Below are 55,207 nucleotides of genomic sequence, written 5' to 3' on the forward strand. Positions count from 1 at the left end.
GGGCGGGGCGGGGCGGGGCGCGGTGCGCGGCGCGACGCGGCGCACGGCCCGACGCGGCGCGACGTGCTCGCGCACAAGCAGAAGCACGTCGCGCCACGTGATCACGTGGCGCGACGTGCTTCCGGTTGTGCGGACGCGTGCAGGGCGCGCCGGCGACGAACCATTGAAACGACATCGAACCAGGCGGATCGCCTGGTTCGATGTCGAGAACGTGGTTCGACGCGACGCGACGCCGCGCGCCGCGCTACATGCGCTCGGGCGCACTCACCCCGAGCAGACCGAGACCGTTGCGGACGACCTGCCCGGTCGCGTCGTTCAGCCACAGGCGCGTGCGGTGCAGGTCCGTCACGGCCTCGTCGCCGAGCGGCGTCACCCGGCAGGAGTCGTACCAGCGGTGGTACAGCCCGGCGAGCTGCTCGATGTACCGCGCGATGCGGTGCGGCTCGCGGAGCTCCGCGGCCTGGCGCACCACGCGCGGGTACTCGGCGAGGGCTCCGAGGAGGGCGCTCTCCGTCTCGTGCGTGAGCAGGGACGCGTCGAACGCGGAGCGGTCCACGCCCGAGGCCGCAGCGTTGCGGGCGACCGACTGCGTGCGGGCGTGGGCGTACTGCACGTAGAACACCGGGTTGTCGTTGGTGCGCTTGGTGAGCAGGTCGAGGTCGATGTCGATCGAGGTGTCGCTCGCGAACCGCACGAGGGCGTAGCGACCGGCGTCGACACCCACGGCGTCGACGAGGTCCTCCATCGACACGATCGTGCCGTTGCGCTTCGACATGCGGAAGGGCTGGCCGTCCTTGAGCAGGTTCACCATCTGGCCGATGAGGATCTCGAGGTTCTTGCCGGGCTCGTCACCGAACGCCGCGCACATCGCCATCATGCGACCGACGTAGCCGTGGTGGTCCGCGCCGAGCATGATGAGGTTGCGCTCGAAGCCGCGCTCGCGCTTGTCGAGGTAGTACGCCAGGTCGCCCGCGATGTACGCCGGCTGCCCGTCGGACTTGATCACGACGCGGTCGCGGTCGTCGCCGAAGTCGGTCGTGCGGAGCCAGAGCGCACCCTCGGCCTCGTACATCTTGCCGAGGGACTGCAGCCGCTCGATGGCCCGCTCGACGGCCTTCGACTCGTGCAGCGAGTTCTCGTGGAAGTAGACGTCGAAGTCCACGCCGAAGTCGTGCAGCGAGGACTTGATGTCGGTGAACATGAACTCGACGCCCTCGCGGCGGAACAGCTCCTGCGCCTCGTCGCGCGGCAGGTCGCGCACGTCGGTGCCGGCGGGCAGCGTCGCGATGACCCGCGCGGCGATCTCGCCGATGTAGGCACCGCCGTAGCCGTCCTCCGGCGTGGGCTCCCCCAGCGCCGAGGCGACGAGCGACCGGGCGAAGCGGTCGATCTGTGCGCCGTGGTCGTTGAAGTAGTACTCACGGGTGACGAGGCCGCCCTGCGCCTCGAACACGCGGGCGAGCGAGTCACCGACGGCGGCCCAGCGCACACCGCCCATGTGGATCGGACCGGTCGGGTTCGCGGACACGAACTCGAGGTCGATGGACACGCCCTCGTACAGGTCGCCGTGTCCGAACGCGTCGGCCTGGTCGACGATCGTGCGGGCGATCTCACCGGCGGCGGCGGCCTCGAGCGTGATGTTGATGAAGCCGGGGCCGGCGACGTCGACGGACGCGACACCGTCGAGCTCGGTCAGCTCGCCGGCGATCTCGGTCGCGAGCTCGCGCGGGTTCGTACCGAGGCGCTTCGCGAGCTGCATCGCCGCGTTCGAGGCCCAGTCGCCGTGCGCACGGTTCTTCGGCCGCTCGAGGGCCACGTGGGACTCCCCGATCGTCACGGTGTCGGACGCGCCTCGTCGCTCGACGATCCCGGTCAGGATCGACAGGTACGCGGCGGAGAGTTCGGCAGGAGTCACGAGGGTCGAGTCTACCGGGACGCCCAGGTGCCTCGCGGGCCGGTGCCGGACGGTGTGCAGCATCATGGCTGGATGACCTCCCGCAGCCGTGTCCGGGCGATCACCGTCGCCCTGCTCTCCGTGTCCGCCGCCGTCGCCCTGTCCGGCTGCACGGGCGGGTCCGACGACGCGGCCCCGAGCGCGAGCGCCACCCCGATCGGCACCGCCGTGCGGCAGACGTGCGCCGAGCTGCTGCCCACGCGCGTCCTCGCCGTCTACGGCAAGACCTTCGAGCAGGACACGACCTGGACGCCCGCGAAGGGCACGCCGGCCGCGACGATCGCCCGCCAGCGCGGCCGGGTCTGCCACCTCGTCGCCACCGACGACCCGTCGACGACGATCACGCTCGCCGTGGCGCACCTGCCTGAGAAGTCGCTCACGACGCTCAAGGACGCCCTCTACGAGCGCGGTGGGTCCGTCCCGACCTACCGCGTCGAGGGCTACTACGCGCTGGACGACGGCGTCGGCCGCGCGGACGCCTTCCCGGATCCGTACTGGGTCACCACCGAGTCGACGCTGTACACCGAGCCCGGCGGGGCGCAGCCCGTCGTGGACGCGGTGCGCTCCGTGCTGCTGCCGTCCGCGTCTGCCAGCCCGGCGAGCTGACGGCACCGCAGCCGGACGGGAGGCACGGTGCGGGTCCGTGCCGCGCCTCCCGTCCGACGGCGGTCGCGACACGGACGCGACACGCGCTGTCGGGACCGGCTCGCGTTACCTGCTACGGTTGATCTCACCCACGAGCCCCCATAGCTCAGGGGATAGAGCACTGCCCTCCGGAGGCAGGGGCGGAGGTTCGAATCCTCCTGGGGGCACATCGAGCCCCCGGCGTCATCGCCGGGGGCTCTCCTCGTGCACAGGGTGCGTCGCCCGGCCCGGGGCCACCCGATCCGCCTCGGGGTGCACCTCGTCCCAGAGCGCGTCGAGCGACAGTCGAACGACGCTCGCGACCGCCGCGATCGTGGCGAAGGACGGCGTCGCGATGCGACCGGTCTCGATCTTCCGCAGGGTCTCGGGCGACACGCCCGCATCGAGGGCGACGTCGAGGATCGAGCGCTCGCCCCGAGCACGACGGAGCAGTGCGCCGAGCCGGCGACCGCGTTCCAGCTCGGCGGGGCTCAGCGGGAGTCGGACCATGGCGCCGATACTAGTACCGGCCAGACAATACCGGTACGATCATCGGCATGATCGAGATCCTCCCTCCAGCCGAGGTCGACCGGGCCCGCCGCACCGGCGCCCTCGTCGGCACGATCCTGCAGACCCTCCGGGAGCGGACGACGGTCGGCACGAACCTGCTCGAGGTGGACGGGTGGACCCGGACGATGATCGAGGACGCCGGCGCGGTCTCCTGCTACGTCGACTACGCCCCTTCGTTCGGTCGTGGCCCCTTCGGTCACCACGTCTGCACCGCGGTGAACGACGCGGTGCTGCACGGCCTGCCGCACGACCGCGAGCTCGCCGACGGCGACCTGCTCACCCTGGACCTCGCGGTGACCCTGGACGGGATCGCCGCCGACGCGGCGATCAGCTTCGTCGTCGGGCGCGCCGACCCGGCGGACACCGCCCTGATCGACGCCACCGAACGGGCGCTGGCCGCCGGCATCGCCGCCGCGGGCCCCGGCGTCCGGACCGGGGACGTGTCGCACGCCATCGGCGAGGTCCTCACCGCCGCGGGCTACCCCGTGAACACCGAGTTCGGCGGGCACGGCATCGGCTCGACGATGCACCAGGACCCGCACGTGGCGAACACGGGTCGGCCGGGGCGCGGCTACACCCTGCGACCGGGGCTGCTCCTCGCGCTCGAGCCCTGGGTGATGGCGGACACGGACGAGCTCGTCACCGATCCCGACGGGTGGACGCTGCGGAGCGCGACGGGGGCGAGGACCGCGCACACCGAGCACACCGTCGCGATCACCGAGGACGGCGTCGAGGTGCTCACCCGTCCCGGAAGCTGACGCGGTCGAGGCCGGCCACTACGCCTCCGCGTCAGCGTCTCGGCGCCTTCACGTCAGCGCGAGGCTGGAGCGGTCGCCGCGGACCCGGCGCGGGCTCAGGCGTGCGTGAGCGCGATGAGCGCGACGTTCATGGTGCTGTAGGCGCCCTCGGAGCGCGTGGCCTGTCGGACCCGGCCCCGGAGGACCTCGTAGCGGCCGTCCTGCTCACGGACGAAGCCGATGACACCGCTCGCCGGTGTCGAGACGCGGTGGTAGCCGTCCTCCAGTGGGACGACCTCGGTGCTCGTCGTACGCTCCATCGCTTTCCCCTTCCGCTCGTCGTCGAACGATGGCCTCCACCATACCCCGGTCCGGGGTACAAGTCCTCCAGATGACGGACGTCGCCGGGGGTCGTCAGAGGATCCACCCGCTGTGTGCGTGCCCTGGATAGCATCGGGGCGACGGCGCCCGTGCGGGGGCCGTCGGGGGCGCAACGTGGGCTCCCGGACGACGGATGGAGGACGGATGCGAGCGGCTCACCACGGATCGCGCACCGACGATGGATCGGCCCCTCGGGCGCTCGGTCGGCATCGCGAAGGCCCCCACGCGGCCGTCCGCGGCGCCCGCTCGGCGATCACACGCGCCGTGGGTCGGATCGGCGCCGTGCTCCTCGCCGCCGGACTCGTGATCACGCCCGCCGCAGCAGCCCACGCGACGGACCCGGTCGACCTCGGCGGTGCCTACGTGGTCGACGAGGCCGGTGCCCTCAGCAGCGGTCAGCGGACCCAGGTCGAACGGGCGGTCCAGGACCTCTACGACCGGACGCAGACGCAGCTCTACGTGGTCTACGTGCCGACCTTCACGAACCCGACCGACCACGCCGCCTGGGGTGACGCCCTGATGGAGCGCAACCAGATCGACTCCGACGCGATCGTGCTCTCCGTGGCGGTCAACGACCGGATCGCCGACATCCAGCAGACGAACGCGACCGCACTGTCGAGCAGCGACGTCGAGTCCGCCTACCAGCAGGACGCCGTCCCGCAGCTGCGGGACGGCGACTGGGCGGGCGCCGCCGTCGCCCTCGCGGACGGACTCGTCTCCTCGCAGGCCCCGCCGGACCTCACCTGGCTGTGGGTCCTGCTGCTCGTGGTCGTCGTCGGTGCGGTCGTCGCCGTCCTGGTGATCCGCACCCGCAACAAGCGACGCACCGCCGAGGCCGCACGAGCGCAGGAGGCGTCCCTCGCCGGGCTCGAGCGCAAGGCGGGCGCGGCGCTGGTCACCATCGACGACGAGCTCCGGACGGCCGAGCAGGAGGTCGGCTTCGCCACGGCACAGTTCGGCGAGGACGCGGCGAAGCCCTTCGCCGAGGCCGTCGCGACCGCGAAGCGGAACGTGCGGCAGGCGTTCTCCTACCAGCAGCAGCTCGACGACGAGGTACCGGACTCCCCGCAGCAGCGCGCGCAGTGGGCGAACCAGATCGTCGCCATCTGCGAGCAGGCCCACGCGTCCATCGACGAGCAGACCGAGGCCTTCGACCACCTGCGGTCCCTCGAGGACGGGGTCGAGGACGCCGCGACCGCCCTCGCCTCCGCGGTCGCGGCAGCCCCGGTCGAGCTCGACGCCGCCCGCCGCGCGCTCGACCGGGTGCGCGGGTCGTACGGCGGCCGGACCCTGGCGACGGTCTCCGACAACGTCGACCAGGCCGAGCAGGTCCTCGGCTACGCGACGGAGCGGTCGCAGGCGGCGACCGCGGCCATCGCGTCCGGGGACAAGGGCGAGGCGGTCATCGCCGTGCGCGACGCCCAGCACGCGCTCGCACAGGTGCAGCAGCTGACCGCGAGTGCGACCGGCGCCGAGCGCACCTTCGCCGAGGCGACCGCCCGGGTCCAGGCGATGCGCGCGGACATCGAGGGAGACGTCGCCGCAGCCCGTTCGATGCGGTCCGGCGACCCGGCCCTCGCGGCCGCGGTGACCCGTGCCGACACCGTCCTCCGCCAGGGCTCCGACCCGCGCGACCCGATCGCCGCCGTCGACGCGCTGACGAAGGCGAACACCGAGATCGACGCCGCACTGGCCGCCGCGCGCGGTGCACAGGAACAGCAGCAGCGCGCACGCCGCGCCCTCGACGACGCCCTGCGCGACGCCCGGGCCCGGATCAGCCAGGCGCGCGACTTCATCTCGCTCCGCCGGGGAGCCGTCGGCACGACGGCCCGGACGCGCCTGTCCGAGGCCGAGCGCGCGCTCGACGACGCGGTCGACCTCGCCACGAGCGACCCCGCCCGTGCCCTTGGGGCTGCACGCGCCGCCGAGCAGTACGCCGCCGCGGCGATGGACGCGGCGAACGACGACATGGGCGGATGGCCCGGGCAGGGCGGCGGCGGCAACGGCGCACAGCTCGGGGGCCTCGTGACCGGGATCGTGCTCGGCGGCCTCCTCGGCGGACGCGGCGGCAGCTACGGGGGCGGCTCCTTCGGCGGCGGGGGCTTCGGCGGCGGCGGGGGCTTCAGCGGCGGCGGGGGCTTCGGCGGAGGCGGCGGCGGGGGCGGCGGGGGCTTCTCCGGCGGCGGCCGCTTCTGACAGCCGACACCACCCCCTCGGGACACACGACCACCAGGACCAGCAGCACCACGAGAGACCTTCCACGAAAGGGAACACAATGGCAAAGCAGACGATTCTCGGCCGGATCTCCTCGCTCATCCGGGCGAACGTGAACCAGCTCATCGACGACGCCGAGGACCCGCAGAAGATGCTGGACCAGCTCGTCCGCGACTACACGAACAACATCGCCGACGCGAAGACGGCGATCGCGCAGACGATCGGCAACCTCCGCCTGCTCGAGCAGGACCACGAGGAGGACAGGCGCGCGGCGACCGAGTGGGGTCAGAAGGCCGCCAACGCCTCGGCCGCCGCCGACAAGTACCGCGCCGAGGGCAAGACCGCGGACGCCGACAAGTTCGACAACCTCGCGAAGATCGCGATCGGCAAGCAGATCGCGGCCGAGCAGGAGGTCAAGGACAACGAGGGCCCGCTCGCCACGCAGAACGAGCAGGTCGAGAAGCTCAAGTCCGGGCTGGCCGGCATGGAGCAGAAGCTCGAACAGCTCAAGGCCAAGCGCGACTCGCTCGTCGCCCGGCAGAAGACCGCCGAGGCGCAGTCCAAGGTCAACGACGCCATCGGCAACATCGACATCACCGATCCGACGAGCGACCTCAACCGCTTCGAGGAGAAGGTCCGCCGCGAGGAGGCGAAGGTCCTCGGGCAGCAGGAACTGCAGTCGTCGAGCCTGGACGCGCAGTTCGAGAGCCTGGAGGACGTGGGTCGCGACGCCGAGGTCGAGGCACGTCTCGCCGCGCTGAAGAACGGCGGGTCCGCGGGTATCTGACGCGGAACTGCGGACGGCGCCGGACCCTGCTGCCAGACTGAGACGATGCAGTTCCTCGTCGTCGGTCAGTGGCAGGGTTCGGCGTCGTCGCGCGCGATGCGCCTCGGCGACGGAGCACAGGCCATCGCAGCCGATCTCCCCCGCGCCGCCACGACCGTCGTCGACGTGCCGGCCGGCGCGGGCGACCGGCTCGAGACCGCCGTCGCCCGCTACACGTCGGTCCGTGCCGTGGCCGACCGCGTCGCCGAGGAGACCGGCGTCGCGAGCGAACCCGTCCTGGTGGTCGGTGGTGACGGGTCGAGCGTGCTCGGCGCCTCCGTGCTCGTGCGTCCGGACACCGCGTTCGTGCGCATCGCCGGATCGAGCGGCTACCGGTCGCTGAACCGCGCACAACCCGTCGCAGCCGAGACCGCCGTCCTGCGCCTGCTCGTCGACCGCCCGGAGGACCTCTTCCCCGACCTGCCGGTCCTGGACCCGGCCAGGGTCGTGCTCGCCGGGGTCCGCGGAGTCGAGGACGCCGAGATCGCCGCCCTCGACCGGGTCGGGATCACCCACCTCGACGTGGACGCGGCGACGCCGGACGCGATCGCGGTCGCGGTCGGGTCCACCGGCGCCGAGCGCGTCTTCGTCCACGTCGACCTCGACGTGCTCGACCCGGCCGAGGTGGACGGGCTGCTCGAGCCGGTGCCCTTCGGGATCGACGCCTCCGGTCTGGTCGAGCGCATCCAGGCCGCGACGCGGGGACGGCGACTCGTCGGGGCCGCGCTGACCGGCTTCGCACCGGTGGACCCCGACCGAGCGGTCGACGACCTGGGCGTGATCCTGCGTGCGGTCGGTGCCCTGACGACCGCGTCCCGCACCACCGACCGCGGCTGACCGGTCCTCCGGATCCGCGCCGCGCCGTGCACGGCCGACGCCCCGCCGCTCCGCGTAGGTTCGGGAGCATGACGGACTACGACCTCATCGTGATCGGCGCCGGCGCTGTCGGCGAGAACGTGGCGGACTACGCCCACAAGCGCGGCCTGTCGGTCGCCGTGGTCGAGGCTGAACTGGTCGGCGGTGAGTGCTCCTACTGGGCGTGCATGCCGTCGAAGGCGCTCCTCCGCAGCGGCCACGCGGTCGCGGCTGCGAAGCGCGTCGACGGTGCCGCGCAGGCGGTCACCGGGCACGTGGACGCCGCGAAGGTGCTCGCGCGCCGCAACTCCTTCACCTCCGACTACCAGGACGACAGCCAGGTGGCCTGGCTCGAGTCCGCCGACATCGCCCTGATCCGCGGCCACGCCCGCATCACCGGCGAGAAGACCATCGAGGTCGGCGGCGAGACGCACACCGCACGCGCGGCCGTCGCCGTCGTGACCGGTTCGCTGCACCAGCTGCCGGACGTCCCCGGTATCGCGGATGCGCAGCCGTGGGGCACCCGCGAGGGCACCAGCGCCCAGCAGGTCCCGGAGAGCCTGCTCGTCATCGGCGGCGGCGTCGCCGGCTCCGAGCTCGCGACCGCGTGGGCCTCCCTCGGGTCGAAGGTCACCCTGGTCGCCCGGCACGGGCTGCTCGGCGGCATGGAGCCGTTCGCCGGTGAGCTCGTCGCCGACGCGATGCGGGAACTCGGCATCGACGTCCGCACCGGTGTCAGCCCGACGCGGGTCGACCGCGACGAGCACGGCCTGGTCACCACGACGCTCGACGACGGCACCACGGTCGTGACGAGCGAGGTCCTCGCGGCGACGGGTCGGAAGGCGCACACCGCCGACCTCGGCCTCGACTCCGTGGGGCTCACCCCGGGCGACTGGCTGCAGGTCGACGACACGATGCTCGTGCAGGGCACCGACTGGCTCTACGCCGTCGGCGACGTCAACCACCGCGCACTCCTCACCCACCAGGGCAAGTACCAGGCACGCGCCGCCGGCGAGGCCATCGCCGCACGAGCGCAGGGCCGCCCGGTGCACGCCGAGCCCTGGGGCGCCCACGTCGCGACCGCCGACCACGCAGCCGTCCCGCAGGTCACCTTCACCGACCCCGAGGTGGCGAGCATCGGCCTGACCGAGGCCGCGGCACGCGAGCAGGGCATCGACGTCCGCGCGGTCGAGTACGACCTCGGTGCGATCGCCGGCTCGGCGCTGCAGGCCGACGGCTACACCGGCCGGGCGAAGATGGTCGTCGACGAGTCCCGCGGCGTCGTCGTCGGCGTGACCTTCGTCGGACAGGACGTCGCCGAGATGCTCCACGCGGCGACGGTCGCGGTCGTCGGCGAGGTCCCCGTCGACCGGCTCTGGCACGCGGTCCCGGCGTACCCGACGATGAACGAGGTCTGGCTCCGCTTGCTCGAGACCTACGGCCGACCGGAGTAGGGGTGCGCAACCCGCTCCTCGACTCCCCCGTCTCGCGCGCCGGTTGGGTGTTCGCGACCGCGGTCGGACTGGCCGTCGGGGTGCCCTTCTCGACCGGGCGGATACGGGTCGAGGACGGGTTGATCGTGTGCACGGGGCTGCCGCGCTGGGCGTTCCGGCGCGGCGGCACGTGCGTCGGGTCGGTGTACCTGACGCGGGACAACGACGGCCCGCGCGTGCTGCGGCACGAACGGGTGCACGTGACGCAGTGGCGTCGCTACGGCATGCTCATGCCGCTGCTCTACGCCCTCGCGGGGCGCGACGCCGCCCGCAACCGCTTCGAGGTGGAGGCCGGTCTCGAGGACGGCGGCTACCGCTGACCGGGTGACCCACCACCGGACGGGAGGCGCACGGCGGGTCCGCCCCGTGCCTCCCGTCCGTCAGGCGGTCCGCTCCGAGCCACCGAGCGGGCCGGATCCGTCACCCTCGTCACCCCGGACCGACGGATCGCACCCGCTCGACGAACGCGAGCGGCATGTCCTGCCCGCTCGGGGCAGGCAGCACCCGCGCCGAGCCGTCGGCGGTCAGGCGACACGCCGGCGTGGCACCACCAGGGGTGTCCCGGTCTCCGGGTCGGGCACGACCACGCAGGGCAGTCCGAAGACGTCCTCCACCAGCTCCGAGGTCAGCACCGCGGCCGGCGTGCCCTGTGCCACGATCGCCCCGTCGCGCATCGCCACGAGGTGCGTCGCGTACCGGGCGGCCTGGTTCAGGTCGTGGAGCACCGCCACGAGGGTGCGGCCCGCAGCGTGCAGTGCCGAGGCGAGCTCGAGCACGTCGTACTGGTGCGCGATGTCGAGGAACGTCGTCGGCTCGTCGAGCAGGACGATGTCGGTCTCCTGCGCCAGCACCATCGCGATCCACACGCGCTGCCGCTGCCCACCCGAGAGCTCACCGACGCTCCGGTCGGCGAGCGACACGGTGTCGGTCTGCTCCAGCGCGGCCTGCACGGCGGTGCGGTCGGAGCCGGACGACGGGTGCAGCAGGTCCTGGTGCGGGAAGCGGCCGCGGGACACGAGGTCCCGGACGGTGATGCCCTCGGGTGCGACGGGCGTCTGGGGCAGCATGCCGACCCGACGGGCGACGGCCTTCGGGCGGAGCGAGTCGATCGGGGTGCCGTCGAGGAACACCGTGCCGGCGCTCGGCCGGAGGGTGCGGGCGAACGCCTTCAACAGGGTGGACTTGCCGCAGGCGTTCGGACCGACGATCACGGTGAGCTCCCCGTCGGGCACGTCGACGTCGAGCGACGACACCACGGTCCGGTCGTCGTACGCCAGGGTCAGCCCGCGCGCCCCCAGGGCCGTCGTCGGGACGGGACCACCGGCTCGCCCGGACGGCGCCGGGGCGGACGCTGCCGTGTTCAGTGCTCGGCCTTGCCGTGCCGCCAGTACCCCATGAACGCGACCTGCCGACGGTCGAGTCCGACGCCGCGCACGAGGTGTCGGCGGAGCTCCTTCACGCAACCGGCCTCGCCCGCGATCCAGGCGTACACCGGTCGCTCGTCGAGCGCGGCCGGCACGTCCCAGAGCACCTGCTCGTCGACGTCCACGTCGGCCAGGTCCACGGCGCCGCGCACCGGCTCCGCCACCGAGGCGGCCCCGGTCGTGACCTCGGCGGCCCAGGCGTGCACCTGGTCCGTCATCCGGACCCCGTGCGAGGCACCGTTGCGGGCGATCCACCGCACCTCGACACCGGCGGGTGCGGTGACCGGCAGCCGGTCGGCGTCGGTCGGGACCTCGATGAAGACGTGTCCGACGGTCGCCACGTCGAGTGCCTCGAGGATGGCGCAGATCGCGGGAGCGGCGGTCTCGTCCCCGGCGAGCAGGATCCGGGTCGCGCTTCCCGGCGCGAACTCGGCGGCGCCGCTCGGCAGCTCGGCGGGCGAGGACGGCACGGCCGGACCGACGATGCGGAGCTCGTCCCCGACACGGCACGCCGACACCCACCGCGAGGCCGGTCCGGTGTCCCCGTGCGCCACGAAGTCGATGTCGAGCTCGCGGGCGTCCGGACGGAAGGACCGAACGGTGTAGGTGCGCAGCGGGTTCCGCTCGGCGTCGGGCAGTGCGCGCCACGCGCCGTACCAGTCGTCACCGTCGGGCAGGTCGGTGAACCCGTGTCCGGGGATCGGCAGGACGACCTTGATCCGCTGGTCGAGCCCGACCGCGGAGAAGTCCGCGAGCGCGTCACCGGTGAGCGTCACCCGGACGAACGACGGGGTGAGCGCCGACACGGCCGCGACGCGGACGGAGAAGACTCGGTACCGGGCTGCCACGAGGTACGAGTATGGCATGCCTTACCTAAGGCTTCCAGGGTGCAACGGGGTACCCGACGGGGTGCGAGGATCGGACCCGTGCACGAACCCGACGACGAATTCTCGGACCTGGCCGCGCTGGCGGCTGCGAGCGGCGTGACGGAGCCGCTCCGCGCCTCCCGGCAGGTGGTCCGGACCGACGACGGACGCGAGACCGCGGCGATCCGCTGGGACACGGCGGACGGCCGGGAGGCACGGATCACCTACCTGCACGGGCTCGGCATCGACGCGCACAGCTTCGACCAGACCGCGATCGCGGTCGGGCAACCGGCGGTCGCCCTCGACCTGCCCGGGCACGGCCGGTCGTCCTGGCGGGACGACGCCGACTACGGCGCGAGCGCGACGGCTCCGCAGGTGCTGGCCGCGCTCGACGCCCTCGGGGTCCCGCCGGGCGTGGTCGTCGGCCACTCGCTCGGTGCCATCCTCGCCGCCCGCCTGGCCGCGACCTCACCCGAGCGTGTCACCGGCCTGGTGCTCGTGGACATGTCCCCGGACTTCGCGCAGCGCGCCGTCGACCGCATCGCCCGGGCGCTGGAGGACGAGACGCCGTTCGCATCGCTCGACGAGGTCGTCGACCGCGCCGTCGAGGCCCGCGTCGGGGACGACCGCGCGGTGCTCCTCCGCGAGGCCCGGCACACCACCCGGCTCGGCGAGGACGGCCGGCTCGTCCGCCGGCACCACTTCCCCCACCTGCCCTCGGGCCGGACGGCGTCGGTGGGGCGGTTCGCCGACGCGTGGCCCGACCTCGAGGCCCTCGCCGTGCCGGTGCTGCTCGTCCGGGGTGACCGCGGGTACGTCTCGCCGAAGCTGCACGCCGGCTTCACCGAGCGGCTCCCGGACGCCGAGGTCGTGACGGTGACGGCACGGCACGCGGTGCAGAACCAGGCCCCCCTCGAACTGGCGTCGGCGATCCGGGCATGGGGAGCACGGCACCGGTTGTTGCACGAGGTCCAACAACCGTCATCCGGCCCCGAACGCCGGTAACCTCGTGCGAGCGCGCCGCGACGACCGTCGCCCCACGCGCCCGGAAGGAACCCACAACCCATGAGTCCGCTCCTCCCCCGCCGCGGTGGCCGTGCAGCACGCGTCGCCCTGGCCGCCACCGCGGTCGCCGTCGCCTCGGCCCTGACGCTCACCGCCTGCTCGGGCTCCGACAGCAGCAGCGGTGGCGACGACGCCACCGTGCGCGTCGGCCTCGTGCTCGAGCCCACGAGCCTCGACATCCGCACGCAGTCCGGTGCCGCGCTCGACCAGGTGCTCATCGACAACGTGTACCAGGGCCTGGTGGGCCGGACGGCGGACGGGGAGATCCGCGACGTGCTGGCGTCGAAGCACGAGGTCTCGTCGGACGGGAAGACGTACACGTTCACCCTCCGCGACGGCACGACCTTCCAGGACGGCAAGCCCGTCACGGCCGCCGACGTCGTCTGGTCGCTGCAGCAGGCGAAGGACAACGCGTCCTACGTGGACTCCGCCAAGCTGGCGGGCGTCTCGTCGATCAGCTCCCCGTCGGACGGGGTCGTCGAGCTGCAGCTCGAGGCGCCGGACTCCGATCTGCTCTTCAACCTGACCGGCCGCGCCGGACTCGTGCTCGAGCAGGCCGCGACGAACGACCTCTCCGACAGCGCCAACGGCACCGGACCGTACGAGGTGTCGGCGTGGAAGCAGGGCGACTCGCTCACCTTCAGCCGGAACGACGACTACTGGGGCACCGAGCCGAAGGTCGCGAAGATCGTGTTCCGGTACATCACCGACCCGTCGACCGCCGTCAACGCGATGGCCAACGGCGACCTCGACGTGCTGAACCCCGTCGACGGCACCCTGCAGGGCCAGCTGCAGGGCAACCCGGACATCGAGCTGCACCGCGGGAAGACGACCGACAAGTACACGCTCGCCTTCAACGACGCCCAGGCGCCCTTCACCGACGAGCGGGTGCGCCGGGCGATCCGGCAGGCGATCGACCCGAAGGCGCTCATCAAGGCCATCGGCGGCACGGGCGTCGAGCAGGGCGGACCGATCCCCGAGCTCGACCCCGGGTACGAGGACCTGACCGACATCGACGCGTACGACCCCGACAACGCGAAGAAGCTGCTGGCCGAGGCGGGGAAGACCGACCTGGACCTGACCCTCACCTACGCCAACGTCTACCCGGCGACGATCGGTGACGTGCTGAAGTCGCAGCTCGCCGACGTGGGCATCACCCTGAAGGTGGAGCGGGTCGACTTCGCGACGTGGCTCGACCAGGTCTTCACGAAGAAGGACTTCCAGCTCTCGGTGGTCGACCACGTCGAGGCCCGCGACTTCGGCAACTGGGCGAACCCGGACTACTACTTCGGGTACGACAACCGCGAGGTGCAGCGGCTCTACGCGGAGTCGATCGCCGCGACCTCGCAGACCGAGAAGGAACAGGCGCTCCGCAAGGCTGCGCGCATCGTCAGCGAGGACGCCGCCGGCGAGTGGCTGTACACCGCGACGGAGATCACGGCCGTGCGCAAGGGTGTGACCGGGTTCCCGGTCGACGGCGGCAACTCGCGACTCGACCTGGCCGGACTGGCCGTCCGGTGACCACTGCCCTGCCGGTCGCCGGGCGCAGGTCCGGCGACACGGTCCGGCCGGTCGCCGGGCGCCCGTCCGGCGCTGCGCTCCGGGCTCGCGCCGCCGCCCCCGTAGCATCGGACGCGTGACCCGGTTCCTCGTCGGGCGACTGCTGCTGCTCGTCGTCGGCCTGCTCGTGGCGAGCATCATCGTGTTCGCCACGCTGCGCGTGCTGCCCGGCGACGTCGCGCAGATCGTCGCCGGCACCCAGTCGACGCCGGCCCAGGTCGAGCAGCTCCGGCAGCAGCTCGGCCTCGACCGGCCGGTCGTCGTGCAGTACCTCGACTGGATCGGCGGTGTGCTCCGCGGTGACCTCGGCCGGTCGCTCGTGACGAACGGCGCCGTCGGTCCGGAGATCGCGCAGAAGCTCGCCGTCACGCTGCCGCTCGCGGGGATGTCGCTCGTGGCCGCCCTCGTGCTCGGCGTCCCGCTCGGGGTGCTCGCCGCGGTGCTGCGCCGTCGGGCCGGCGGTGCGGTGATCGGCTTCGTCGCACAGGCGGTCGCGGCGGTCCCCGTGGTCTGGGCCGGCATGCTCCTCATCGCGCTGTTCGCCGTCACGCTGCACTGGCTGCCGACGCAGGGCTTCCCGCTCGACGGGTGGGACGAACCCGGTCGCGCGTTCTCGTCGCTCGTGCTCCCCGCGCTCACCATCGGCGCCGTCGAGGGTGCCGTGATCCTGCGGTTCACCCGCTCCGCCACGCTCACGGTCCTGGACGCCGACCACGTCCGGACCGCGGCGGCGATCGGCCTGACCCGGACGCGGGCGCTCCTGCGGCACGGCCTGCCGTCGGTGGCGCTCACCGTGCTGGCCGTCCTCGGCGTGCAGATCGCCGGCCTGCTGGTGGGGGCCGTCGTCGTCGAGCAGCTCTTCTCGCTCCCGGGGGTCGGACGGATGCTCGTGACCGACGTCGGACGACGCGACGTCACGAAGGTGCAGTCGGAACTCCTCGTGCTCACGAGCCTGGTGCTGGTCGTCGGCTTCGCCGTCGACGTCGTGCACCGTGCGCTCGACCCCCGGCAGCGGGAGGTGGGCGAGTGATCCGCCGTCTGCTCGCCCGACCCACGGGGTGCTTCGCCGTCGTCGTGCTGACGCTCCTCGTCGTGCTCGCCGCGGTGTCCCTCGTGTGGACGCCCCAGGACCCGTTCCGCGCCGACCCCTTCCGGCAGTGGGCGGCACCGAGCCCCGCGCACTGGTTCGGCACCGACGCCGCAGGGCGGGACATCGCGAGCTACCTGCTCGCCGGTACCCGGACGACCGTGCTCGTCGCGGTCGGCTCCGGCGTCGTCGCGAGCCTGGTCGGCATCGTCCTGACGGCGATCGGCTCGCTGACCACGAGGTGGGTCCGCGAGGGCACCGCCGTCCTCCTCGACATCCTCGTCGCGTTCCCCACGCTGCTGACCGCCATGCTCCTGACGGCGGTGTTCGGGGGGTCGCTCGGCGTCGTGGTGGTGAGCGTCGGGCTGTCGTTCGGCGTGACGATCGCCCGCGTCGCGCGTGGTGAGATCCGCCGCATCGCCCGGAGCGACTACGTCGTCGCCGCACGGGCCTCCGGCGTCGGGCCCCTCGGCGTGCTCACCCGCCACCTGGTGCCGAACGCGGCGCCGCTGTTCACCGTGCAGCTCTCGCTCGCGATGGCGACGGCGGTCCTCGCCGAGGCCGGCCTCTCCTACCTCGGCTACGGCGCGGGGTCGGACACCGCGTCGTGGGGCAACCTGCTCGCCGACCTGCAGACGTACATCGGCGTGCACCCGTGGAGCGCGACCTGGCCGGGCGCCGCGATCGCCCTCGTCGTCGCCGCACTCTCGCTGCTCGGCGACGCGGTGCGCGACGCGACCGACCCGCGCCTGACCACCGGCGACCGAGCGGCCACCGGCACGCCGGCTGCAACGGGCACCCCGACCGACGACGACCCGGCCCCCGGCGAGCCGACCGACGACGACCCGGCCACCGACGCCCCGGGCGCAGACCGACGCGCACCGGACGCCACCACGACGACCCCGGGGGTGACGGCGTGAGCGACCACCGGACCGGACGCGACGGTCTCGAGGTGACCGGACTGACGGTCCGCATCGCGGGGCGGACGGTGCTCGACGACGTGACGTTCACCGTGCCTCCCGGCCGACGCGTCGGCGTGATCGGCGCGTCCGGATCCGGCAAGTCGATGACCTCGCTCGCCCTGATGGGCCTCGAACCGACGGGGGCCGAGGTGACCGGGAGCATCCGCCTCGACGGCACCGAGCTCGTGGGGATGCGCGATCGGGACCGGGCGCGCCACCGCGGATCCGGCATCGGCATGGTGTTCCAGGAGCCCGCGACCGCCCTGGACCCGCTCCGCCGGGTCGGTGCGCAGGTGGCGGAACCGCTGCGACTGCACCGTGGGCTGGACCGCCGTGCGGCCGCCACCGCCGCGGTCGCACTCGCCGACGCCGTCGGACTGCCCGACCCCGCCGCGCTGCTCCGCCAGTACCCGCACCAGCTGTCCGGTGGGCAGCGGCAGCGCATCTGCATCGCGATGGCGATGGCCGGCTCCCCCGCCTACCTCGTCGCCGACGAGCCGACGACCGCGCTCGACGTCACCACCGAGGCCCGGATCCTCGAGCTCTTCGAACGGCTCTCGACCGAGCGCGGGACCGGCATGCTCTTCGTGACGCACGACCTCGCGGTGCTCGCCCGTATCGCCGACACCGCCGTCGTCCTCGATCACGGCCGCGTGGTCGAGCAGGCATCGGTGCGGTCGCTGCTCGACGCCCCGCAGCACCCGGCGACGGCGGCCCTCGTCGACGCCGCCCGCGCCACCGCCCGCCGCACCGGAGGCCCCGCATGACCGACGCGCTGCACGCCAGCGGCCTCCACCGCACGTACCGCCTGCCACGCCGTGGCCCCTTCGAACCCGGGCCGGTGCGGACCGCCGTCGACGGGGTCGACCTGACGGTCGCCTCCGGGGCGCGGCTCGGCATCGTCGGTGAGTCCGGTTCCGGCAAGTCGACGCTGGTGCGGCTGCTCGCCGGCCTGGAGGCACCCACCGCGGGCTCCGTGACGGCCGGCGGTCGTCCCGTGGTCGCGTCGGCCTCCGCGGCCGCGATGCGCTGGTTCCGTCGCGAGACCGGGGTGGTGTTCCAGGACCCGTACGCGTCCCTCGACCCGCGGATGCGCGTCGGCGCGATCGTCGCCGAGCCGCTCCGTGCGCTGCAGCTACCGGGTGACCACCGCGCGCTCGTGGCCTCGGTCCTGGAGCGCGTCGACCTGCCCGCCGACGCCGCCGACCGGTACCCGCACGAGTTCTCCGGCGGGCAGCGGCAGCGCATCGCGATCGCCCGTGCGGTGGTGCACTCCCCGCGGATCCTGTTCGGGGACGAGCCGATGAGCGCCCTCGACGTGGTCGTCCGCGCCCGGGTGATCGACCTGTTCCGCTCGCTCGCCGACGACCTCGGGCTGACGCTCGTGCTCGTGTCGCACGACATCGGCGTGGTGCAGCGGCTGTGCGACACCGTGGCGGTGCTCTCCGAGGGGCGGATCGTGGAGCAGGGGCCGGTGTCGCTGCTCGACGACCCGCGCCACCCGGTGACGCGGGCACTGGTGGCCGCGGCGCCGACGCTGCCGTAGGGGCGCGGCGGTCGGCGTCGGCGGTCGGCGTCGTCGGCGGTCATCGTCGGCGGTCGGCGTCGGTGGGGGTCGGTCGGCGGGCGTCGCGCGGGCGGAGTGGGCGATGCGACACTTCCGCTGTCGTACGACGACCACGGTGTCGCTCGGCCCGACAGCCGCGACCGGGCTCCGGTCAGGACGACAGATGCGCTGTCGTACGACGACCACGATGTCGCGCCATCCTCCCGAGCCGCGACATCGCACGCGTCGATCGACGTGCGCATCGTCGCAGTCGCGACGCGCCGACGCCGGTGACCAGTCCGCGTCAGCCCGGCGTCACCACGTCGCCGGGTGCCGCCGCTGCCACCGCAGCCGCCGCTCGAGCTGCGCCCCGATGGCGAGCAGCACGCGCTCCCCGCCCGGCCGTCCGATGAGTTGCACACCCATCGGTAGGCCCGCCCCGTCCGGGTGGTCGTCGTCCGTCACCCCGACCGGCAGCGTGATCGCGGGCAGCCCCGACACGTTCGCCATCGAGGTCCAGGGCGAGTAGGCGCACTGCCGCCGGAAGTCCTCCTCGGGGTCGTCCCCGTACCAGCCGATCGGCCGCGGGGTCAGCGCCAGCGTCGGGGTGAGCACGGCGTCGTACGGCGCGAACGTCCGGATCAGCCCGGCCGAGAACGCGTCGAGCGTCGTCATCGCGTCGAGCACCTGCGTCGCGGTCAGCGCACGTCCGCGCTCCACCAGCCACGACACCAGCGGGGTGAGCGCGGACAGATCGATGCCGGGCACGCGGGGCAGCCCCGCAGCGCCGGATTCCCACGCCACCCGGAACGCGTCGGCGTACGGCAGCCGGGGCATGGCGACGTCCTCGACCCCGTGCCCGACCTCGCCGAGCACCCGCACGGCGGTGTCGACCGCTGCCCGGGCGGCAGGGTCGACCACGACGTCGACGGTGTCGTCCCACGGCGAACCGTCGAGCACGCCGACCATGAACCGCCCCTCGCCGCGCACCGCAGCGGCGGTGAAGGGCCCGTCCCCGACGTCGGGCGTGACCAGCGCGTACGGCGAGGGCTCGGGCAGCCCGGTCGGTGCGACCAGGGCGTCGAGGAGCATCCCGGCGTCGGCGACGTTCCGCGTGATCGGCCCGGCGACGCTCAGCCCGCCGAGGCCGGACCGACCGGGCATCGACGGGACCCGGCCGCGGCTCGGCTTCAGTCCGACGAGACCGGTCGCGGCGGCGGGGATGCGCACCGATCCCCCGCCGTCCGTCCCCACGGCCGCGGGCACGAGTCCGGCGGCGACGGCCACGGCGGTGCCGCTCGACGATCCTCCGGGCGCCCGCGTGGTGTCGTACGGGTTCCGGGTGGTACCGATGCGGGTCTCCGACGACGACGACATGCCGAACTCCGGTGAGGTCGTCTTGCCGAGGCTCACCGTCCCCGCTGCGGCGAGCGCCGCCACCAGGGGGTGGTCGGCGGTCGCGGGTGTCACCGGCAGCGCGGCGGAGCCGTGCCGGGTGGGCACACCGGCGCGGTCGTACAGGTCCTTGTCGGCGGTGGGCAGGCCCCAGAGCGGCCGGGAGGTCGGGAGGAGCGTCCCCAGTCGCGCCGCGTGCTCGCGTGCGGTGTCGGCGGTGACGGCCACGAACGCCCCGAGGGACGGGTCGAGCCGCTCGATGCGGGCGAGGTAGTGCTCGGTCACCTCGAGCGCGGTCGCGTCCCCCCGGCGGATCCAGTCCCAGAGTTCCTGCGCCGAGAGGTGGTGGAGTTCGAACACGGTCCCCGAGCCTAGGCCTGCAGGTGCACGGCGAGCACGTCCCGCACCGTCGTCCAGTCGTGCGGCCCGTAGCGGTCGTTCGCGACGTGGTGGAGCTCGGCCTCGCCGCTGAACATGCTGACGAAGTACTGCATCCCCTGCCAGGCGGGGAACGGCTCCGCGTCGTCGGCCCGCGAGAGCCGTCGTCCGACGCGTGCCATCGCGGAGAGCGTCCCGGAGGTCCCGGCCCACTGCGTGCGGAACCGGGTGCCGGTGAGCCGCGAGAGGGTGTCGGCGACGCGCCGGGCGGTGACCCGGTCGCCGGCGACCTCGACGACCCGCGGTGCGTCGGGGTCGAGGGCGACGCGCGCGGTGACCCAGGCGGTGTCGTCCTTCGTGGTGAAGTCGAGCACCTGGTCCGGGGACGACCAGTACAGGACGGTGTGACGGTCGAACAGGATCATCGGGGCCTGTCCGGTGAGCATGTCGGTGAACGCGCCGTTCAGCACGGAGGTCGCCCGGATCGGTGCGGCGTCCAGTGTCGCGGCGAACTCGCGACGCAGCTCGAAGTTCCGGTTCGTCCCGGGGGTGATCGCGCGGTAGTCGGCCGAGTAGTCCGACGGGACGAACCGCGGGACGTCGGCGTCGACCGCCGCGGCGAGCAGCGCGGTCTGTGCGTCGACGACCACGGAGCGGGTGCCGCTCACCGCCGAGACGACGACGTCGACCCCGGCGAGCGCCGTCACGAGTCCGTCGTGGTCGTCGTAGGCGGCGCTGACGACGGAGACACGGTCGGACCGTGCGGTGAGCCGGTCGGCCGCGGGCCCGGTGGCCGAGCGGCTCAGTGCTCGGATCCGGACGTCGGGGTCGGCCGCGAGGAGCGCGTCGACGATGCGGGAGCCGAGGTCCCCGGTGGCGCCGGCGACGAGGACGGTGGTGCTGGTCATGCACCCGACGCTACGCACGGGCGTCCGGCCCCGTCCGTCACCTGCATCCTTCGGTGGAACTCCCGGTGGTGCATCCCTCCGCCGGTCGTCCCGACGAACGGTCCTCCCTAGCGTCGGTGTCATGACGAACACGACCGAAGTCCGGCCCGGAGCCGGCACCGCTGCACCCCGTGCGACGGGGGTCCGGGGTGTGGTGTCCCGGCACCCGCTCGCCTCCTTCGCCACCCTGGCGCTCGGCCTCAGCTGGCTCGCGTGGGTGCCCTACATCCTGAGCCCGCACGGCCTGGGCGTGTGGGACCTGCACTTCCCGGAGTTCCTCGGCACGGCCCAGTTCACCGGGATCCTGCCCGGCGCGCTCCTCGGCCCGCTCGGCGGTGCGTTCGTGGTGACCGCCCTCGCCGACGGCCGTCCGGGCCTGCGGCGCTGGGTCGGTCGGCTCTGGCGGTGGCGGGTCTCCTGGTACTGGTACGCACTGGCACTGGTCGGCGTCCCGGCGCTCATCGTCCTGACGGGTCTGCCGTTCTCCGGCGGGAACGTCCAGGCGCCGACCGCCCTCGCCCTGCTCGCCCTCGTGCCGGGTCTCGTGGTGCAGCTGTTCACCACCGGCCTGTCGGAGGAGCCCGGCTGGCGCGACTTCGCCCTCCCCCGACTGCAGGACCGCTTCGGACCGCTCGGCGCCGCCGCGGTGCTCGGTCCGCTGTGGGCGCTGTGGCACATGCCGCTGTACCTGTCGGACTGGGGCGGGTGGCCGGACGCGCACTGGTCGGAGCCGGTGGTCTTCGCGCTCTTCACGATCACGTTCAACGTCGTGATGACGTGGGTGTTCAACCGCACCGGCGAGAGCCTGCCGATCGCACTGCTGCTGCACGTCGGCGTGAACAACACGATCTCCACCCTGTGGGCGGACATGTACCCGGGGATGACCGCGGGCACGATGATGCACGGGCTCACGATCGTCTCGACGGTGGCCGCCGCCGTCCTGCTGGTCGCCACCCGGGGCCGGCTCGGGTACGACCGCCGGCCGGGAGGCACGGACCACCTCCCCGCGTCGGCCTCCGCCCGCCTCGTAGGATCGAACGATGGCACCCGCTGAAGCGAGTGCGGCTCGCGTCGCCGCCGACCCCCGCACCGCGCGGGAGGTCGACGGCGGCCGCCGCCTGCGCCGCGCCGACGTCCTGGTCGCGGTCGCCACCGCGGTCGTCTCGCTCGCGCTGCTGCTCGGGCTGCCGCCGCTGGATGCAGCCGATCCGGACACGCTGGGTCGACCGCTCACGTCCCCGGCTGTCGGGAGCCTGCCGTGGATCGTCCTGCTGCTGGGACTCCTCGGGCAGTCCGCGGCGCTGCTGGCCGCACGCCGGGTGCCGCGCGCGGTGCTCGTCGCCGGCGCCGCGGTCCCGGTGGTGGTGGCCGGTCTCATTCCCGGCGGCAGTGACCTGTTCGGCCTGACGGCGCTTCCCGTCGTCGTCGCCGTCGTCCTCGCCGCCGTGCGGGCGCCGCTCGTCCGGCTGTGGCCGGCGCTCGTCGCCGCCGCGGTCCTCGTGACGCTCGGCACCGCCTGGCACTGGGTCGTCCTGAGCGGACTCGACCGGAGTCGACCGTTCCTCCTCGCGCTCGGAGAAGCATTGCCCCAGGGTGTCACGCAGGCCATCGGGGCCGTCGGGCTCCCGCTCGTCGTGGCGCTCGTGGTGCGGTCCCGGCGCGAGGTCCGGGCCGCGAGGGACGCCGAGGTCGCCGCCCGGACCGCGGAGGCCTCCGCCGCGGTCCGCGAGCAGGACGCCCGGGTCGACGCAGCCGTGTCCCGCGAACGCGCGGCCATGGCGCGGGAGCTGCACGACATCGCGGCCCACCACCTGTCCGGGATCGCCCTCATGTCGGCCGTCATCGACCGGCAGATCGACACCGACCCGACCGCGGCGCACGAGGGCGTCCGTCAGGTGCGGGAGCAGAGCACCGCGGTGCTCGAGGACCTCCGTCGCCTGGTCGGCCTGCTGCGGGACGACGCCCCCGCGGAACGTGCCGTCGAGACCGTCGCGGGCATCGTGGACCTGGTCGAGCGTGCCCGGTACCGGTCGGACGTGCGGCTCGAGGTCCTCCGCGGTGCGCACGAGGTCGCCGAGGGCGTCGGGCCCCTGGCGCAGCTCGCGGCCTACCGCACCGCGCAGGAGGCACTGGCGAACGCCGCCCTGCACGCACCCGGCGCCGTCGTCACGGTCACGCTCGACGACCGTGCAGTCGACCACCTGGAGCTGACCGTCGAGAACGCCGCACCCGCGGTGTCCGCGCCGAGCGCGGACGCTCCCGCTGGACCGGGCGAGCCGACCCCGGAGGGTCCGGGAGCAGGCGGCAACGGACTGCGCGGGATGCGTGAGCGGGCGGACCTGGTGGGGGCGCGCCTCCAGACCGGGACCACACCGGACGGCGGCTGGGTCGTGACGCTGCGACTCGGACGCGAGACGCCCGAGGTGACCCGGTGATCCGGGTCCTGGTGGCGGACGACCAGCCGCTCGTCCGGGCGGGGGTGTCGGCGCTCCTGGCGGCCGAACCGGACGTCGAGGTGGTCGGCGTGGCGGCGGACGGCGGCGAGGCCCTCACGCTCGCACGGAGCACGCGGCCGGACGTGGCGGTGCTCGACATCCGGATGCCGGTCCGGAACGGCATCGAGGTGGCGCGGGAGCTCTGCGCTCCTGACGCGGACCCGGCGGTGCCGGTGCTGATGCTGACGACCTTCGACCTCGACGACCTGGTGTTCGGTGCGCTCGAGGCGGGGGCGTCCGGGTTCCTGCTCAAGGACGCGGAGCCGGACGTCATCGTCGGTGCGGTGCGGCAGGTCGCCGCCGGGAACGGCACGATCGACCAGAGCCTGACGCGGCGGGTGCTGCGGGAGTTCGTGTCGCGGCGGAGCCTGCAGCCGGTGACGGGCGACCGGGCCTCGGAGCTGCTGACCGCGCGGGAGCGGGACGTGCTGCTGCTCCTCGCACAGGGGATGTCGAACGAGGAGATCGCCGAGGCACTCGTCGTCGAGGTCTCCACGGTGAAGTCGCACCTGGCGCGGATGCTGCCGAAGCTCGGGGTGCGCTCGCGCCTGCAGGCGGTGGTCTGGGCGTACCAGAACCACGTCGTGGCCGTCCCCGAGGGCTAGGCGCCCGCGAGGCAGTGCGCCAGGACCGCCTGCTGCACCGGCAGGAGCGCACGCTTCGCCCCGTGCCCCACGAAGGCCGGGCTCGCGATCGCGTCCGCACTGACCTCGCGCCCACGGACGAACGGCGGGCACGGGGCGAAGCGCACCCCGTCGGGCGCGAGCGCCAGGACGTCCGCGGTGACCCGGTAGGGCTCGAGTGCGGCGGCGTGGCGACCGGGTCCGTCCGTCACGACGACGTCCGCGTCGGCCATCGCCCCGGCGAGGTCCTCCGTCCACACCACGTCGGGCGCTCCCAGTCCTTCGGGGCAGCACTGGAGCAGGTCGAAGCCGAACAGTCGCGACGCCTCGGCCCAGGCGCGCGCGATGTTGCCGTCGGCGCCGACGAACCGCACCCGGAGCGACCCGACGGCGCGCCCGCGGGTGAGTGCCCACAGGTCGGCGAGCACCTCGCACGGGTGGTTGACGCTCGTCATGGCGTTCACGACGGGCACCGCGTCGGCAGCAGCGAGCGCCTCGAGGACGGACAGGTCCCGGTGCCGGACGACGAGCACGTCGACGAAGTCCGCGAGGTACCGGGCGACGTCCTCGTGTGCCTCGTCCTTGTCGAGCGACTCCGGCGGGAACACGATCGGCTGGAGTCCGGCGAGCGCCGCACCCCGCTCGAAGGACGCCCTCGTGCGCAGGCTCGTCGGCGGGAAGAACACCGCCGCAGCCCCGTCCAGCACGGGTCCGGTGCCCTGCTCGTACGCGCGGGCGAGGGCGAACACCGCGTCGGTGTCGTCGGTGGTCCAGTCGTCGAGTCGCAGGAGGTGGCGCACCTCGCCACGCTAGGGGGCGGTCACCGCCGTCCGGTGCCCGACGCCCCGCGCAGGGCCGACAGCACGGAGGACCGGACCGCGGCGTCGCCGTCGCGGGCCGGGTCGACCAGGACCGCGCGCATCCCCGCGGCACGTGCCCCGGCGACGTCACGCTGCGGGTCGTCGCCGACGAACAGGCACGCGGCGGCCGGCACGCCGAGCTCGTCGGCGACCTGCTCGAACGCGCGTCGGTCCGGCTTGGCCACCCCGATCCGCTCCGACGTGCACACGACGTCGACGAGGTCCGACAGCCCCGTGGCGGCGAGCTTGTCGCGCTGCTGCTCCTCGATCCCGTTCGTCAGGACACCCACGGCCCGGTCGGCGTCGCGGACCGCGCGCAGGAGCGGAGCACTCCCGGGGAACGGACGCCAGGCGGCCCGGTACGCGGCGAGGTAGCGGCCGAACAGGAGGTCGAGCTCGTGCGGGTCGTGCGGTGGCCGGAGCCCGGCGAGGGGCAGGACCTCGACGAGCCGGGCTCGACGCTGCTCGGCGAAGTCGAGCTCCCCGCGTCGCCACCGCTCGAAGTGCCGTTCCTCCGCCTCGGCCCACGCGGCCCGCAGGCGGTCGGTCGCGGCGACACCGAGCGCGCCGAGGAGGTCGTCGACGGCTCGCGCCGCTGCTCCCGCGTGGTCGAACAGGGTGCCGTCGAGGTCGAACACCACGGCACGGACGTCGAGGGGCATCCCCGCACCGCGTCGACGACCCGTCCGACCGCGGCCGCGACGGCCCGCTCGCGCACGGTGGGGTCCTCGTGCTCGGACTCGTGGACGAACGCCGTCGCCCCGCGGGCCGCGCCGCAGAAGTCCACGACGCCGTGCTCGAGCTGCGTCCGCAGTGCCTGCTCGTACCCGTGCCGCTCGTACACCCCGGCGTCGTCCCCGGCGATCGGCAGCAGGTGCACCGTCAGCCGGCCGAGCCGACGGTCGATGCGCCCGTCCTCGCCGACGCCGAAGGCCCACCCGTTCACGAACACCCGGTCGAGCCAGCCCTTGAGCAGCGCGGGCACCGACCACCACCACACCGGGAACACGAGCACGAGGTGGTCGATCCCGTCGAGGCGCGCCTGTTCGGCCGCGACGTCGGGCGCCGGGTCGGTCCCCGTCCGGTAGGTGTGCCGGTCGGCGGCGGTGAACCGGGGGTCGAAGCCCTCGGCGGCGAGGTCGGCGACCGTGACGGGGCCCGCGCCGGCGGCGTCGAGCGCCGCCTCGAGGCGGTGGGCGACGGCGAGCGTCAGCGAGTCGGGGTCCGGGTGGGCGGTCACGATGAGCGTCGACACGGCTCGATCCTGCCAGCAGCGGGTGCACGGACGCCCCACCGGACGGGAGGCGCGGTGCGGGCCGGCACCGCGCCTCCCGTCCGGCGGGTGGGGACGACGTCAGTCGTCGTAGCGGTAGAAGCCCTGTCCGGTCTTCACGCCGAGACGGCCGGCGTCGACGTGCTCGCGCAGCAGGCGACGCGGACCCTCCGGCAGGTGCGGGTCCTCGGCCGCGTAGTGCTCCTCGATGTCGAGGACCACGTCGAGGCCGACCTGGTCCATCATCCGGAAGGGCCCGGCCGGTGCGCCGCTGTTCACCTGCCACATGGCGTCGACGTCCTCGGGCGTGGAGACGCCGTCGGCGACGACCGCGAGCGCCTCGCGCTTGATGGCCGCCCAGATGCGGTTGAAGATGAAGCCGGTCGACTCGCGGCGGGCCAGGAACGGGTGGACGCCGTAGCGGGGCAGCGCCTCGAGCAGCAGGTCGATCACGGCGGGGTCGGTCTGGCCGTCGCTCATCAGGTCGACGGCGTTCTGCTGCGGCGGCATGTAGAAGTGCACGTTGAGGACGCGCTCGGGGTGCGCGACCTCGTCGATCACCAGGCGGCTGGCGTACGAGGACGAGTTCGTCGCGAGGATCGTGTCCGCGGCGACCAGTGCGTCGAGCCGTCCGAACAGCGGGGTCTTCAGGTCCAGGCGCTCGGGCACGGCCTCGACGACGAGCCAGGCGTCGACCACCGCGGCCTCGAGGTCCGCCTCGCCACGGACCGTCCCCGCGGTCGCGCCGTCGCGCGCGGCCACGATCCCGGGCAGGGTCTCCTCGACGTACGCGACGGCGGCGGCACGGACCTCCTCGGACAGGTCGTGGATCCGGACCTCGGCACCGCCGCTGGCGAACATCAGGGCGATCCGGCGTCCGAGGGTGCCACCGCCGATCACGGTCACGGGGCGGTCGGCGGTGTCGCGGGGCGGCTGGTAGGGCACGGGTTCCTGCTCTCGGTCGAGTTCGGTACAGTTCGTATTCGATACAGATCGTATCCAAGTTCCGAAGGAGATGCGCATGCGCGCCGACGACGTCCTCCAGCACCTGACCACCCCGCTCGCCGCGCCGGTCTACCCACTCCGGCCGACCCGGTTCACCGGCCGCGAGTACTTCAACGTCGTCTACCGCACCGACCCCGACGCGCTGCGCGCCGTGGTCCCGGAGCCGCTCGAGGTCACCGAACCGCTCGTCCGGTTCGAGGTCATGAAGATGGGCGAGGTCGACGGGTACGGCCCGTACGTCGAGTCCGGGCAGGCGATCCAGGTCGAGCACGAGGGCGAACGCGGCGAGTACCTGCACGCGATGTACCTCGACAATGCGGCCGCGACCCTCGCCGGCCGTGAGCTGAGCGCCTACCCGAAGGTCCTCGGCACGCCGGCGCTCCGCGTCGACCAGGGCGCGCTCGTCGGCACCCTCGACCGCGGGACCGAGCGCGTGGCCACCGCGACCATGGCGTACGAGTGGGAGCCGCTCGCCCACGACGCCGCCCTGGCGGAGATCACCGTGCCGACCTTCATGGTGAAGCTGGTCCCGGACCTTCGGACCCAGCGCCACCTGGTGGCCGACCTCGTCCGCACCGAGATCACCGACGTGACCGTCGAGCAGGCCTGGACCGGACCCGCCCGACTCCAGCTGTTCGCACACGCCCTCGCACCGATGGCGGACCTGCCGGTGCTCGAGGTCGTCCGCGCCTCGCACATCCTGACGGACCTGACCCTCGCCCCGGTGCGCACCGTGCACGACTACCTGGCCGACCGGCACTCGGCCTAGCCTGGAGCCGTGACCGAACCAGCCGCGCCGCGCGCCGTCCGCCGGCGGAGCAGCACCCGGGCGACGCTCATCGCGGCCGCGGAGGCGATCTTCCAGGAGACCGGGTCGACCTCGGTCAGCGTCGAGGCGGTCGTCGCCCGCGCCGGGTTCACGCGCGGGGCGTTCTACTCGAACTTCCGGACGGTCGACGAGCTGTTCTTCGCGGTCTACGAGCAGCAGGCCGAAGCCGTCTTCGCCGTGCTCGAACACGAGCTCGGCGCCGCACTCGACGGGCACCCGACGGTCGACGGGGTCGTGCAGGGTGTCGTGCACGGCCTGCCGCCCGAGGACCGCTGGTACGCAATTCGCTCGGTGCTCACCACGCGCGCCCGGCACGACCCCGAGGTGAACGCCCTGCTCCGCGCGCACACCGACCGGTTCCACGCGACGCTCCAGCCACTCCTCGTCGCAGCGCTGGAGCGGGCCGGCCGGATCCCCACCGTCGACCCGGCGCTCTACACGCGCGCGGTGGTCGCGGCCCACGTCGGGGCGGTCAGCCAGAGCGTGCTGTTCGACGGGACGGACGCGGTGCGGGTCGCGGCGGTCGAGGGGTGCATCCTCGGGCTCACGCGCCCGGCCTGAGCGCCGTCCCGGCCGTGGGACGATTGCCGGATGACCGCCACGCTCGTCGCCAAGGACCTCGCCGGCGGGTACGCCGCCCGCACGCTCTTCGAGGGCCTCGACCTCACCGTCGCCCCGGGTGACGTGATCGGCCTGGTCGGTGTGAACGGGGCGGGCAAGTCCACGCTCCTCCGCCTCCTCGCCGGCGTCGACGAGCCCCTCGCCGGGACGGTGTCGACGAACCCGCCGGACGCCTTCATCGGCTGGCTCCCCCAGGAGCACGAGCGCATCACCGGAGAGTCGGTCGCGGCGTACGTCGCCCGGCGCACGGGCTGCGCCGACGCCACGACGGACATGGACCGTGCTGCCGAGGCCCTGGGCGACCTGGACGGCGGCGACGCAGCGGCCGACCGGTACTCCACCGCGCTGGAACGCTGGCTGGCGTCCGGTGCCGCCGACCTCGAGGAGCGGCTGCCCGTCGTGCTCGCCGAGCTCGGGCTGGAGGCGACCCCGGACGGCTCCGGCGTCGGCCCGGACTCGCTGATGACCGCGCTGTCCGGCGGACAGGCCGCCCGGGTCGGCCTGGCCGCCCTGCTGCTCTCCCGCTTCGACGTCGTGCTGCTCGACGAGCCGACGAACGACCTCGACCTGGACGGGCTCGACCGACTCGAGCAGTTCGTCCGGGGGCTGCGCGGCGGTGCCGTCATGGTCAGCCACGACCGCGAGTTCCTCGCCCGATCGGTGACCGCCGTGCTCGAGCTCGACCTGGCGCAGTCGTCGCACCGGCTGTTCGGCGGCGGCTACGAGGCGTACCTCGAGGAACGCGAGATCGCCCGGCAGCACAAGCGCGACGCGTACGACGAGTACGCCGCGACGAAGGCCGACCTGGTCTCACGCGCACGGACGCAGCGCGAGTGGTCGAGCCAGGGCGTGCGGAACGCGATGAAGAAGAACCCCGACAACGACAAGATCCGCCGCCGGGCGGCGAGCGAGTCGAGCGAGAAGCAGGCGCAGAAGGTCCGGCAGATGGAGTCGCGCATCGCCCGGCTCGACGAGGTCGAGGAGCCCCGCAAGGAGTGGCAGCTCGCCTTCACCATCGGCAGTGCCCCGCGGTCCTCGGCCGTCGTCGCCACGCTGTCCGACGCCGTCTACGAGCAGGGCGACTTCACCCTCGGGCCCGTGTCGCTGCAGGTCGCCGGTGGCGACCGGATCGGCATCACCGGCCCGAACGGCGCCGGCAAGTCGACCCTGCTCCGCGCCCTGCTCGGCAGGACGGCGCCGACGAGCGGTTCGGCGTCGCTGGGCTCCAGCGTCGCGATCGGCGAGGTCGACCAGGCCCGCGCGGCGTTCGCGGGCGAGCAGCCCCTCGCCGCGGCGTTCGAGGAGCTCGTCCCCGAGATGACCACCGCCGACGTCCGGACCCTGCTCGCCAAGTTCGGGCTGAAGGCGGAGCACGTCGGTCGCCCGTCCGCTGCGCTCTCACCCGGTGAGCGGACTCGTGCCGGCCTCGCGCTGCTGCAGGCCCGCGGTGTGAACGTGCTCGTGCTCGACGAGCCGACGAACCACCTCGACCTGGCTGCGATCGAACAGCTCGAGCAGGCCCTGGAGTCCTACGACGGCACCCTGCTGCTCGTCACGCACGACCGGCGGATGCTCGACACCGTCCGACTGGACCGGCGCTGGCGGGTCGAGGCGGGTCGCGTCACCGAGGTGTGACGGGACGGCGGGGAGGCCCGTGGTGGACCCGTCGAGCGTCTCCTGAGACACGCTCACGGCCGCGATCTGGTGAACTGGGTGCGGGAGGGGACACATGCGACGCAGGACCTGGGGCATCACGATCGCCGCGGTGGCGGCAGCGACGCTGGCCGCGGTGGGGATCGGCGCGGCCGTGCAGCAGCCGGGACCGGCGGCCACGACCGCCGCACGGGCGACGTCGGTGCCGACCCGGACGGCCACCCCGACGCCGACACCGAGGCCGACGCTGCCCGCGATCCCGGCTGCCGCGTCCGACGCCGAGCTCGCGGCACTCCCCCTGGCGTTCCACGACGCGGTCGTCCCGGAACTCCTCGACGGCAGCACCGTCCGACCGGACAACCAGTGGCAGATCGCCACCCCGAAGCAGCGCCTCGTCGCGCTCTACGCCGCCCCCTCGGCGGATGCGCGCCCGGTCGCCACACTCGCCTCGACGGTCTCCACGATCGAGACGCCCGCAGCGACCGCCGTCTGGGGCCGGTCGGACGGGGAGGACGGCGGCATGGTCCTCGTGTCGACCCCCGCCCGGAACCGCACGCCCGGCGACGGCGGCGACCCGACCGCGCCGAGCGCCACCTTCGCGTGGGCGCGTGCGTCGGACTTCTCGATCGCGTCGGTCGACCGGATGGTCCGCGTGGACGTCGCCGCGTCGACGGTGTCCGTCGTGCACCAGGACGAATCGGTGTCGGCGTCGGAGCCCGCCCGCCTGGGGACCCCGGACGACCCCACACCCACCGCGACCGCGACGTACGTCGAAGCCGCCTACGTCGATGCGCGCGTGACGTACACGCAGGGCAACCCGATCATCCTGACCGGGGCGCACTCGTCACGCATCCCGCAGTACGGCGGCAACGCGGCCCTCACCGCCCTGCACTACTACCCGGACCCGAACGGCAGCTCGCACGGGTGCGTCCGGATCTCCGCGACGATGACGAAGACGCTGGCCGAGCTGCCCGTCGGGACCGCGATCTGGTTCACCTGACGTCGGTCACCGGCCGGTGGCGAGCCCCAGGCGCTCCACGACGTCGGCGCTCTCCTCGTCGGGCGAGCGCTCGGCCGACACCGTCAGGTGCGCCTCGTCCGGCTGCGGCGGCTCGAGCGTCGCGAGCTGCGAGGCGAGCAACGACGTCGGCATGAAGTGCCCGGCCCGTGCGGACATCCGCTGCTCGACGAGGGCGGGGTCGCCGGCGACGTGCACGAACACCACGCCGGGCGCCCGGAGCACGTCGCGGTAGGAGCGCTTCAGCGCCGAGCAGGTGACGACCCCGGGGGCGTCGTCGGCCAGGTGCGACCGGATCCACTCCGCGATCGTCCCGAGCCACGGCCAGCGGTCCTCGTCCGTGAGCGGGGTGCCCTCCTCCATCTTCGCGACGTTGGCGGGCGGGTGCATGTCGTCGCCCTCCGCGAACTCCCACCCGAGCCGCGCTGCGACCGTCGCGGCGAGCGTCGACTTGCCGGAGCCGGAGACCCCCATCACCACGAGGACGAGCGGCTCGGTGCCGTCGGTGCCGACCGGAGCGTCGACGGTCGCGGCCATCAGAAGAACACCCCCGCGATGAGCACGCCGACCAGACCGATGACGGAGATGAGGCACTCGAGCACCGTCCACGTCTTGAACGTCTGTCCGACCGTGGTGCCGAGGTAGCCCTTGACGAGCCAGAAGCCCGCGTCGTTGACGTGCGACAGGAACACCGACCCGGCACCGATCGCCAGCACGAGCAACGAGGTCTCCGGCGTGGACAGGTCGGCTGCGATCGGCGCCATGATGCCGGCGGCGGTGACGGTCGCGACGGTGGCGGAACCGGTGGCGACGCGGACGAGGGCGGACACCACCCAGGCGACGAGCAGGACCGAGATGCCGGACTCCTGCACCGCGTCGGCGATCACCCCGCCGATGCCGGTGTCGATGAGCACCTGCTTGAAGCCACCGCCCGCGCCGACGATGAGCAGCACGCCGGCGACCGGGGGCAGCGCGTCCTCGAGGGACTTCGCCACGGCGCTCCGGTCCATGCCGCCGCCGATCGCGAAGAAGACCATGGCGAAGACGGTGGCGATCCCGATGGCGATCATCGGGGTACCGAGGAAGTCGAGCAGCGACACCCAGCCACCCGCGGCGTCGGGGGCGACCGCCTCGCGGACCGCCTGGGCGAGCATGAGCACGACCGGCAGCAGGATGCCGACGAGCGCGACGGCGAACGACGGGCTGCGCGGTTCGCTGATGACGCGGGTGAAGTCGCTCTTGCCGTTCGGCAGGGACGCGGTGTCCTGCGTGGCGGGGCCGCGACGCGCCTCCCGGCCGGCGTGCGCGGGGTCCGACGGCCCCGAGCCACCGCTGCCGGACGTGCCGGAACCGCGCGAGCCGAACATGTCCGGTGCGGGGATGTCGACCCAGCGGGCCGCGAAGCGCGCGAAGACGGGCCCGGCCAGCACGATCACCGGGATCGCCAGGACGATGCCGAACGCGAGCGTCGTGCCGAGGTTCGCGCCGACCGTCGAGACCGCGACGAGCGGGCCGGGGTGCGGCGGCACGAAGGCGTGCATGGTGGAGAGGCCGACCAGGGCGGGCACCGCGATCTTCATGATCGGGACACCGCTGCGCTTCGCGACCAGCACGATGATCGGGATGAGGAGCACCAGGCCGACCTCGAAGAACATCGGCAGACCGATCAGCGCGCCGATGAGCGCCATCGTCCACGGCAGCGCGGCCTTCGACGAGCGACGGACGAGGGTGTCGACCACGCGGTCGGCGGCCCCGGAGTCGACGAGCATCCGACCGAACATCGACCCGAGACCGACCAGGATGCCGACGCTCGTCATCGTCGAGCCGAAGCCGGTGCCGAAGCTCGTGACCGTCTTGTCGGGCGCCAGACCCGCACCGATCCCGACCCCGAGCGCGCCGATCGTCAGCGCGACGAACGGGTGCACCTTGAGCCAGGTGATCAGCACGATGATGACGACGATGCCGAGCAGCGCCGCGACGATGAGCTGACCGATCGGGCCGGACGGGTCGACGGTCTGCGAGCCGCCGCCCTCCGCGGCCAGGACCGTGAGGCCGTGCACCGCGTCGGCCGCCGCGGTTCCTCCGGTGGGTGCGTGAGGCATCTGTGCCCCTTCCTGGAGCCGCTGCCTCGCGGCTCCGTCGCCTTCGTGTGCGTGTCGTACGCTCCGGACGGCCGCTCGGCGCGGCCGCCTCCGGGTGTCCGATCGGGCACCCCAATAATCTGATAAATCAGACTGTACAACGATCTGCCGCGCGGCACCCGCCGTCCGGCGCAGTCTGCCGCTTCGATGGAGTCCGCGTCACAGGGACGGGACCGTCACGCGCCGTCCGTCCCGCAGAGCACGACCGGAGGAACGATGACCACCGCCCGCGGCCTCCATGCCCACGTGCTCGAGACCCTCGGCCAGCGCATCGTCGACGGGGTGCTGCCCGCCGGCACCGTCGTCCGGCCGGAGCTCGTCGCATCCGAGTCCGGCGTCTCCCGCTCCGTCGTGCGCGAGGCCCTGCGCGTCCTGCAGTCCCTCGGCCTGGTCGAGCCCCGGCAGCGGGTCGGCACGCAGGTGCTCCCCGTGTCGTCGTGGGAGCTCCTGGCGCCGACCGTCATCCGGTGGCGCGGCGCCTCGCCCGCGTACTTCGTGCAGCAGCGGGAGCTGCTCGAGCTCCGTCTCGGGGTCGAACCCGTCGCAGCGGCCCTCGTCGCGGGGAACGCCGGAGCGTCCGACGACTCCGGCTCGCCCGGTCAGGCGCTCCTGCTCGCCGCGCGGGACATGCTCGACGCCTGGGGCCGGGAGGACAGTCGCGCCTACCTCGAGGCCGACGTCCGCTTCCACCGCGCACTCCTGACCGGGTCGGGCAACGCCGTGTTCACGCACTTCGCCGGCACCGTCAAGGCACTCCTGCGGACGCGGACGTCGGAGTCGCGGGACACCATCTCCCGCTGGACCCGCGACGCCGCGGTCCGTCACGAGGCGGTGGCGCTCGCCGTGGTCGCCGGGGACGCCGCCGCTGCCGGCGAGGCGGCCACGGCGCTGCTGCGCGTGACCCGTGACGAGTTCATCGCCGAGGCGCCGAGCGCCTGACGCCCGGCGTACCTGACGGAACCGGGCGTACCGGGCGTACCTGACGGAACCGGGCGTACCTGGCAGAACCGGGCGTACCTGGCAGAACCGGGCGTACCTGGCAGAACCGGGCGTACCTGACGTTCCCAGAGCACCAGGGACGCCCGGAACGACCAGCCATCGCACACGTCACGGGAAGGATCGGGCAGCCGGGAGGCTCGCGGCGACCCCGCCACGCGCCTCCCGCCCGGCGCCGCCCGACGCCGAAGGGCCCGCACCCGTGCAGGACGCCGCAGGATGCTCGAGACGCCGCCCGGGTGGCGAGACGCCGCGCTCCGGGCGGCGTCTCGCGCACGTCGAGGGCGCTCCGTGCCGACGCCGGCGTCTCGCGCACGTCGGACACCGCCACGAGGGCGCAGCCTCGGAGCGCTCGCGTCAGCGCCCGGCGCGCGCGAACAACCGTGGGCCGCGCAGGCGCAGCCGCATCGTGACGGTGCCGAGCCAGCGGTCGTACTTGTAGCCGACCTTGCCCATGCGGCCGACCTCCTCGAAGCCGAGTCGCTCGTGCAGCCGGATCGAGGCCTCGGCCTGCCGGTCGGCGATCACGGCGATGACCTCGCGGACGCCGGCGGCACGGCACTCCGCGAGCAGCGCCTCCATGAGGGCCCGTCCGAGACCCTTCCCGCCCGACGCGGCACCGAGGTAGATCGAGTCCTCGACCACGTGGTTCGACCGGTCGCGGGGGTTCCAGGGGTCGACCAGGGCGTAGCCGAGGATCTGCCCCGAGGGGTTCTCGGCGACGAGGAACGGCAGCCCGCGCCGGCGCACCTCGTCGTAGCGCTGCTTCCAGCGGGCGAAGGTGAACGCCGACGGGTCGAAGGTCACCGACGAGTTCCGGACGTAGTGCGTGTGGATCTCGCGCACGTCCGGCAGGTCCCGCGGGTCGGCGGCCCGGATCGTGTACGAGAACGTCGCCTCGGCGGGCACGGGCGCACGCAGGTGTCGCGGCAGGACACGACGGCGCTGGTATTCCTCCTCGAGCACGGTCCGAGCCTACGGGCTGCGATGCGCCCGGGGCCATCGCACCACGAGGGGTGTCAGGCGGGGAGCGTCCAGTCGACCGGGTCGGCACCCTGCTCGCGGAGGAGCGCGTCGACCTGCGAGAACGGCCGGCTGCCGAAGAACCCCCGGGAGGCGCTGAGCGGGGACGGGTGCGCCGACGCCACGACCGGGGTGTCGCCGAGCAACGGGCGGACCGACGCGGCCTGGGCGCCCCACAGGACGGCGACGAGGGGCTTCCCCCGCGCGACGAGCGCACGGACGGCCTGGTCGGTGACGGCCTCCCAGCCCTTGCCGCGGTGGCTGCCGGCGGCACCGGCCTCGACGGTCAGCACCCGGTTGAGCAGGAGCACGCCCTGCTCCGACCACGCCCGCAGGTCGCCGTGCGGCGGGGGCGTCACCCCGAGGTCGTCGTGCAGCTCGCGGTAGATGTTCGCCAGGCTGCGCGGGACCGGTCGCACGTGCGGGTCGACGGCGAAGGACAGTCCGATCGGGTGACCGGGTGTCGGGTACGGGTCCTGGCCGACGACGAGCACCTTCACGTCGTCGAACGGCTGCGTGAAGGCACGCAGCACGACGTCACCGGCCGGCAGGTAGTGCCGACCCGCGGCGACCTCGTCGCGGAGCCAGTCGCCCATCCGGTGCACGTCGGCCTCGACCGACGCGAGGGCCTCGGCCCACCCGGGGTCGACGAGGTCGCGCAGCGGGTGCGGGCGCACGGGGGTCAGGCGCCCATGGTCGCGACGGAGACGGACTCGTCGCCGGCGACCACACGCCAGACGCTGCCCGTCCCGCGGACCTCGAGCGCACCCTCGCCGACGACCAGCGCGGTGTCCTCGTCGATCGCGAGCCCGGCCGTGACGAACTCCGCCTCGGCCGCCGCGACGAGCCGGGCCAGCGTGCCGGCCTGCACGGCGTGCACGTCGATCGTCAGGTCGACCAGCCCGAGCCCCTCGCGGAGCTCGACCTCGTCGAGGCCCTCGGACGACCCCTGCGGGCAGACCTCGACGCCGCCGATGCGCCACCCGCCCACGAGCGCCCGGTCTGCGGCGACCATCGCGCCGGCGGAGTAGCCGAGGTACGGCAGCCCGTCGGAGACGAGGAGCCGGATCTGGTCGACGAGGGGCTGGATCGCGTCGAGGTACGCCGGGGTGACCCCGCCGCCGATCACGAGCGCGTCCACGTCGCTCAGGACCGTCGTGGCGAAGACCTCGCCCGCGCCGACCTCGGTCACCAGGACCTCGGCCTGTCGGGCGCCACCGAGGACCTCGGCGATGTCGGCGGTCGACGACGGGGCGGCACCGGACGGGCCGGCCACGGAGAGCAGGGCGATCCGGGGCACGCTCCGGCCGACCGCGGCGGAACGCGCGGCGGCCTCGGCCAGGAACGGGGCGGCGACGTCGGCCGCGACGAGGGGACCCCCGCCGACGAGGTGGATGCTCACGACTCGGCCGTCACCGGGGCGAGGGCGCTCCACGGGAAGGTGATCCACCCGTCGACACGACGCCACACGTGGTCGGGCTCGAGCACGGTGCCGGGCTTCGAGTACAGGCAGGCGCTCCGCACGTCGGCGCCGGCGTTCCGGATGATGTCGACCACCAGGCGCAGGGTGCGGCCGGAGTCGGAGACGTCGTCGACCACCAGGACGCGCTTGCCCGCCAGGCTCGGCGCGTCGAGGGCGGGCGAGAGGATGACCGGCTCGTCGAGACGCTGCTCGACGTCCGTGTAGAACTCGACGTTGATCGAGCCGCACTCCTTGGTGCCGAGCGCGTACGCCACAGCGCCCGCGATGATGAGCCCGCCGCGCGCGACCGCCACGACGACCTCGGGCTCGAAGCCGGACGACAGGACGTCCTTGGCGAGCAGCCGCGCCGCGTCACCGAACTCCAGCCAACCGAGCACCTCGGGCCCGCTCGTCACGGTCACGGTCGAGGGAGCCTGCGCGGCTTGCCCGGGTTCGCTGCTGATCGGCATCCGCCCACGGTACCGGCAGGGAGCCACCCGCCGCGACCCGCGCCCGGACACCGCGCGCGCCGGGACCGGCACACGGCCCGCCAGCGCGCGTGATCGAACCGGCCCGCGCGCCCGGTGTCAGCTCCGGGGCGTCAGCGGCCCGCGGGCGAGCTTGTGCTGTGCCGACTGCGCGACCGGTCGCACCGTCACCAGGTCGAGGTTGACGTGCGCCGGCAGCTCGACCGCGTGCACGACGGCCTCGGCGACGTCCTCGGCGACGAGCGGCCCCGGCACATCGGTGTACACCGCCTCGGCCTTCTCGCGGTCGCCCCGGAAGCGCGTCAGGGCGAACTCGTCGGTCTTGACGAGCCCGGGCGCGATCTCGACCACGCGCAGCGGCTCGCCGTTCAGCTCGAGCCGCAGGGCGCCGACCAGGGCGTGCTCGGCGAACTTGGCGGCGTTGTACCCGCCGCCGTTCTCGTAGGCCACGTGTCCCGCGGTGCTCGTCACGGTCACGATGTCCGCGACCCCGGCCGTGGCCGCACGGCGCCGGAGCTGCGGCAGCAGGGCGGCGGTGACCCGCTTCGTGCCGATGACGTTCACCTCGAACATGGCGCGCCAGTCCTCCACGTCGGACTCCTCGACGCTCGCCGACCCGAGTGCTCCGCCGGCGTTGTTCACGAGCACGTCCGCGCCGCCGGCCTCGTCCACCCGGGCGGCGAGCGCCGCGACGGCGTCGGCGTCGGTGACGTCCGCGACCAGGAACGATGCCCCGGTCTCCGCGGCGAGCGCCTCGAGCCGGTCCTGACGACGGGCGACGGCGAGCACCTGCCAGCCGCGCTCGCGGAACAGCCGGACGGTGGCGGCACCGATGCCGGAGCTCGCCCCCGTGACGACGGCGAGCCGCTCGGTGGTGTCGGGTCGACCGGTGTCGGGACGTGCTGCCATGGCTTCCTCCAGTGGGTGTCGGCACCACCGTACCGACCCGTCGAGGTCACGATCCGGTAACGTGACCGGCCATGACGACGGACGCCGCTCCCCCCGCGCCCTCGGCTCCGGCGACGCCGCTCGAGCCGGGCCGGTCGCCGCGACGCATCCCGATGTGGGACACGGCTCGGTTCGTCGCCGTCACGCTCGTCGTGATCGGTCACGCGATCCAGCGGCAGACGGCCGGCAGCGAGCACGCCCTCGCGCTCTACACCTTCATCTACGCGTTCCACATGCCCGCGTTCGGCGTCATCAGCGGGTACTTCTCGTCGGCGGCGACCCCGACCGCAGAGCGGATGCGGCGGACCTTCACGGACATCGTGGTGCCGTACATCGTCATGCAGACGATCTGGACGGTGGTGCAGGCGATCGTCGAGGGCGGCAAGGAGTTCAACCCGACGAAGCCGACCTGGACGCTGTGGTTCCTGCTCGCGCTGGGGATCTTCCGGCTGATCCTGCCCTACCTGGCGATCCTGCGGTGGCCGCTCGTCTGGGCCGTGGTGCTCAGTGTCGGCGTCGGGTACCTCGACAACGTCGACTCGACGTTCTCCCTGGGACGCGCGATCAGCCTGCTGCCGTTCTTCCTGCTCGGGTGGCAGGTCAAGCAGTGGGGGGTGTTCGACCGCTGGTACGAGGCCCCCCGCCGGGTCGTGGTCCGTCTCCGCGCGGCCGCGGTCGTCGTCTTCGCGGTGTGGGCGGCCGCGTGCGTGCTGTTCATCCCGCAGTTCAAGGGCTTCGACCTGCACCACTGGTTCTTCTACGACGACTCGTACTCCGGGCTCGGCGAGGACGCCTGGTGGGCCGGCGGTGTCCGCCTCGGCCTGGTGCTGCTCGCCACCGTGCTGACGGCGTCGTTCCTGCTGCTCGTGCCCCGCAGGACGGTCTGGCTCACCCGGTTCGGCGCCGCGACCATGTACGTCTACCTGCTGCACACGTTCGTGCTCTACCCGATCCGCGAGTCCGGCGTCCTGGCCGGGGAGCACTCGGCGTGGCCGTACGTGCTGCTCATGGTCGCCGTGGCGTGCGCGGTGAGCCTGTTCCTCGCGCAACCGTTCGTGCGGCGCGGCATGCGCTGGCTGCTCGAGCCGAACGTCGACTGGCTGTTCCGCCGGGAGCCCGTCGAGCGCTGACCGCTCAGCGGGCGAGTGCCCGGAGCGCGACCACGACCTCGACGAGGAAGTCGTCGACCTCGTCGCAGTCGTACCCGGACTTCATCCGGGTCCGACGGAAGCGCGACGACGCGACGTCCTCCGGGGTCACCGTCCGTGCGCCGGCCAGCCGTCCCGTCGCCGGACGGCCGCCCTGCTCGGCGGCGGCGAACGTCGCCTGCACCCGGTCGAGCAGGTCGTCCACGTCGTCCTGCGAGTACCCGTTCCGGAACACCGTCGGCTGGAACTTCTTGTCCGCCACGTCCTGAGCGCGCACGACGCCCCCTCTCGTCCCCTCCGATCCTGCCAGTCGAGGACCGACGCGTCCGGCCGGGAGGCACGGCGCACCGCACCGCGCCGCTCCCGTCCCTCGGCTGGTCGCGTCGACTCCGCGGACGCGCGCCGCGCACGCGCGTTACGTCGCGAGGCGGCCCCGCTGGTGCCCGCCCCGCCACCTGCGTAGCGTGACGGACGTCGCGACGACGCCCCGGGCCTCCCGGCCGTCCGCGGCGACGCGATGACGGACCGAACCCGACAGGAGCCCCGATGAGCACGAACGACGCAGCCGCCTGGCGGTTCGAGACGACGCAGGTCCACGCCGGCGCGCAGCCGGACCCGACCACCGGCGCACGGGCCACGCCGATCTACAGGACGACGTCGTACGTGTTCGAGAACTCGGACCACGCCCGCGACCTGTTCGCGCTGGCGCAGCCGGGCAACATCTACTCGCGGATCATGAACCCGACGAACGACGTCGTCGAGCAGCGCATCGCCGCGCTCGAGGGCGGCACGGGCGCGCTGCTGGTGTCGAGCGGTCAGGCGGCCGAGACGTACGCCGTGCTGAACATCGCGGGGGCCGGTGACCACATCGTCTCGTCGTCCTCGATCTACGGCGGCACGTACAACCTGTTCAAGTACACGCTCGCGAAGCTCGGCATCGAGACGACGTTCGTCGAGGACCAGGACGACCTCGAGGAGTGGCGTCGCGCCGTCCGCCCCAACACGAAGCTCTTCTTCGCCGAGACGATCGGCAACCCGCGGATCAACGTGCTCGACATCGCGGGCGTCAGCAGCGTCGCGCACGAGTCCGGCCTGCCGCTCATCGTCGACAACACGATCGCGACGCCGTTCCTCATCCGGCCGTTCGAGCACGGTGCCGACATCGTGGTGCACTCAGCGACGAAGTTCCTCGGCGGCCACGGCACCGTCATCGGCGGCGTGATCGTCGACGGCGGACGGTTCGCCTGGTCGGAGCACGCCGACCGCTTCCCGGAGTTCAACTCCCCCGACCCCTCGTACCACGGCGCGGTGTTCGCGCAGGCGGTCGGCAACGAGCTCGCCTACGTCGTGAAGGCCCGGGTGCAGCTGCTCCGCGACCTCGGCGCGTCGAACTCGGCGGACACGGCGTTCGCGCTGCTCCAGGGCATCGAGACGCTGTCGCTGCGCATGGAGCGGCACGTGGCGAACGCCCAGGAGATCGCGGAGTGGCTCGACCGGCACCCGGAGGTGGCCTCCGTGTCGTACGCCGGGCTGCCGACGTCGCCCTGGTACGCGGCGGCGAACCGGTACGCGCCGCGCGGTGTCGGTGCCGTGCTGTCGTTCGAGCTCAAGGGCGGGGTGCCGGCCGGCAAGGCGTTCGTCGACGAGCTGCGGCTGTTCTCGCACCTGGCGAACATCGGCGACGTGCGCTCCCTCGTCATCCACCCGGCGTCGACGACGCACTCGCAGCTCACGCCCGAGCAGCAGCTCACCACCGGGGTCACCCCGGGCCTGGTGCGGCTCTCGGTCGGCATCGAGAACGTCGAGGACCTCCGTGCGGACCTCGAGGCGGGGCTCGCGGCGGCGCGGGCCGTCTCGCAGGAGGGCCAGCGGGCGTAGCGTCCCGTCCCGTCCCGTCCCGCTCGCAGAACGCAACCTCGGCGGCTCCGCGCAACGCTGTACCGCTGCGCGGAGCCGCCGAGGTTGCGTGTCGCGGACCGGAGCACGCGCCGGTGACGCGCCGGGCATGACGTAACACGGCGGAGGTGGGGCGTGCCTCCCGGCAGACTGGACACGATGGACTGGCAGACGATCCCCGAGGACTCGGTCCCGTCCACCCTCGTGCCCGGGACCGAGCTCGGGACGCTCGGCAAGCCGCCCGTGACCGGCGCCTGGCGTCCCGGCGACCACCCCGGCTCCCGGCGGTTCGCCGCGCTCGGCGAGCAGTGGGTGCGCGGCGGACGGATCCCGTCGGTGCGGGTGGCCTACGAGACGTGGGGCGAGCTGGACGCCGCGCGCAGCAACGCGGTGCTGCTCCTGCACGCCATGACCGGCGACTCGCACGTCACCGGTCCGGCCGGACCCGGGCACCGCACGGCGGGCTGGTGGGGCGACGTCGTCGGACCGGGCCTGGCGATCGACACCGACCGGTGGTTCGTCGTCGCCCCGAACATGCTGGGCGGGTGCCAGGGCACGACCGGCCCGTCCTCGGTGGCGCCGGACGGCGTCGAGTGGGGGTCGCGCTTCCCGTTCGTGACCGTGCGCGACCAGGTCGCGGTCCAGGTGCAGCTCGCCGACGCGCTCGGCATCGACGTCTTCGCCGCCGTCGTCGGCGGCTCGATGGGCGGCATGCACGCGCTCGAGTTCGCGGTGGCGCACCCCTCCCGGGTCGCCCGGCTCGCGGTCCTGGCGTCGACCGCCCAGACCACGGCGGACCAGATCGCCGCGAACTCGCTGCAGCGTGCCGCGATCCAGACCGACCCCGCGTACGCCGGTGGTGACTACTTCGAGGCGGCGGTCGGCGAGGGACCGCACCGCGGGCTGTCGCTCGCGCGGCGGATGGCGCTGATGACCTACCGCGCGCCGGACGAGCTCAACGGGCGGTTCGCGCGGTCGTGGCAGAGCGACGTCTCCCCGCTCGGCGACGACGGTCGGTTCTCGGTCGAGAGCTACCTCGACTTCCACGGCAACCGGTTCACCCGGCGGTTCGACGCCTCGTCGTACGTCGCGCTCACGCACGCGATGGACTCGCACGACGTCGGGGCCGGGCGCGGCGGGGTGACGGCGGCGCTCGCGGCGGTGACCGCCAGGACGCTGGTCGTCGGGGTGTCGAGCGACCGCCTGTTCCCGCTCGAGGACCAGCACCGGATCGCGGCGGGGATCCCCGACACGCTGGACGGGGACCGGGCCGCGGTGCTCGACAGCGAGTTCGGACACGACGGCTTCCTCATCGAGCACGAGGCGGTCGGGGCGCACCTGCGACGGCTGCTCGACTGAACGGCCCGGTACGGGCGCGGTACGGGCGCGGCGCGCCCGGCGCACCCGCGGACCGATCTGTCCACGTCCGCGTGCCGAACACCCCACAACGGGTGGGCCGCGTGGAATGATGGCGACGGGTACCCCGCCCGCGGGGTCCGGCGAACCACCGGACCCGACCGAACCGACGTCACCACCAGGACACCGATGGACTTCATCGCACAGGAACGCGACCGCTTGCTGCGGTCGACGACCCGTGTCGTCGGCATCACCTGCGCCCTGGTCTCCGTCGTCGGCATCGTCAGCTCGCTCGCGGTCCCCCTGGTCCCCCTGCTCGGCGCACTCGCCTGCATCGCGGTGCTCATCGCGGCGCTGCTCGTCTTCGGCACCAACGGGTCGGTGTGGTGGACCGCCCTCGCACTCGCCTCGGGCCTCGGGGCCCTCGCGCTCCTGCTGCTCGGTGCCGACCCCGACGTGCGGTCCGTCGTCGCCAGCGCCGTCGTGCCGCTGGCGGCCGGGTCGTTGTCCGCCCCGCTGATGGCGCAGCGCGGCGCGCCGGTCGGGCTCGCGATGACGATCGTCGCCGGAGTCGCGGCCGTGGGCGCCGTCGTCTGGGCATCGGGCGGTCCGCTCTCCGGCCCGACCGCCGGTGTGGTGCTCGGCTGGGTGCTCGTCGCCGTGGTCTCGGTGTGGATCGCGCGCAGCATCCCCCGCGTCGCCCGGCGCATCCAGAGCATCGGCACGGCGCACCGCGCGGAACGGCAGGCGAGCGAGACCGAGGCGCAGCGACGCCAGGGCGCCCGACTGCTGCACGACACCGTGCTCGCCACCCTCACGCTCCTGGCCCACTCCGGGGTCGGCGTGTCCGAGCAGGCGATGCGCGAGCAGGCCGCCGAGGACGCCAGGCTCCTCCGGCACCTGCGACTCGGCGCGACCCCGCAGCCCCAGCAGTCCGGCGACTACTCGCTCACCCGCGTCGAGGAGTCGCCGCTCGGCCAGACCCTCGAGTCCGTCAAGCAGCGCTTCGGCCGGATGGGCCTCGAGGTCAGCTGGCACGGCACCGGTCAGGTCCTGCTGCCGTCGAACGTGCTCGACGCGTTCCTGCTGGCCCTCGGCGAGTGCCTCGAGAACGTCCGGCGCCACGCCGGCGTCGGCGAGGCGCACGTCACGATCGTCCACGACCAGGAGACCGTCCGCGCGATGGTGACCGACGCCGGTGTCGGCTTCGACCTCGACGCGGTGAGCGCGGAGCGCCTCGGCTACAAGGAGAGCGTCGTCAACCGCCTCCGCGAGGTCGGTGGCGACGCCAAGCTCTTCTCCGCCCCGGGATCGGGCACCACCGTCGTCCTGGAGGCTCCCCGATGACCCGCGTCCCCGAGGACACCATCAACCGCGGGCTCCCGGGCGAGACCGTGCAGCCGGCACCGCGCACCCGACGCGAAGCGCGCGAGCGCTACCGGGGCAGCGAGCGACGGCAGGCCCGCGGGCTCCCCTCGACCTCGACCGGTGCCCGTTCGCTCCGGCAGGCCGCCAAGCCCGGTGCGTCGCTCGGAGCCGGCTACCTCGGCCTCGGCGCCGCGGTCCTCACCGCGATCGAGGCCGTCGCCGGCATCGTCTTCTTCCTGGTCCGGCTGCCGGACTACGCGAACCCGTGGCTGCCCGCCGGCGCCTGGGCGCTGTACCTGGTCGCGGCGATCGGCGTCGGCCTCAGCCTGATGACCTACGGCGAGCGGCTCACCGGCACCGCGTTCGCGCTGATCTGCGCCGTCCTGGCGTGCGTCGTGACACTCGACTTCGTCGGGATCCTCCCCGAGCACGACATCGCGCACACCGCCAGCGCCTCGGTCGCCGCCGGCTTCGCCCTGCTCCCGGTGGCGACGCTCCGGCCCGCGCGCGAGGTCGCCGCCGCCATCGCGGTGCTCGGTCTCGGGTTCGCCGTGATGGCGGCCGTGTCGACGCCGATCACCCCGGCGACCCTGCCGGGCATCGTCTCGCTGCTGGCGCTCGTGGTGGTCCCGCCGTCGATCGCACTGTTCGTGGTGCACCGCTTCCGCCAGCTCGTGCAGCGCGAGCTGGACCGGGTGCTCGTGCAGAGCAACGTCCAGGCGCCGCAGTTCGCCGTCGGGATGCTCGCGTCGGACGAGCTCGCCCGGCTCGACCTGGCCGCCGAGAAGCTCCTCGACGCCGTCGCGAACGGCTCGGACCCGCTGCCGCTCTCGGACGCCTCGGCGTCCGTCGCCGCGTCGCTGGCGACCGAGCTGCGCCTGCACCTCATCGAGGGACGCCGCGAGACGTGGCTGTACCACGCGATCACGGAGTCCGACCACCTCGGGCGCGCCGTCAGCGTGGCCGATCCGCAGTCCCTCGCCGGGCACCTCGGCCCCGCCCAGCGGGACGGCCTGCTGCAGGCCCTGTGGCAGATGGTCGGCGACGGTCGCCCCGCACAGCCGGGTGCCCCCGTCGTCTCGGTCACGCTCGGTCCGATCGGCTCCGACGGGCACCCGGTGTCCGACGAGCGCATGGACGTCCCGATCGTGTTCGAGTCGCGCGGGACCCCGCGCCGACGCCTCGGCCCGACCGCGTGGAGCGCCCTGCAGCGCATCGGCCCGTACACCGAGTCGTTCCGCGACGGCGTGCTCCGCGTCGTCTCGCACTGCGTCGTCGACCGACACCCGTCGATGTAGACGGGCGCGAACTGCCGGACACCCGGCCGACATCCCCAGCCCGGACGGTCCCGACACCTAGGATCGGCGTGCACCGCCTTCGAGAAAGGACGCCTGATGGCGACTCCAGAGCAACCGATCCGACTCGCACTGGTCGACGACCACCGGATGCTGCTCGGCGCGCTCACGGAGTGGATCCGCAGCGCCGCCGACGACATCACGCTCGTCGCCGCCGTCACGACCTGGCCGGAGCTCCTGACGAGCCCGGCGTTCCCGGTCGACGTGGTGCTGCTCGACCTCGACCTCAAGGACTCGATCCCGGTCTCGCTGAAGATCTCGACGCTCAAGACCGCCGGCGTGAAGACCGTCGTGATGAGCACGTACTCGGAGCCGAACGTCGTCCGCGAGGCCCTCGGCTCCGGCGCTCTCGGCTACCTCGTGAAGAGCGAGGACGCCGACATGATCGTCGAGGCGATCCGTGCCGCGCAGCGCGGCGAGCAGTACGTCTCCGCCGAGCTCGACCTGGCGATCAACAGCGGCGACGTCGGCGGCGTGCCGAAGCTCAGCGCGCAGGAGCGCCGCGTGATGGCGCTGTACGGCGGTGGCGAGCCCGTCAAGAGCGTCGCCTACCAGCTCGGCATCTCCGAGGAGACCGCGAAGAGCTACCTCAAGCGCATCCGCGAGAAGTACCGCGTCGCGGGCTTCGACGTCGGCACGAAGGTCGCGCTGCGGAAGCGTGCGATCACCGACGGCATCATCGTGCAGGACGGCAGCCCGGTCGGGCTGTAGTCGCTCCACACGACGGACGGGAGGCCCGTGGCGACACCGCCACGGGCCTCCCGTCCGTCGTGTGGGTGCGTCGACTCCGGTCAGACCGTCGGCACCGGCGCGGTGATCGGCCCGGTCGACGGCGACGACGACCGCAGGGCGGAGCGGCGATCCGTCCGCCGTTCGACGCCGTAGCTGACCATCGTCACGAGCAGACCGAGCAGCGCGAGGACGATACCGAGCCACGCGGGGGCCAGGAACCCGAACCCGGCTGCGATGACCGCTCCACCGAGCGCCGCGCCGAGCGAGTTGCCGATGTTGAACGCCGAGTGGTTCAGCGCCGCCGCGATGGTCCGAGCGTCGCCGGCGACGTCCATCAGGCGAGACTGCACCGCCGGCGGGATCGCCGACGAGGTCGCTCCGAGCAGGAACGCGCCGAGGAACACCCCCCAGACCCACTGGGCGGTGAAGACGGTCACGAGCAGGGCGCCGATGAGCGCGAGCATCCCGATGTAGATCGTCCGCTTGACGCTGTGGTCCGCCAGGTGCCCACCGAGGACCCCGCCGACGACCATGCCGAGGCCGACCACGACGAGCACGAGCGGCACCGCGGACTCGGGCAGTCCGGTGACGTTCTGCACGAGCGGCGAGATGTACGAGTAGACGGCGAAGAACCCGCCGAAGCCCACCGCACCGAGCCCCATCACGATCCAGAGCTGCGGCGACCGGAAGGCCCGGAGCTCCCGTCCGACGGTCGCGTGCTCGTCGGCGGCGCTCCGCGGGACGAAGGCCGCGACGGCGAGGAAGGTCAGGGCGAAGAGCAGCGAGACGACGCCGTACGCGATGCGCCAGCCGGCGTTCTGCCCGATCCAGGTGATGGCGGGCACGCCGACGACGTTGGCGATCGACAGGCCGAGCATCACCATCGCGATGCCCTTGCCGCGCTTGCCCGGCCCCATGATCTCGCCCGCGACGATCGACGCGATGCCGAAGTACGCACCGTGCGGCAGACCGGCGACGAAGCGTGCGACGAGCACGAGCCCGAAGTTCGGCAGGACCGCACTCGCGACCGTGGCGACCACGAAGCCGACGAGGAGCACGAGGATCAGGCCCTTGCGCGGGAACGTGGCGGAGATCGCCGCGATCGTCGGCGCACCCACCACGACCCCCAGCGCGTAGGCGCTGACGAGCCAGCCGGCGTGCGCGACCCCGGCGGCGGGGTCGGCCGCGTACTGCGCGGGGAGCAGGGCTTCGGCGATGTTGGGCAGCAGGCCCATCGCGACGAACTCGGTAGACCCGATGGCGAAGCCACCGAGGGCGAGGGCGATGAGGGCGAACGCGCGCTGCGTCGGCGTGGTGAGCGTCATGCGACCTGTCTGGATCTGGGGGGGGGGGAACGGGGGCGGGAGGACGGAGCCGGATCCCGGCTCGCTCGCCGGGACATCGACCGGATCGCCACGCCGCACGGCATGCAGACGGTCCCGTTCCCGCCGGCACGCGCACGACGGCGGTACGGCGATCAGACGGCGACGGGGTCGATCCGTGTTCGGCGTCGAACGGTCCGAGCACACGTGCAGCGGCCCGGTCCCAGCAGTGTAGACCGCTCCAAACAGCCGACGGAAGACGACGGGCCGAATCGATTCGACATCAGCCGGACGCGCGAGTGTGGAGCAAGACCGGCTCCCGCCGGACGAGCCGGCGAGACAGGCGCCGTCGGTGCTCGACGGACCTCAGGCCGCGCGGCGCTCCTCGCGCGCCCCGGCCGACGCCAGCTCGGGCAGCTCGTCGCGGTGCACCCACCCGGACCCGCACTCGGTGCAGCTCGCCCAGGCGTCGCCGGTCTGCTCGTCACCGTCGATGACGACCGTCTGCAGGTCGCAGTCGGGGCACCAGCCGTCGTGCATCATCACGCGCTCCTCGTCGTCGTCCGGGTCGTCCCGAGCCGCCGGTGCGGCTCGATGGAGACCATGAGACACCCGACCACCGACACCGCGGGGAGGCGATCGGCGTGTCCTGCACCTCCCAGCTGGCGTAGCATCGGGCCATGGGGTGGTGGATCGTGACCGGAGTCGTCCTGCTCGTCGCGGTGGGCCTGTGGCTGTGGATGCACCACCTGACGGACCTCGGCGCACGCTCGCGGCAGTACGACGGCAGTGACCCCGAGATCGCCGAGGCGCTCCGCCAGGCCGAGCGCGACAGCAACACCGGCCGCATGTACTTCTGACCGTGGCGACAGGACTCCGGACGGGCCTGGCAGCCCTGGTCACCGCGCTGTGCCTGGTGCTGACGAGCTGCGCCGGGTCGATGGCATCCGGACCTCCCGACTACACCGGGACGTGGCAGCTCGCCGGGCAGGACGGCTCCGAGCCCGCCCGGTTCGTCGTGTCGGCGGACGGCACCTACACCGCTCGCGGGATCCCGGACGCCCTGGCGTGCCGGACCAGGAACGCCGACACGAGCCCTCCCGGTTGCTCCGAGGGCCGTTCCTCGTCGGACTTCTCCGGGCAGTGGACACTCGCGGACGGCAGCGCACCGGGGATCCGGTTCCGGTTCGCGGACCGCTTCGTCCGCCAGGGGTACCCGACCGATGCCGGACTCGCCTTCTTCACCGGATCGCTCGACGTCCCCCGTCCCGACTTCGTGTTCGTCCGCACACCTGCGCGGTGACCGCGCGGGGCCGATCCACGGTGGTGCGGGCGGCCCGGGACCGGCTCAGTCGCCGAGCGCCGCCTCGAGCCGCTCGAGCTTCCCGTCGATCTCCCCCGTGTGCCCGGGGCGGACGTCGGCCTTGAGCACGAGGGACACCCGGGTGCCGTACGCACCGACGGCCTCGGTGGCGCGCTTGACGACGTCCATGACCTCGTCCCACTCCCCCTCGACCTCGGTGAACATCGACGAGGTGCGGTTCGGCAGACCGGACTCGCGGACGACGCGCACCGCTGCGGCGACCGCGTCGTGCACGGACCCGTCCGACGATGCCGAGGGACCACCGGACGGAGCAACGGAGAACGCGACGATCATGCGTCCATCCTGCCCCGGTCGACTCCCCCGCGCACCGGCGGCTCGGACACCCGCACCGACGAACGCTCCGGCGAGCGCCGCGCGAGCCGCACCAGCGCGACCACCGCCCACACCAGCACGGCGACCTCGAGGACGTTCCGCACGGTGAGCACGAACACCATCCAGGTGTGCACCGCGAGGAGCTCGTCGTAGAACCCCGGGTAGATCACCTGCGTCAGCAGCGCCAGGGGCAGCACCCCGATCGCGACCGGCAGGAAGCGCCGCGCGCTCGGGTACCCGGCGACGAGCCCCCAGACGACGGGCACGGCGTACCACCCGACGTACTGCGGCGACCCGACCTTGTTCACCGCGATCAGCACCGCGACGAACAGCAGCGCGAGGACCGGTGCCACCTCGGTGCGACGGGCGCCCCGCCGGACCGCGAGCAGCGCGAGGACCACGCCGCCGATGACGAGCACGGCCATCAGCGGCGTCGACAGCGCGGCCGCTGCGTGGGTGCCAGCTCCGGACACCTCGAACGTCAGGATCTCGCGGTCGTAGTAGACGGCCGCTCCGGGGACCCCGAGCGCTGCCGCCCACATGAAGGGTGTCGCGAGCGGGGCCTCGATCTGCAGCGCCCGGTCGCTCTGCTCGGTCACGAAGGACAGCAGGTACGGCGCTCCGCCGTAGAGCACGTCGACGAGCACGATCAGCCCGGTCACGACGAGTGCCCCGGTCACGACGGCACTCCGGTGTCCCCGACGCAGCAGCACCAGCACGCCCACCAACGCAGCCGGCCACACCTTCGTCCAGGCCGCTGCGGTGAAGAGCGCCGACGCGACCACCGGACGGGTCACGACGAAGGCGACGCCGACGAGGGCGATCGCGGTGGCCACGGTGTCGATCCGGCCGAGTGCGATGGGTCCGAGCGCGAGCAGGAACACGAGCCACCACCAGACGACCCGCACGCCGAACGCACGGAACCGCCAGAGGAAGGCACAGGCGACGGCGTCGAGCAGCACCATGAGCGCGAGCCAGCCGGTCGCGATCGCCGCGGTGCCGCCGAGGGCCGCAGCGGCCATCGGCACGAGCGCGAAGACCGGGTACACCCAGTCGGAGTCGACCCCGACCCACGAGTGGTCGATCCGTCCGACCTCGATCCACCGTCGGTAGGTGATGGTGACGTCACCCAGCGGCAGGTTCGGCGCGGTCGTGGCGAGCCACCAGAGCACAGCGTGCACCAGGACGACCACCACGGCGAGCGAGACGCCCTCGACCCACCGGAACCGCTGCTGCACCGTGCGAGCGTAGCGAACCGCTCCACAGGCTCTCCTGAGGAGGACGTGTCACCGTTCGCGGGTGAGCACCGACCCGCGCCAGCGCCCCACCAGCCGCAAGCCCCTCGTCTGGGCGGGGATCGTCCTGCTCGTCGCGGTGCTCGCCGTCGTCGGCGTCGCCGTCGGCACGAACGTGTACACGTCGAGCGAGAACGCGAAGGCGTCGGCGGCGCCCTCGGTCGCCGCGAGCCGCGCCCCGTCGACGCTCGACACGGCCGACCTGTCCGGCGACTGGACCGTGGGCGGCGACTCCGAGGCCGGGTACCGCGTGCACGAGGTCCTCAACGGCTCCGACGTCACCGTGACCGGGCGCACGGACAGCGTCACCGGTTCGGCGCGGGTCGACGGCACGACGATCACCGAGGCGACCGTCACGGTGCAGGTCGCCGACATCGCCACGGACTCCGCGCAGCGCGACTCGTACTTCCGCGACTCCGCCCTCGACGTCTCGGCCTTCCCGCAGGCGACCTTCACGCTCACCGGACCGATCACCGACGCCGTCCCGAGCGGCTCGGGCACGACCGAGGTCCGGGCCGACGGGGAACTCACGCTGCACGGCGTGACGAAGCCGGTCCGCGCCGACCTGCAGATCGGGCTCGACGGCGACGGTGTCGCGGTGTCCGGCACGGTCCCGATCACCTTCTCGGACTTCGGCGTGCAGGCCCCCGACCTCGGCTTCGTGGAGGTCGACGACGCGGGCGCCGTCGAGTTCCTCGTGCACGCCACGCCCGCGTCCTGACGCGTCGGTCGAACGCGACCCCGCCCGGTCACGCGACCCCACGTCCCGACGCGCCCCGCCACCGGCCGGGAGGCACGCCGGCAGCCCGCCCCGCGCCTCCCGTCCGGCAGTGGGTCACGTCGCCGACACCGCACGCGTCGATCGACGCGCGTCACGTCGGACCGTGCGCCCGCATCGGATGCGAACGCATCCTGCGACACCGCACGCGTCGATCGACGGGCGCGATGTCGCACGCCGGCCCGCCTGCGCCCGGCACCCGCGCCCCCATTTGCCCGGCCGCGCGCGCTACCCCCGCGCGTCGCCGTCGACGACCAGGTCCCGGACCACGCCGCTCAGCTGCTCGATCAGGGCCGTCATCGTGAACGGACCACCACGCGACGCCCGCCGGGCCGCCACGCCGTGCACGACCGCGGCGGTCGCGGCCAGGTGCGCCAGGTCCGACGGGGACAGCGACGCACCGGACGCCTCCGCAGCGCCCTGCCGTGCGGCGACGAGCGCCCCGAGCACCCCGCCGAGCACGTCCCCCGCGCCGGCCGCCGCGAGCCACGGCGTGGCCGACGACGCCACGAGCCGGACCGACCCGTCCGGTGTCGCCACGTGCGTGTCCGAGCCCTTGAGGAGGACGACGCTGCCGGTCCGTTCCGCCGCGCGCACCGCAGCCGTCGCCGGATCACGCTCGACGGCCTCGCGTGAGGTCTCGAGCACCGGGGCGAGCTCCCCCGCGTGCGGCGTCAGCACCGCCAGCGGTCCGAGGTCGACCAGCGGGATCGCCCCGGCGTCGACGACCACCGGCACGCCGTCGTCCGAGGCGTTCCGGAACGCGTCGGCGGTGGACGGGTCGAGCTCGTCCAGCGAGTCCGCGGAGATCCCGGAGCCGACGAGCCACGCCTGCACGCGACCGACACCCGAGACGACCTCCGGACGGCGGGCGAGCACGTGGTCGGTGGCACGGTCCGGTCCGACGTAGCGGACCATCCCGACGCCGGTGTGCACCGCTGCGTCGACGCCCATCACCGCCGCCCCCGGGTACCGGTCGGAGCCGGTCGCGACGCCGAGCACACCCCGGCGGTACTTGGTCGACTCGCCGTGCGGAGCGGTGGTCCAGGCAGCGGCGTCGGTCGGGGCGAAGGGGGCGAAGTCGTTCACGACCGCCACGTTACGGTGGAGCGCATGAGCCTGTTCCTGCCCGGTCGCGTGGTGGTCTTCGACTACGGCGAGGTGATCAGCCGGACACCGCACGGCGCGTGGGACGCCCTCGTCGCGATGACCGGCGTACCCGCGGACGAGCTGCTGCCGGTGTACCAGGAGCTGCGACACGACCTCGACCGGGGCGACCTCACGGTGCTCGAGTACTGGCGCGCGATCGCGGCGCGGACCGGCCGGCGGTGGAGCCTCACCGAGATCCACCGCTTCTGGGCGGTCGACTTCACGGGCTGGTTCGAAGTGGACCCCGAGGCGCTGGCGATCGTCGAGGAGCTGCACGCCGCCGGGACCCGGCTCGCCCTGCTGTCCAACGCCGGGCGCGACTTCGGCGACCCGTACCGCTGGTCGCCGATGGGCTCGGTGTTCGAGACGGTCGTGGTCAGTGCCGAGGAGCACGTCCTCAAGCCGGACGCATCCGTCTACCGCACGACGTGCGAGCGCCTGGGAATCACGCCCGAGCAGATGGTGTTCGTCGACAACAGGGCCGAGAACGCCGCCGGTGCAGACGCGATCGGGGCGGTCGGCCACCACTTCACGTCGCCGGCCGGACTGCGGACCTTCCTGCAGGACCTGGCGGCACGGACCGACGAAGGAGCACCCGCGTGACGCACGCCCTGTTCGAACCGATCACCATCCGCGACCTGACCGTCCGCAACCGGCTCTGGGTCTCCCCGATGTGCCAGTACTCGGTCGAGCGGCAGGACGGCGTCCCGACCCCGTGGCACCTCGTGCACCTCGGCGGGTTCGCCAAGGGCGGCGCGGGCGCCGTCGTCGTCGAGGCCGCCGGCGTCGTGCCCGAGGGTCGGATCAGCCCGCAGGACGTCGGCCTGTGGAACGACGAGCAGCGCGACGCCTTCCGGCCGATCGTCGACTTCCTGCACGCGCAGGGCGCCGCCGCCGGCATCCAGCTCGCACACGCCGGGCGCAAGGCATCGACCCACCGCCCCTGGTCCGAGGCCTCGGGCAGCGTGCCGGAGGCCGAGGGCGGCTGGGCGACGGTCGCTCCGTCGGCCGTGGCCTTCGACGGCTACGCGGTGCCGCGCGAGCTCGAGACCGAGGACATCCGCGTCGTGGCGCTCGCGTTCGCGGCGGCCGCTCGCCGCGCGGTCGAGGCCGGCTTCGACCTGGTCGAGCTGCACGCGGCGCACGGGTACCTCCTCCACCAGTTCCTCTCGCCGCTGAGCAACCACCGCACCGACGCCTACGGCGGCTCGCTCGAGAACCGCGCCCGCGCCCTGCTCGAGACGATCGACGCCGTCCGCGCCGAGGTCGGCGAGGGCTTCCCCGTGGTCGTCCGCTTCTCGGCCACCGACTGGGTCGACGGCGGACTCACGGTGGAGGACACCGTGCAGGTCGCCAGCTGGGCTGCCGAGCACGGCGCCGACCTGGCCGACGTCTCCACCGGCGGCAACGTCGCGAAGGCCCCGATCCCGGTCGGGCCCGGCTACCAGGTGCCCTTCGCGGAGACGGTCAAGCGCGAGGCCGGCATCGGCACCATCGCCGTCGGCATGATCTCCACCGCCTTCCAGGCCGAGCAGGTCGTCGCCACCGGCCAGGCCGACGTCGTCATGGTCGGCCGCGAGTTCCTCCGCGACCCGTCCTTCGCCCTGCGCGCCGCCGCCGAGCTCGGCGTGGCGATCGACTACGAGCCGCAGCAGTACCACCGCGCGCGCGTCACGGCGTAGGCCGGCGCACCCAGCGCACCGCGCGCCTCACGACCGGTCACCGACACCGGCCGGGGGCGCGCGGCGTGCGGGCCGGGAGGCACGGCGCGCTCCCTGTACGTCCTCTCGGCTCCGACGCTGCGCACCCGCTACCATGACTCTCACTGTGGACGATCCTCCGAATTCCGTTTCGCCTTCCCACTCATCCGGCGCTCACTCGGTGAGCAGCCCCGCTTCCCGTGCGTCGGGAGGTGGAGAATGAGTCCCCTCGACATCGTCATGCTGGTCGGCGGCATCCTGCTGACCCTCGGTACCGGTGTCTTCGTCGCCTCGGAGTTCGCGCTCGTGAACCTCGACCGCGCCGAGGTCGAGGCACGGCGCGACCGCGGCGAGTCCGGCCTGGCGCCCGTCATCGCAGCGCTGAAGGTCACGTCGACGCACCTGTCGAGCGCGCAGCTCGGCATCACGCTGACGACCCTGCTGACCGGCTACCTGCTCGAACCCTCGATCGCGACGCTGCTCGAGGCGCCGTTCCTCGCGATGCAGCTGCCCGAGGCACTCGTCGAGACCGTCGGCTCGATCGTGGCGCTCGTCATCGCGACGCTGCTGTCGATGATCCTCGGCGAGCTCGTGCCGAAGAACTTCGCGCTCGCGCTGCCGCTCCAGACCGCGCGGCTCGTCGTGCCGCTGCAGGTCGCCTTCACCACCGTGTTCAAGCCCGCGGTCGCCCTGCTCAACGGCACCGCGAACGCCGTCCTCCGGTCGATGGGCATCGAGCCCCAGGAGGAACTGTCCGGAGCCCGCAGCGCCGAGGAGCTCAGCTCGCTCCTCCGCCGCTCGGCGTCGGAGGGCTCGCTCGAGCAGGACACCGCGACGCTGCTCCAGCGCACCATCGCGTTCTCCGAGCTCGACGCGAGCGACGTGATGACCCCGCGCCCGCGACTGTCGACCATCCGGGTCTCGGAGTCGGCGGACGACGTCATCGCGCTCGCGCGCCGCACCGGCTTCAGCCGCTTCCCCGTGATCGAGGAGGACGCGGACGACGTCGTCGGCATCGTGCACGTGAAGCAGGCCGTCGCGGTCCCGCGCGAGAAGCGCCCCGAGGTGCCGGTCGGCGCCCTGATGACCGAGG

The 55,207-nt window shown here is 73.3% G+C and carries 55 protein-coding genes, 1 tRNA gene and 3 pseudogenes (1 of these 59 cut by a window edge); 34 read left to right on the plus strand and 25 right to left on the minus strand.

All coding sequences use genetic code 11. The features are described from left to right. Positions 1 to 244: 244 nt before the first annotated feature. On the minus strand, positions 245 to 1,915 hold the full coding sequence (gene argS / locus PIJ49_RS05095) for an arginine--tRNA ligase (RefSeq protein ID WP_271826009.1): 1,671 nt from the start codon (positions 1,913 to 1,915) through the stop codon (positions 245 to 247). Positions 1,916 to 1,987: 72 nt separating this feature from the next. On the opposite strand from argS, the gene PIJ49_RS05100 reads away from it, so the two are divergent. Then, positions 1,988 to 2,560 carry a hypothetical protein gene (locus PIJ49_RS05100; RefSeq protein ID WP_271826010.1) on the plus strand — a complete coding sequence of 191 codons (573 nt, stop codon included), beginning with the start codon at positions 1,988 to 1,990 and terminating at the stop codon, positions 2,558 to 2,560. Between the two features lie 134 nt (positions 2,561 to 2,694). Then, a tRNA-Arg gene (locus PIJ49_RS05105) sits at positions 2,695 to 2,766 on the plus strand. A gap of 16 nt (positions 2,767 to 2,782) precedes the next feature. On the opposite strand, the gene PIJ49_RS05110 is transcribed toward PIJ49_RS05105, so the two are convergent. Further along, positions 2,783 to 3,088 (minus strand): helix-turn-helix domain-containing protein, encoded by a 306-nt coding sequence (locus tag PIJ49_RS05110; RefSeq protein WP_271826011.1) that lies wholly within the window; start codon positions 3,086 to 3,088, stop codon positions 2,783 to 2,785. Positions 3,089 to 3,135: 47 nt separating this feature from the next. Between PIJ49_RS05110 and map the strand changes: the two genes are divergently transcribed. Beyond that, positions 3,136 to 3,906, plus strand: a complete 771-nt coding sequence (gene map / locus PIJ49_RS05115) for a type I methionyl aminopeptidase (RefSeq protein WP_251159737.1) — start codon at positions 3,136 to 3,138, stop codon at positions 3,904 to 3,906. A 95-nt stretch (positions 3,907 to 4,001) separates the two neighbouring features. Here the strand turns inward: map and PIJ49_RS05120 are convergent, their stop codons facing one another. Then, positions 4,002 to 4,205, minus strand: a complete 204-nt coding sequence (locus PIJ49_RS05120) for a hypothetical protein (protein ID WP_058729997.1) — start codon at positions 4,203 to 4,205, stop codon at positions 4,002 to 4,004. Between the two features lie 325 nt (positions 4,206 to 4,530). Between PIJ49_RS05120 and PIJ49_RS05125 the strand changes: the two genes are divergently transcribed. The 5 genes from PIJ49_RS05125 (at position 4,531) to PIJ49_RS05145 (ending at position 9,974) form a co-directional block, all read left to right on the plus strand. Further along, positions 4,531 to 6,462: a TPM domain-containing protein gene (locus tag PIJ49_RS05125; RefSeq protein WP_271826012.1), complete on the plus strand. Its 1,932-nt coding sequence runs from the start codon at positions 4,531 to 4,533 to the stop codon at positions 6,460 to 6,462. Between the two features lie 79 nt (positions 6,463 to 6,541). Next, positions 6,542 to 7,267, plus strand: coding sequence for a PspA/IM30 family protein (locus PIJ49_RS05130; RefSeq protein WP_271826013.1), 726 nt, complete (start codon positions 6,542 to 6,544; stop codon positions 7,265 to 7,267). 45 nt (positions 7,268 to 7,312) lie between these two features. Then, a complete protein-coding gene (locus PIJ49_RS05135) occupies positions 7,313 to 8,143 on the plus strand; it encodes an arginase family protein (protein WP_271826014.1) in 831 nt (276 codons plus the stop codon). Positions 8,144 to 8,211: 68 nt separating this feature from the next. Further along, positions 8,212 to 9,615, plus strand: coding sequence for a dihydrolipoyl dehydrogenase family protein (locus tag PIJ49_RS05140; RefSeq protein WP_271826015.1), 1,404 nt, complete (start codon positions 8,212 to 8,214; stop codon positions 9,613 to 9,615). A 2-nt stretch (positions 9,616 to 9,617) separates the two neighbouring features. After that, on the plus strand, positions 9,618 to 9,974 hold the full coding sequence (locus PIJ49_RS05145) for a Fe-S oxidoreductase (protein ID WP_066654662.1): 357 nt from the start codon (positions 9,618 to 9,620) through the stop codon (positions 9,972 to 9,974). Positions 9,975 to 10,178: 204 nt separating this feature from the next. Here PIJ49_RS05145 and PIJ49_RS05150 read toward each other — a convergent pair whose 3' ends face one another. Both PIJ49_RS05150 and PIJ49_RS05155 read right to left on the minus strand, forming a co-directional pair. Next, entirely contained in the window at positions 10,179 to 10,952 is a 774-nt protein-coding gene (locus tag PIJ49_RS05150; RefSeq protein ID WP_271826065.1) for an ABC transporter ATP-binding protein, read from the minus strand. A gap of 62 nt (positions 10,953 to 11,014) precedes the next feature. Then, the gene (locus tag PIJ49_RS05155; RefSeq protein ID WP_066654664.1) at positions 11,015 to 11,944 is read right to left on the minus strand and encodes a siderophore-interacting protein; all 930 of its coding nucleotides are present in this window, start codon (positions 11,942 to 11,944) and stop codon (positions 11,015 to 11,017) included. Between the two features lie 60 nt (positions 11,945 to 12,004). Between PIJ49_RS05155 and PIJ49_RS05160 the strand changes: the two genes are divergently transcribed. The 6 genes from PIJ49_RS05160 to PIJ49_RS05185 all read left to right on the plus strand — a co-directional run bounded on the left by PIJ49_RS05160 (position 12,005) and on the right by PIJ49_RS05185 (position 18,164). Next, on the plus strand, positions 12,005 to 12,949 hold the full coding sequence (locus tag PIJ49_RS05160; protein WP_066654666.1) for an alpha/beta fold hydrolase: 945 nt from the start codon (positions 12,005 to 12,007) through the stop codon (positions 12,947 to 12,949). 60 nt (positions 12,950 to 13,009) lie between these two features. Further along, entirely contained in the window at positions 13,010 to 14,530 is a 1,521-nt protein-coding gene (locus tag PIJ49_RS05165; protein ID WP_209682347.1) for an ABC transporter substrate-binding protein, read from the plus strand. Positions 14,531 to 14,645: 115 nt separating this feature from the next. Then, a complete protein-coding gene (locus tag PIJ49_RS05170; RefSeq protein ID WP_066654670.1) occupies positions 14,646 to 15,599 on the plus strand; it encodes an ABC transporter permease in 954 nt (317 codons plus the stop codon). Next, positions 15,596 to 16,576, plus strand: a complete 981-nt coding sequence (locus PIJ49_RS05175; RefSeq protein WP_271826016.1) for an ABC transporter permease — start codon at positions 15,596 to 15,598, stop codon at positions 16,574 to 16,576. Before PIJ49_RS05170 ends, PIJ49_RS05175 begins: the two co-directional genes overlap by 4 nt. Beyond that, entirely contained in the window at positions 16,573 to 17,385 is an 813-nt protein-coding gene (locus tag PIJ49_RS05180) for an ABC transporter ATP-binding protein (RefSeq protein ID WP_209682344.1), read from the plus strand. Before PIJ49_RS05175 ends, PIJ49_RS05180 begins: the two co-directional genes overlap by 4 nt. Further along, positions 17,382 to 18,164, plus strand: coding sequence for an ABC transporter ATP-binding protein (locus tag PIJ49_RS05185; RefSeq protein ID WP_209682341.1), 783 nt, complete (start codon positions 17,382 to 17,384; stop codon positions 18,162 to 18,164). The genes PIJ49_RS05180 and PIJ49_RS05185 overlap by 4 nt, the downstream gene beginning before the upstream one ends. A gap of 315 nt (positions 18,165 to 18,479) precedes the next feature. On the opposite strand, the gene PIJ49_RS05190 is transcribed toward PIJ49_RS05185, so the two are convergent. Next, complete coding sequence (locus PIJ49_RS05190) at positions 18,480 to 19,919, minus strand: amidase (RefSeq protein WP_271826017.1); 1,440 nt, start codon at positions 19,917 to 19,919, stop codon at positions 18,480 to 18,482. Positions 19,920 to 19,930: 11 nt separating this feature from the next. Beyond that, entirely contained in the window at positions 19,931 to 20,845 is a 915-nt protein-coding gene (locus tag PIJ49_RS05195; protein WP_209682336.1) for an NmrA family NAD(P)-binding protein, read from the minus strand. 121 nt (positions 20,846 to 20,966) lie between these two features. On the opposite strand from PIJ49_RS05195, the gene PIJ49_RS05200 reads away from it, so the two are divergent. The 3 genes from PIJ49_RS05200 to PIJ49_RS05210 are packed head-to-tail and all read left to right on the plus strand — an operon-like array spanning position 20,967 to position 23,984. Then, a complete protein-coding gene (locus PIJ49_RS05200; RefSeq protein ID WP_271826018.1) occupies positions 20,967 to 21,938 on the plus strand; it encodes a CPBP family intramembrane glutamic endopeptidase in 972 nt (323 codons plus the stop codon). Beyond that, positions 21,925 to 23,319, plus strand: coding sequence for a sensor histidine kinase (locus tag PIJ49_RS05205; protein ID WP_271826019.1), 1,395 nt, complete (start codon positions 21,925 to 21,927; stop codon positions 23,317 to 23,319). Before PIJ49_RS05200 ends, PIJ49_RS05205 begins: the two co-directional genes overlap by 14 nt. Continuing rightward, entirely contained in the window at positions 23,316 to 23,984 is a 669-nt protein-coding gene (locus tag PIJ49_RS05210; protein ID WP_271826020.1) for a response regulator, read from the plus strand. Before PIJ49_RS05205 ends, PIJ49_RS05210 begins: the two co-directional genes overlap by 4 nt. Here PIJ49_RS05210 and PIJ49_RS05215 read toward each other — a convergent pair. The 4 genes and pseudogenes from PIJ49_RS05215 to PIJ49_RS05230 all read right to left on the minus strand — a co-directional run bounded on the left by PIJ49_RS05215 (position 23,981) and on the right by PIJ49_RS05230 (position 27,080). Next, positions 23,981 to 24,802, minus strand: a complete 822-nt coding sequence (locus PIJ49_RS05215) for an ornithine carbamoyltransferase (protein WP_066654684.1) — start codon at positions 24,800 to 24,802, stop codon at positions 23,981 to 23,983. The two genes, PIJ49_RS05210 and PIJ49_RS05215, sit on opposite strands and share 4 nt — an antisense overlap. A 20-nt stretch (positions 24,803 to 24,822) precedes the next feature. Continuing rightward, complete coding sequence (locus PIJ49_RS05220) at positions 24,823 to 25,524, minus strand: HAD family hydrolase (protein WP_271826021.1); 702 nt, start codon at positions 25,522 to 25,524, stop codon at positions 24,823 to 24,825. Positions 25,525 to 25,562: 38 nt separating this feature from the next. Next, positions 25,563 to 26,156: pseudogene (locus tag PIJ49_RS05225) on the minus strand (NAD(P)H-dependent oxidoreductase); the annotation flags it as partial. Between the two features lie 60 nt (positions 26,157 to 26,216). Continuing rightward, positions 26,217 to 27,080 carry a 3-hydroxyacyl-CoA dehydrogenase family protein gene (locus tag PIJ49_RS05230; RefSeq protein ID WP_251159727.1) on the minus strand — a complete coding sequence of 288 codons (864 nt, stop codon included), beginning with the start codon at positions 27,078 to 27,080 and terminating at the stop codon, positions 26,217 to 26,219. Between the two features lie 76 nt (positions 27,081 to 27,156). Between PIJ49_RS05230 and PIJ49_RS05235 the strand changes: the two genes are divergently transcribed. The 4 genes from PIJ49_RS05235 to PIJ49_RS05250 all read left to right on the plus strand — a co-directional run bounded on the left by PIJ49_RS05235 (position 27,157) and on the right by PIJ49_RS05250 (position 31,243). After that, positions 27,157 to 27,909, plus strand: a complete 753-nt coding sequence (locus PIJ49_RS05235; RefSeq protein ID WP_251155077.1) for an acetoacetate decarboxylase — start codon at positions 27,157 to 27,159, stop codon at positions 27,907 to 27,909. A 9-nt stretch (positions 27,910 to 27,918) separates the two neighbouring features. Beyond that, complete coding sequence (locus PIJ49_RS05240) at positions 27,919 to 28,530, plus strand: TetR/AcrR family transcriptional regulator (RefSeq protein WP_066654698.1); 612 nt, start codon at positions 27,919 to 27,921, stop codon at positions 28,528 to 28,530. Between the two features lie 30 nt (positions 28,531 to 28,560). Then, a complete protein-coding gene (locus PIJ49_RS05245; protein WP_271826022.1) occupies positions 28,561 to 30,225 on the plus strand; it encodes an ABC-F family ATP-binding cassette domain-containing protein in 1,665 nt (554 codons plus the stop codon). 94 nt (positions 30,226 to 30,319) lie between these two features. Then, a complete protein-coding gene (locus tag PIJ49_RS05250; protein ID WP_271826023.1) occupies positions 30,320 to 31,243 on the plus strand; it encodes a L,D-transpeptidase in 924 nt (307 codons plus the stop codon). Positions 31,244 to 31,249: 6 nt separating this feature from the next. Here PIJ49_RS05250 and PIJ49_RS05255 read toward each other — a convergent pair whose 3' ends face one another. Further along, the gene (locus PIJ49_RS05255; RefSeq protein ID WP_271826024.1) at positions 31,250 to 31,798 is read right to left on the minus strand and encodes a gluconokinase; all 549 of its coding nucleotides are present in this window, start codon (positions 31,796 to 31,798) and stop codon (positions 31,250 to 31,252) included. Then, on the minus strand, positions 31,798 to 33,363 hold the full coding sequence (locus PIJ49_RS05260) for a GntP family permease (RefSeq protein WP_271826025.1): 1,566 nt from the start codon (positions 33,361 to 33,363) through the stop codon (positions 31,798 to 31,800). Before PIJ49_RS05260 ends, PIJ49_RS05255 begins: the two co-directional genes overlap by 1 nt. Before the next feature lie 255 nt (positions 33,364 to 33,618). Here PIJ49_RS05260 and PIJ49_RS05265 point away from each other — a divergent pair, with 255 nt between their 5' ends. Further along, entirely contained in the window at positions 33,619 to 34,341 is a 723-nt protein-coding gene (locus PIJ49_RS05265) for a FadR/GntR family transcriptional regulator (protein ID WP_271826026.1), read from the plus strand. Positions 34,342 to 34,755: 414 nt separating this feature from the next. Here PIJ49_RS05265 and PIJ49_RS05270 read toward each other — a convergent pair whose 3' ends face one another. The 5 genes from PIJ49_RS05270 to PIJ49_RS05290 all read right to left on the minus strand — a co-directional run bounded on the left by PIJ49_RS05270 (position 34,756) and on the right by PIJ49_RS05290 (position 38,280). Further along, on the minus strand, positions 34,756 to 35,364 hold the full coding sequence (locus PIJ49_RS05270) for a GNAT family N-acetyltransferase (RefSeq protein WP_066654705.1): 609 nt from the start codon (positions 35,362 to 35,364) through the stop codon (positions 34,756 to 34,758). 53 nt (positions 35,365 to 35,417) lie between these two features. Further along, positions 35,418 to 36,098 carry a uracil-DNA glycosylase gene (locus PIJ49_RS05275; protein ID WP_251159721.1) on the minus strand — a complete coding sequence of 227 codons (681 nt, stop codon included), beginning with the start codon at positions 36,096 to 36,098 and terminating at the stop codon, positions 35,418 to 35,420. 5 nt (positions 36,099 to 36,103) lie between these two features. Continuing rightward, positions 36,104 to 36,823, minus strand: coding sequence for a Type 1 glutamine amidotransferase-like domain-containing protein (locus PIJ49_RS05280; RefSeq protein WP_251159720.1), 720 nt, complete (start codon positions 36,821 to 36,823; stop codon positions 36,104 to 36,106). Further along, positions 36,820 to 37,353 (minus strand): phosphoribosyltransferase, encoded by a 534-nt coding sequence (locus PIJ49_RS05285; protein ID WP_235426338.1) that lies wholly within the window; start codon positions 37,351 to 37,353, stop codon positions 36,820 to 36,822. The genes PIJ49_RS05280 and PIJ49_RS05285 overlap by 4 nt, the downstream gene beginning before the upstream one ends. Positions 37,354 to 37,470: 117 nt before the next feature. After that, a complete protein-coding gene (locus PIJ49_RS05290) occupies positions 37,471 to 38,280 on the minus strand; it encodes an SDR family oxidoreductase (RefSeq protein WP_209682304.1) in 810 nt (269 codons plus the stop codon). A gap of 71 nt (positions 38,281 to 38,351) precedes the next feature. Between PIJ49_RS05290 and PIJ49_RS05295 the strand changes: the two genes are divergently transcribed. Next, a complete protein-coding gene (locus PIJ49_RS05295; protein ID WP_271826027.1) occupies positions 38,352 to 39,449 on the plus strand; it encodes an acyltransferase family protein in 1,098 nt (365 codons plus the stop codon). A 13-nt stretch (positions 39,450 to 39,462) separates the two neighbouring features. Here PIJ49_RS05295 and PIJ49_RS05300 read toward each other — a convergent pair. Both PIJ49_RS05300 and PIJ49_RS05305 read right to left on the minus strand, forming a co-directional pair. Beyond that, positions 39,463 to 39,579 (minus strand): annotated as a pseudogene (locus PIJ49_RS05300) (DivIVA domain-containing protein); the annotation flags it as partial. A 72-nt stretch (positions 39,580 to 39,651) separates the two neighbouring features. Then, positions 39,652 to 39,744: pseudogene (locus tag PIJ49_RS05305) on the minus strand (DivIVA domain-containing protein); the annotation flags it as partial. 269 nt (positions 39,745 to 40,013) lie between these two features. On the opposite strand from PIJ49_RS05305, the gene PIJ49_RS05310 reads away from it, so the two are divergent. The 5 genes from PIJ49_RS05310 (at position 40,014) to PIJ49_RS05330 (ending at position 46,153) form a co-directional block, all read left to right on the plus strand. Next, positions 40,014 to 41,345 carry a bifunctional o-acetylhomoserine/o-acetylserine sulfhydrylase gene (locus tag PIJ49_RS05310; protein ID WP_066654715.1) on the plus strand — a complete coding sequence of 444 codons (1,332 nt, stop codon included), beginning with the start codon at positions 40,014 to 40,016 and terminating at the stop codon, positions 41,343 to 41,345. Between the two features lie 177 nt (positions 41,346 to 41,522). Next, complete coding sequence (gene metX / locus PIJ49_RS05315) at positions 41,523 to 42,722, plus strand: homoserine O-acetyltransferase MetX (protein ID WP_271826028.1); 1,200 nt, start codon at positions 41,523 to 41,525, stop codon at positions 42,720 to 42,722. 186 nt (positions 42,723 to 42,908) lie between these two features. Further along, a complete protein-coding gene (locus tag PIJ49_RS05320; RefSeq protein ID WP_066654721.1) occupies positions 42,909 to 44,066 on the plus strand; it encodes a sensor histidine kinase in 1,158 nt (385 codons plus the stop codon). Continuing rightward, positions 44,063 to 45,385 carry a hypothetical protein gene (locus PIJ49_RS05325; protein ID WP_066654722.1) on the plus strand — a complete coding sequence of 441 codons (1,323 nt, stop codon included), beginning with the start codon at positions 44,063 to 44,065 and terminating at the stop codon, positions 45,383 to 45,385. The genes PIJ49_RS05320 and PIJ49_RS05325 overlap by 4 nt, the downstream gene beginning before the upstream one ends. Positions 45,386 to 45,481: 96 nt before the next feature. Continuing rightward, positions 45,482 to 46,153, plus strand: a complete 672-nt coding sequence (locus PIJ49_RS05330) for a response regulator transcription factor (protein ID WP_066654724.1) — start codon at positions 45,482 to 45,484, stop codon at positions 46,151 to 46,153. 80 nt (positions 46,154 to 46,233) lie between these two features. Here PIJ49_RS05330 and PIJ49_RS05335 read toward each other — a convergent pair whose 3' ends face one another. Continuing rightward, positions 46,234 to 47,499, minus strand: coding sequence for an MFS transporter (locus tag PIJ49_RS05335; RefSeq protein WP_066654725.1), 1,266 nt, complete (start codon positions 47,497 to 47,499; stop codon positions 46,234 to 46,236). 363 nt (positions 47,500 to 47,862) lie between these two features. Continuing rightward, positions 47,863 to 48,039 (minus strand): hypothetical protein, encoded by a 177-nt coding sequence (locus PIJ49_RS05340; protein ID WP_271826029.1) that lies wholly within the window; start codon positions 48,037 to 48,039, stop codon positions 47,863 to 47,865. A gap of 137 nt (positions 48,040 to 48,176) precedes the next feature. On the opposite strand from PIJ49_RS05340, the gene PIJ49_RS05345 reads away from it, so the two are divergent. Next, entirely contained in the window at positions 48,177 to 48,356 is a 180-nt protein-coding gene (locus tag PIJ49_RS05345) for a hypothetical protein (RefSeq protein WP_066654730.1), read from the plus strand. Between the two features lie 2 nt (positions 48,357 to 48,358). Then, positions 48,359 to 48,799, plus strand: coding sequence for a hypothetical protein (locus PIJ49_RS05350; RefSeq protein ID WP_271826030.1), 441 nt, complete (start codon positions 48,359 to 48,361; stop codon positions 48,797 to 48,799). Positions 48,800 to 48,844: 45 nt separating this feature from the next. Here PIJ49_RS05350 and PIJ49_RS05355 read toward each other — a convergent pair whose 3' ends face one another. Then, a complete protein-coding gene (locus tag PIJ49_RS05355) occupies positions 48,845 to 49,153 on the minus strand; it encodes a thiamine-binding protein (protein WP_066654734.1) in 309 nt (102 codons plus the stop codon). Further along, positions 49,150 to 50,430, minus strand: coding sequence for a glycosyltransferase family protein (locus PIJ49_RS05360; protein WP_271826031.1), 1,281 nt, complete (start codon positions 50,428 to 50,430; stop codon positions 49,150 to 49,152). The genes PIJ49_RS05355 and PIJ49_RS05360 overlap by 4 nt, the downstream gene beginning before the upstream one ends. Positions 50,431 to 50,491: 61 nt before the next feature. Between PIJ49_RS05360 and PIJ49_RS05365 the strand changes: the two genes are divergently transcribed. Next, positions 50,492 to 51,208: a YceI family protein gene (locus PIJ49_RS05365; RefSeq protein ID WP_271826032.1), complete on the plus strand. Its 717-nt coding sequence runs from the start codon at positions 50,492 to 50,494 to the stop codon at positions 51,206 to 51,208. 285 nt (positions 51,209 to 51,493) lie between these two features. Here the strand turns inward: PIJ49_RS05365 and PIJ49_RS05370 are convergent, their stop codons facing one another. Continuing rightward, positions 51,494 to 52,354: an ADP-dependent NAD(P)H-hydrate dehydratase gene (locus tag PIJ49_RS05370; RefSeq protein WP_271826033.1), complete on the minus strand. Its 861-nt coding sequence runs from the start codon at positions 52,352 to 52,354 to the stop codon at positions 51,494 to 51,496. Between the two features lie 24 nt (positions 52,355 to 52,378). Here PIJ49_RS05370 and PIJ49_RS05375 point away from each other — a divergent pair, with 24 nt between their 5' ends. The 3 genes from PIJ49_RS05375 to PIJ49_RS05385 all read left to right on the plus strand — a co-directional run. Beyond that, positions 52,379 to 53,017, plus strand: a complete 639-nt coding sequence (locus PIJ49_RS05375) for an HAD family hydrolase (protein WP_066654754.1) — start codon at positions 52,379 to 52,381, stop codon at positions 53,015 to 53,017. Beyond that, a complete protein-coding gene (locus PIJ49_RS05380; protein WP_271826034.1) occupies positions 53,014 to 54,096 on the plus strand; it encodes an NADH:flavin oxidoreductase/NADH oxidase in 1,083 nt (360 codons plus the stop codon). Before PIJ49_RS05375 ends, PIJ49_RS05380 begins: the two co-directional genes overlap by 4 nt. A gap of 237 nt (positions 54,097 to 54,333) precedes the next feature. Beyond that, positions 54,334 to 55,207, plus strand: the 5' portion of a protein-coding gene (locus PIJ49_RS05385) for a hemolysin family protein (protein ID WP_066654758.1). 515 nt of this gene lie beyond the right edge of the window; only the first 874 of its 1,389 coding nucleotides appear in the window; the start codon lies at positions 54,334 to 54,336; its stop codon lies beyond the right edge, outside the window.

This window comes from Curtobacterium uvaldense (assembly GCF_028307415.1).
Taxonomy (GTDB): Bacteria; Actinomycetota; Actinomycetes; order Actinomycetales; family Microbacteriaceae; genus Curtobacterium.

What these genes read in the sequence shown, in the direction of transcription:
- PIJ49_RS05100 (WP_271826010.1), top strand. Translation starts at nt 1,988, where the DNA reads ATGACCTCCCGCAGCCGTGTCCGGGCGATCACCGTCGCCCTGCTCTCC.
- PIJ49_RS05110 (WP_271826011.1), bottom strand. Translation starts at nt 3,088, where the DNA reads ATGGTCCGACTCCCGCTGAGCCCCGCCGAGCTGGAACGCGGTCGCCGG.
- map (WP_251159737.1), top strand. Translation starts at nt 3,136, where the DNA reads ATGATCGAGATCCTCCCTCCAGCCGAGGTCGACCGGGCCCGCCGCACC.
- PIJ49_RS05120 (WP_058729997.1), bottom strand. Translation starts at nt 4,205, where the DNA reads ATGGAGCGTACGACGAGCACCGAGGTCGTCCCACTGGAGGACGGCTAC.
- PIJ49_RS05130 (WP_271826013.1), top strand. Translation starts at nt 6,542, where the DNA reads ATGGCAAAGCAGACGATTCTCGGCCGGATCTCCTCGCTCATCCGGGCG.
- PIJ49_RS05135 (WP_271826014.1), top strand. Translation starts at nt 7,313, where the DNA reads ATGCAGTTCCTCGTCGTCGGTCAGTGGCAGGGTTCGGCGTCGTCGCGC.
- PIJ49_RS05140 (WP_271826015.1), top strand. Translation starts at nt 8,212, where the DNA reads ATGACGGACTACGACCTCATCGTGATCGGCGCCGGCGCTGTCGGCGAG.
- PIJ49_RS05155 (WP_066654664.1), bottom strand. Translation starts at nt 11,944, where the DNA reads ATGCCATACTCGTACCTCGTGGCAGCCCGGTACCGAGTCTTCTCCGTC.
- PIJ49_RS05165 (WP_209682347.1), top strand. Translation starts at nt 13,010, where the DNA reads ATGAGTCCGCTCCTCCCCCGCCGCGGTGGCCGTGCAGCACGCGTCGCC.
- PIJ49_RS05185 (WP_209682341.1), top strand. Translation starts at nt 17,382, where the DNA reads ATGACCGACGCGCTGCACGCCAGCGGCCTCCACCGCACGTACCGCCTG.
- PIJ49_RS05195 (WP_209682336.1), bottom strand. Translation starts at nt 20,845, where the DNA reads ATGACCAGCACCACCGTCCTCGTCGCCGGCGCCACCGGGGACCTCGGC.
- PIJ49_RS05200 (WP_271826018.1), top strand. Translation starts at nt 20,967, where the DNA reads ATGACGAACACGACCGAAGTCCGGCCCGGAGCCGGCACCGCTGCACCC.
- PIJ49_RS05205 (WP_271826019.1), top strand. Translation starts at nt 21,925, where the DNA reads ATGGCACCCGCTGAAGCGAGTGCGGCTCGCGTCGCCGCCGACCCCCGC.
- PIJ49_RS05220 (WP_271826021.1), bottom strand. Translation starts at nt 25,524, where the DNA reads ATGCCCCTCGACGTCCGTGCCGTGGTGTTCGACCTCGACGGCACCCTG.
- PIJ49_RS05235 (WP_251155077.1), top strand. Translation starts at nt 27,157, where the DNA reads ATGCGCGCCGACGACGTCCTCCAGCACCTGACCACCCCGCTCGCCGCG.
- PIJ49_RS05245 (WP_271826022.1), top strand. Translation starts at nt 28,561, where the DNA reads ATGACCGCCACGCTCGTCGCCAAGGACCTCGCCGGCGGGTACGCCGCC.
- PIJ49_RS05250 (WP_271826023.1), top strand. Translation starts at nt 30,320, where the DNA reads ATGCGACGCAGGACCTGGGGCATCACGATCGCCGCGGTGGCGGCAGCG.
- PIJ49_RS05255 (WP_271826024.1), bottom strand. Translation starts at nt 31,798, where the DNA reads ATGGCCGCGACCGTCGACGCTCCGGTCGGCACCGACGGCACCGAGCCG.
- PIJ49_RS05260 (WP_271826025.1), bottom strand. Translation starts at nt 33,363, where the DNA reads ATGCCTCACGCACCCACCGGAGGAACCGCGGCGGCCGACGCGGTGCAC.
- PIJ49_RS05265 (WP_271826026.1), top strand. Translation starts at nt 33,619, where the DNA reads ATGACCACCGCCCGCGGCCTCCATGCCCACGTGCTCGAGACCCTCGGC.
- PIJ49_RS05285 (WP_235426338.1), bottom strand. Translation starts at nt 37,353, where the DNA reads ATGCCGATCAGCAGCGAACCCGGGCAAGCCGCGCAGGCTCCCTCGACC.
- PIJ49_RS05290 (WP_209682304.1), bottom strand. Translation starts at nt 38,280, where the DNA reads ATGGCAGCACGTCCCGACACCGGTCGACCCGACACCACCGAGCGGCTC.
- PIJ49_RS05295 (WP_271826027.1), top strand. Translation starts at nt 38,352, where the DNA reads ATGACGACGGACGCCGCTCCCCCCGCGCCCTCGGCTCCGGCGACGCCG.
- PIJ49_RS05310 (WP_066654715.1), top strand. Translation starts at nt 40,014, where the DNA reads ATGAGCACGAACGACGCAGCCGCCTGGCGGTTCGAGACGACGCAGGTC.
- metX (WP_271826028.1), top strand. Translation starts at nt 41,523, where the DNA reads ATGGACTGGCAGACGATCCCCGAGGACTCGGTCCCGTCCACCCTCGTG.
- PIJ49_RS05320 (WP_066654721.1), top strand. Translation starts at nt 42,909, where the DNA reads ATGGACTTCATCGCACAGGAACGCGACCGCTTGCTGCGGTCGACGACC.
- PIJ49_RS05325 (WP_066654722.1), top strand. Translation starts at nt 44,063, where the DNA reads ATGACCCGCGTCCCCGAGGACACCATCAACCGCGGGCTCCCGGGCGAG.
- PIJ49_RS05330 (WP_066654724.1), top strand. Translation starts at nt 45,482, where the DNA reads ATGGCGACTCCAGAGCAACCGATCCGACTCGCACTGGTCGACGACCAC.
- PIJ49_RS05335 (WP_066654725.1), bottom strand. Translation starts at nt 47,499, where the DNA reads ATGACGCTCACCACGCCGACGCAGCGCGCGTTCGCCCTCATCGCCCTC.
- PIJ49_RS05340 (WP_271826029.1), bottom strand. Translation starts at nt 48,039, where the DNA reads ATGATGCACGACGGCTGGTGCCCCGACTGCGACCTGCAGACGGTCGTC.
- PIJ49_RS05345 (WP_066654730.1), top strand. Translation starts at nt 48,177, where the DNA reads ATGGGGTGGTGGATCGTGACCGGAGTCGTCCTGCTCGTCGCGGTGGGC.
- PIJ49_RS05355 (WP_066654734.1), bottom strand. Translation starts at nt 49,153, where the DNA reads ATGATCGTCGCGTTCTCCGTTGCTCCGTCCGGTGGTCCCTCGGCATCG.
- PIJ49_RS05375 (WP_066654754.1), top strand. Translation starts at nt 52,379, where the DNA reads ATGAGCCTGTTCCTGCCCGGTCGCGTGGTGGTCTTCGACTACGGCGAG.